Annotated in this window: 48 protein-coding genes and 2 pseudogenes (1 of these 50 running past the window's edge); 27 read left to right on the top strand and 23 right to left on the bottom strand. The window is 63.8% G+C overall.

All coding sequences use genetic code 11. The features are described from left to right. Positions 1-1,003, bottom strand: the 5' portion of a protein-coding gene (locus A5634_RS07195) for a sigma factor-like helix-turn-helix DNA-binding protein (RefSeq protein ID WP_065143367.1). 1,205 nt of this gene lie to the left of the window's left edge; 1,003 of the gene's 2,208 nt are visible here — the first part of the coding sequence; its start codon is at positions 1,001-1,003; its stop codon lies off the left edge, out of view. Positions 1,004-1,276: 273 nt separating this feature from the next. Here A5634_RS07195 and A5634_RS07190 point away from each other — a divergent pair, with 273 nt between their 5' ends. From A5634_RS07190 to A5634_RS07170, 4 genes are all read left to right on the top strand, one after another. Continuing rightward, positions 1,277-1,711 carry a T3SS (YopN, CesT) and YbjN peptide-binding chaperone 1 gene (locus A5634_RS07190; RefSeq protein ID WP_065143366.1) on the top strand — a complete coding sequence of 145 codons (435 nt, stop codon included), beginning with the start codon at positions 1,277-1,279 and terminating at the stop codon, positions 1,709-1,711. Positions 1,712-1,922: 211 nt separating this feature from the next. After that, on the top strand, positions 1,923-3,377 hold the full coding sequence (locus tag A5634_RS07180) for a hypothetical protein (RefSeq protein WP_155769397.1): 1,455 nt from the start codon (positions 1,923-1,925) through the stop codon (positions 3,375-3,377). 3 nt (positions 3,378-3,380) lie between these two features. Further along, positions 3,381-3,740 (top strand): hypothetical protein, encoded by a 360-nt coding sequence (locus A5634_RS07175; protein WP_065143363.1) that lies wholly within the window; start codon positions 3,381-3,383, stop codon positions 3,738-3,740. 14 nt (positions 3,741-3,754) lie between these two features. Next, positions 3,755-4,324 carry a hypothetical protein gene (locus A5634_RS07170; protein WP_216638719.1) on the top strand — a complete coding sequence of 190 codons (570 nt, stop codon included), beginning with the start codon at positions 3,755-3,757 and terminating at the stop codon, positions 4,322-4,324. 114 nt (positions 4,325-4,438) lie between these two features. Here the strand turns inward: A5634_RS07170 and A5634_RS07165 are convergent, their stop codons facing one another. Beyond that, positions 4,439-4,879: a helix-turn-helix domain-containing protein gene (locus tag A5634_RS07165; RefSeq protein ID WP_155769396.1), complete on the bottom strand. Its 441-nt coding sequence runs from the start codon at positions 4,877-4,879 to the stop codon at positions 4,439-4,441. A gap of 78 nt (positions 4,880-4,957) precedes the next feature. On the opposite strand from A5634_RS07165, the gene A5634_RS07160 reads away from it, so the two are divergent. The 3 genes from A5634_RS07160 to A5634_RS07150 all read left to right on the top strand — a co-directional run bounded on the left by A5634_RS07160 (position 4,958) and on the right by A5634_RS07150 (position 6,183). Next, positions 4,958-5,164, top strand: coding sequence for a CopG family transcriptional regulator (locus A5634_RS07160; RefSeq protein WP_065143360.1), 207 nt, complete (start codon positions 4,958-4,960; stop codon positions 5,162-5,164). After that, a complete protein-coding gene (locus A5634_RS07155; RefSeq protein ID WP_065143359.1) occupies positions 5,161-5,544 on the top strand; it encodes a type II toxin-antitoxin system death-on-curing family toxin in 384 nt (127 codons plus the stop codon). The genes A5634_RS07160 and A5634_RS07155 overlap by 4 nt, the downstream gene beginning before the upstream one ends. 153 nt (positions 5,545-5,697) lie before the next feature. After that, positions 5,698-6,183, top strand: coding sequence for an Ltp family lipoprotein (locus tag A5634_RS07150; protein ID WP_253861504.1), 486 nt, complete (start codon positions 5,698-5,700; stop codon positions 6,181-6,183). Between the two features lie 78 nt (positions 6,184-6,261). On the opposite strand, the gene A5634_RS07145 is transcribed toward A5634_RS07150, so the two are convergent. Both A5634_RS07145 and A5634_RS07140 read right to left on the bottom strand, forming a co-directional pair. Then, complete coding sequence (locus A5634_RS07145; RefSeq protein ID WP_065143358.1) at positions 6,262-6,534, bottom strand: hypothetical protein; 273 nt, start codon at positions 6,532-6,534, stop codon at positions 6,262-6,264. A 129-nt stretch (positions 6,535-6,663) separates the two neighbouring features. Next, positions 6,664-7,473 (bottom strand): DUF1906 domain-containing protein, encoded by an 810-nt coding sequence (locus A5634_RS07140; protein ID WP_065143357.1) that lies wholly within the window; start codon positions 7,471-7,473, stop codon positions 6,664-6,666. A 339-nt stretch (positions 7,474-7,812) separates the two neighbouring features. Between A5634_RS07140 and A5634_RS07135 the strand changes: the two genes are divergently transcribed. From A5634_RS07135 to A5634_RS07125, 3 genes are read left to right on the top strand one after another with little or no spacing between them, the layout of a single operon-like run. Further along, the gene (locus A5634_RS07135) at positions 7,813-9,648 is read left to right on the top strand and encodes a flavin-containing monooxygenase (RefSeq protein ID WP_065143356.1); all 1,836 of its coding nucleotides are present in this window, start codon (positions 7,813-7,815) and stop codon (positions 9,646-9,648) included. A gap of 5 nt (positions 9,649-9,653) precedes the next feature. Then, the gene (locus A5634_RS07130; RefSeq protein WP_081290249.1) at positions 9,654-10,460 is read left to right on the top strand and encodes an alpha/beta fold hydrolase; all 807 of its coding nucleotides are present in this window, start codon (positions 9,654-9,656) and stop codon (positions 10,458-10,460) included. Then, the gene (locus tag A5634_RS07125; protein ID WP_065143354.1) at positions 10,460-11,566 is read left to right on the top strand and encodes an NDMA-dependent alcohol dehydrogenase; all 1,107 of its coding nucleotides are present in this window, start codon (positions 10,460-10,462) and stop codon (positions 11,564-11,566) included. The genes A5634_RS07130 and A5634_RS07125 overlap by 1 nt, the downstream gene beginning before the upstream one ends. A gap of 19 nt (positions 11,567-11,585) precedes the next feature. Here A5634_RS07125 and A5634_RS07120 read toward each other — a convergent pair whose 3' ends face one another. Next, the gene (locus A5634_RS07120; RefSeq protein ID WP_065143353.1) at positions 11,586-12,287 is read right to left on the bottom strand and encodes a TetR/AcrR family transcriptional regulator; all 702 of its coding nucleotides are present in this window, start codon (positions 12,285-12,287) and stop codon (positions 11,586-11,588) included. Positions 12,288-12,519: 232 nt separating this feature from the next. Between A5634_RS07120 and A5634_RS07115 the strand changes: the two genes are divergently transcribed. From A5634_RS07115 to A5634_RS07105, 3 genes are all read left to right on the top strand, one after another. Continuing rightward, positions 12,520-13,530, top strand: a complete 1,011-nt coding sequence (locus A5634_RS07115; protein WP_065143352.1) for a zinc-binding dehydrogenase — start codon at positions 12,520-12,522, stop codon at positions 13,528-13,530. Between the two features lie 224 nt (positions 13,531-13,754). After that, a complete protein-coding gene (locus A5634_RS29850; RefSeq protein ID WP_065143351.1) occupies positions 13,755-15,794 on the top strand; it encodes a PE domain-containing protein in 2,040 nt (679 codons plus the stop codon). A gap of 183 nt (positions 15,795-15,977) precedes the next feature. After that, a complete protein-coding gene (locus tag A5634_RS07105) occupies positions 15,978-24,086 on the top strand; it encodes a type I polyketide synthase (RefSeq protein ID WP_081290248.1) in 8,109 nt (2,702 codons plus the stop codon). A gap of 1 nt (position 24,087) precedes the next feature. Here A5634_RS07105 and A5634_RS07100 read toward each other — a convergent pair. Next, positions 24,088-24,579 (bottom strand): annotated as a pseudogene (locus A5634_RS07100) (alpha/beta hydrolase); the annotation flags it as partial. Positions 24,580-24,736: 157 nt separating this feature from the next. Between A5634_RS07100 and A5634_RS07095 the strand changes: the two are divergent. Further along, positions 24,737-24,961 carry a long chain fatty acid-CoA synthetase Faa4p gene (locus A5634_RS07095; protein ID WP_065143349.1) on the top strand — a complete coding sequence of 75 codons (225 nt, stop codon included), beginning with the start codon at positions 24,737-24,739 and terminating at the stop codon, positions 24,959-24,961. Here A5634_RS07095 and A5634_RS07090 read toward each other — a convergent pair. The 4 genes and pseudogenes from A5634_RS07090 to A5634_RS07075 form a co-directional block, all read right to left on the bottom strand. Next, complete coding sequence (locus A5634_RS07090) at positions 24,951-27,461, bottom strand: glycogen/starch/alpha-glucan phosphorylase (protein ID WP_081290247.1); 2,511 nt, start codon at positions 27,459-27,461, stop codon at positions 24,951-24,953. The genes A5634_RS07095 and A5634_RS07090 overlap by 11 nt on opposite strands. Positions 27,462-27,511: 50 nt before the next feature. Beyond that, positions 27,512-29,758, bottom strand: coding sequence for an RNA polymerase recycling motor ATPase HelR (gene helR / locus A5634_RS07085; protein ID WP_065143348.1), 2,247 nt, complete (start codon positions 29,756-29,758; stop codon positions 27,512-27,514). Between the two features lie 111 nt (positions 29,759-29,869). Beyond that, positions 29,870-30,193: pseudogene (locus A5634_RS07080) on the bottom strand (DMT family transporter). 47 nt (positions 30,194-30,240) lie between these two features. After that, positions 30,241-30,876, bottom strand: a complete 636-nt coding sequence (locus A5634_RS07075; RefSeq protein ID WP_065143347.1) for an HD domain-containing protein — start codon at positions 30,874-30,876, stop codon at positions 30,241-30,243. A gap of 99 nt (positions 30,877-30,975) precedes the next feature. On the opposite strand from A5634_RS07075, the gene A5634_RS07070 reads away from it, so the two are divergent. Continuing rightward, positions 30,976-31,413 carry a DoxX family protein gene (locus tag A5634_RS07070; protein WP_065143409.1) on the top strand — a complete coding sequence of 146 codons (438 nt, stop codon included), beginning with the start codon at positions 30,976-30,978 and terminating at the stop codon, positions 31,411-31,413. Positions 31,414-31,424: 11 nt separating this feature from the next. Here A5634_RS07070 and A5634_RS07065 read toward each other — a convergent pair whose 3' ends face one another. From A5634_RS07065 to A5634_RS07055, 3 genes are read right to left on the bottom strand one after another with little or no spacing between them, the layout of a single operon-like run. Next, positions 31,425-32,183, bottom strand: a complete 759-nt coding sequence (locus A5634_RS07065) for an LppU/SCO3897 family protein (RefSeq protein ID WP_065143346.1) — start codon at positions 32,181-32,183, stop codon at positions 31,425-31,427. 8 nt (positions 32,184-32,191) lie between these two features. Further along, complete coding sequence (locus A5634_RS07060; protein WP_065143345.1) at positions 32,192-33,022, bottom strand: oxidoreductase; 831 nt, start codon at positions 33,020-33,022, stop codon at positions 32,192-32,194. A 14-nt stretch (positions 33,023-33,036) separates the two neighbouring features. Further along, positions 33,037-33,309 carry a hypothetical protein gene (locus A5634_RS07055; protein WP_216638718.1) on the bottom strand — a complete coding sequence of 91 codons (273 nt, stop codon included), beginning with the start codon at positions 33,307-33,309 and terminating at the stop codon, positions 33,037-33,039. Between the two features lie 178 nt (positions 33,310-33,487). Between A5634_RS07055 and A5634_RS07050 the strand changes: the two genes are divergently transcribed. Further along, positions 33,488-34,189, top strand: a complete 702-nt coding sequence (locus A5634_RS07050; protein WP_172831650.1) for an MspA family porin — start codon at positions 33,488-33,490, stop codon at positions 34,187-34,189. On the opposite strand, the gene A5634_RS07045 is transcribed toward A5634_RS07050, so the two are convergent. The 4 genes from A5634_RS07045 to A5634_RS07030 all read right to left on the bottom strand — a co-directional run bounded on the left by A5634_RS07045 (position 34,162) and on the right by A5634_RS07030 (position 40,262). Next, on the bottom strand, positions 34,162-34,872 hold the full coding sequence (locus A5634_RS07045; protein ID WP_065143343.1) for a nitroreductase family protein: 711 nt from the start codon (positions 34,870-34,872) through the stop codon (positions 34,162-34,164). The genes A5634_RS07050 and A5634_RS07045 overlap by 28 nt on opposite strands. A gap of 4 nt (positions 34,873-34,876) precedes the next feature. After that, positions 34,877-36,391, bottom strand: coding sequence for an Hsp70 family protein (locus tag A5634_RS07040; protein WP_065143342.1), 1,515 nt, complete (start codon positions 36,389-36,391; stop codon positions 34,877-34,879). Between the two features lie 11 nt (positions 36,392-36,402). After that, complete coding sequence (locus tag A5634_RS07035; protein WP_065143341.1) at positions 36,403-38,640, bottom strand: carbon starvation CstA family protein; 2,238 nt, start codon at positions 38,638-38,640, stop codon at positions 36,403-36,405. 98 nt (positions 38,641-38,738) lie between these two features. Next, positions 38,739-40,262 (bottom strand): ATP-dependent DNA ligase, encoded by a 1,524-nt coding sequence (locus tag A5634_RS07030; RefSeq protein WP_065143407.1) that lies wholly within the window; start codon positions 40,260-40,262, stop codon positions 38,739-38,741. 112 nt (positions 40,263-40,374) lie between these two features. Here A5634_RS07030 and A5634_RS07025 point away from each other — a divergent pair, with 112 nt between their 5' ends. Then, entirely contained in the window at positions 40,375-41,133 is a 759-nt protein-coding gene (locus A5634_RS07025; RefSeq protein ID WP_065143340.1) for an SDR family NAD(P)-dependent oxidoreductase, read from the top strand. 80 nt (positions 41,134-41,213) lie between these two features. Beyond that, positions 41,214-43,379, top strand: a complete 2,166-nt coding sequence (locus tag A5634_RS07020; RefSeq protein WP_065143339.1) for an acyl-CoA dehydrogenase — start codon at positions 41,214-41,216, stop codon at positions 43,377-43,379. Here the strand turns inward: A5634_RS07020 and A5634_RS07015 are convergent. After that, entirely contained in the window at positions 43,376-43,711 is a 336-nt protein-coding gene (locus A5634_RS07015; RefSeq protein WP_065143338.1) for a Zn-ribbon domain-containing OB-fold protein, read from the bottom strand. The two genes, A5634_RS07020 and A5634_RS07015, sit on opposite strands and share 4 nt — an antisense overlap. A gap of 60 nt (positions 43,712-43,771) precedes the next feature. Here A5634_RS07015 and A5634_RS07010 point away from each other — a divergent pair, with 60 nt between their 5' ends. From A5634_RS07010 to A5634_RS07000, 3 genes are all read left to right on the top strand, one after another. Next, positions 43,772-44,959 (top strand): thiolase family protein, encoded by a 1,188-nt coding sequence (locus A5634_RS07010; RefSeq protein ID WP_065143337.1) that lies wholly within the window; start codon positions 43,772-43,774, stop codon positions 44,957-44,959. 10 nt (positions 44,960-44,969) lie between these two features. Beyond that, entirely contained in the window at positions 44,970-46,427 is a 1,458-nt protein-coding gene (locus A5634_RS07005) for a FadR/GntR family transcriptional regulator (protein WP_065143336.1), read from the top strand. A gap of 118 nt (positions 46,428-46,545) precedes the next feature. After that, entirely contained in the window at positions 46,546-47,511 is a 966-nt protein-coding gene (locus A5634_RS07000) for a sensor histidine kinase (protein WP_065143335.1), read from the top strand. A gap of 824 nt (positions 47,512-48,335) precedes the next feature. Here the strand turns inward: A5634_RS07000 and A5634_RS28595 are convergent. The 3 genes from A5634_RS28595 to A5634_RS06990 all read right to left on the bottom strand — a co-directional run bounded on the left by A5634_RS28595 (position 48,336) and on the right by A5634_RS06990 (position 50,997). Beyond that, on the bottom strand, positions 48,336-48,473 hold the full coding sequence (locus A5634_RS28595; RefSeq protein WP_172831643.1) for a hypothetical protein: 138 nt from the start codon (positions 48,471-48,473) through the stop codon (positions 48,336-48,338). Positions 48,474-48,693: 220 nt separating this feature from the next. After that, a complete protein-coding gene (locus tag A5634_RS06995) occupies positions 48,694-49,236 on the bottom strand; it encodes a hypothetical protein (RefSeq protein WP_065143334.1) in 543 nt (180 codons plus the stop codon). Between the two features lie 279 nt (positions 49,237-49,515). Beyond that, positions 49,516-50,997, bottom strand: a complete 1,482-nt coding sequence (locus A5634_RS06990) for a cytochrome P450 (protein ID WP_065143333.1) — start codon at positions 50,995-50,997, stop codon at positions 49,516-49,518. A gap of 121 nt (positions 50,998-51,118) precedes the next feature. Here A5634_RS06990 and A5634_RS06985 point away from each other — a divergent pair, with 121 nt between their 5' ends. Further along, entirely contained in the window at positions 51,119-51,766 is a 648-nt protein-coding gene (locus tag A5634_RS06985; protein ID WP_065143332.1) for a TetR/AcrR family transcriptional regulator, read from the top strand. A 77-nt stretch (positions 51,767-51,843) separates the two neighbouring features. Beyond that, positions 51,844-52,722 carry an SDR family oxidoreductase gene (locus tag A5634_RS06980; protein WP_065143404.1) on the top strand — a complete coding sequence of 293 codons (879 nt, stop codon included), beginning with the start codon at positions 51,844-51,846 and terminating at the stop codon, positions 52,720-52,722. Here A5634_RS06980 and A5634_RS06975 read toward each other — a convergent pair. Both A5634_RS06975 and A5634_RS06970 read right to left on the bottom strand, forming a co-directional pair. Next, the gene (locus A5634_RS06975) at positions 52,719-53,756 is read right to left on the bottom strand and encodes a DNA polymerase IV (RefSeq protein WP_065143405.1); all 1,038 of its coding nucleotides are present in this window, start codon (positions 53,754-53,756) and stop codon (positions 52,719-52,721) included. The two genes, A5634_RS06980 and A5634_RS06975, sit on opposite strands and share 4 nt — an antisense overlap. After that, positions 53,753-54,361, bottom strand: coding sequence for a TetR/AcrR family transcriptional regulator (locus A5634_RS06970; RefSeq protein WP_155769403.1), 609 nt, complete (start codon positions 54,359-54,361; stop codon positions 53,753-53,755). The genes A5634_RS06975 and A5634_RS06970 overlap by 4 nt, the downstream gene beginning before the upstream one ends. Before the next feature lie 100 nt (positions 54,362-54,461). Here A5634_RS06970 and A5634_RS06965 point away from each other — a divergent pair, with 100 nt between their 5' ends. From A5634_RS06965 to A5634_RS06950, 4 genes are all read left to right on the top strand, one after another. Further along, a complete protein-coding gene (locus tag A5634_RS06965; RefSeq protein ID WP_081290246.1) occupies positions 54,462-55,019 on the top strand; it encodes an NAD(P)H-dependent oxidoreductase in 558 nt (185 codons plus the stop codon). 452 nt (positions 55,020-55,471) lie between these two features. Beyond that, positions 55,472-55,711, top strand: a complete 240-nt coding sequence (locus tag A5634_RS06960) for a redoxin NrdH (RefSeq protein WP_065143331.1) — start codon at positions 55,472-55,474, stop codon at positions 55,709-55,711. Positions 55,712-55,741: 30 nt separating this feature from the next. Continuing rightward, positions 55,742-56,188, top strand: coding sequence for a class Ib ribonucleoside-diphosphate reductase assembly flavoprotein NrdI (nrdI, locus tag A5634_RS06955; RefSeq protein ID WP_065143330.1), 447 nt, complete (start codon positions 55,742-55,744; stop codon positions 56,186-56,188). Then, a partial coding sequence (locus tag A5634_RS06950; protein WP_216638717.1) for a ribonucleotide reductase N-terminal alpha domain-containing protein occupies positions 56,158-57,671 on the top strand: 1,514 nt, incomplete at its 3' end. The genes nrdI and A5634_RS06950, both read left to right, overlap by 31 nt.

The raw sequence follows: 57,671 nt of genomic DNA, 5'->3' as shown, positions 1-57,671 counted from the left end.
GCACTCGCCAGGCAGGTTGACCGACGCGTTCGACTGTCTTGCCGAGCGCCGGAATCATCTCTAAGAGATCGTCGAGTGGACGAATGGTTCCGATGAGGTCGCGCGCGCTCTGCGCGGCCATCGCCAGCGGGCCTTCCTCCGAGATCACTGTCATCATCGTGCCGCGAGCTTTGCCCTCGATCTGGCGAATCCGCTCGCGGGTGACGTCATATTTCTGCCCAAGCTGGTCAAGGGTCGGAGGATCGTCTGCGAAAAGACGCGCCCCAAGAACCTCCGTCGCCCGTGGATCGAGCACGCTCAGGGCGTCGTCGAACAGGGCTGCGATGTCGCGTTCGATCTCTTGCTCGGTGAGAATGTCGCTGACGCACAGCGCCTTGACGCGCTGCTGTGCTTTGACGACCTCATCGGGAGTGCCGCGCCCAACGTTTCCGCCGAACAATGGTTGGTCAACAGACCCGATGGTGCTGTACCAAGTGGCAATACTTGTGAGGTCCTCGACCAGTGACCCGACCCAGCCAGGTGGATCCAACCCGATGACCGCCGACTCTTCGGCGTACCGTGGCGAAGGAGCAAAGGCTCTGATTGTCGGTGTCGCTGTGGACGTCGATACGTCCGCCAGAGTTTGCAATATGGCGTCGGCGGTGCCGGCTCCCATCTGATACCAGTCGAGCATCTCGGCGAGAGTCGTCGCCTGCAGGCGACCTGGTTTCGAACGCCCGTACTTCCCGAGCACGTTGCGTGCCCGTACCGGCAGGTCGAGACCAGTTACGTCAACATCAGTCGGCAAACCCGGAAAAATCTCACCGATGGTCCAACGCGTCAACCGCTCCATTGCCAGGGTTGAGATGGTGGAGAGCCGTGAACGCCGGGTACTTGGGTCCGTACTCTCGATCGGTTCATTCCACCAATCGACGGCACCGATGCCTGAGGCTCCTTCGAGCCATGGGAAAGCATCGGCCCAGGTCCGCGGGCTTACTTCGTCGGACGTCAAATCACTGGTCATGGCGGTGCTGAGGCCCCCTTCAGGTGTTGCGCCACCCTGTATAGCAGCGCACGACGACAAAGCGGGAGATGCTTTGGCGAATGCGGAGACACGGGCGCGTCGAGCGCTCCAATCTCGTTGCCGTTTGTCCCACTTGTCGCCATGAGCTGCCAGTAGTGAAGTCCGCTGCAACTTTCGTCAGTCCCACACCCCCTTTACTGGTACCGGGCAAATTAGCTCGGCTTCGGTCGCGCCTCACCGCATGGGAGCCGCATCCAGAGAAGGGATCACACGGTGTCTGATATCGACCTCGCCCGCTCGCACGTTGAACGCTGTCTCCAGGATCTCTGGGATAAGCCTGACGTCTGCCCCGACAGCGATGGTGACTACCCCTACAAGTCCGGCAGCGCCAGCTGCTGGATTGGCATCGATCCCGGCGACCCGCCGCTCGTACGCGCGACGGCATGCGCCGCCGTCGAGGTTAAGAAGTCGGGGAAGCTCCTCACGGAGCTGAACGAACTGAACGCTCGCTGTCGGACGACGCGCGTCTACTGGTATGGCGGATCGGTCATGGTTGAGCAGTCGATGCTTGCACATACCGTTGATCGTCGGTCTCTCGCGCAGGCGGGTCAGTCGGTCGCAGCCGTCGCCAACGACATCGGCCCCATGATCGCCACCGTGTTCGGCGGCCACACGCCAGTGGTAACGCCCGAAGAGCCTCCGGACTGAGAGTCCGGCGGGTTAGTTGAGAAGACAGCATGACATGAGCGAAACAATCGACGCCGAGCGGAGATGCGCAAGATCTCCTGCTGGGTCCGCCGAGCCTCTATACCAACACGCGCCGTGACATGGATGCGGGGCGAAACCCGAAATAAACCGCCACCGCGATGACAGGATAGGGCTACCCGGAACTGCACACGCCTGGCGATGGGGAGCCGTCATGCGAGATGGGGAAGATGACCAGGAGTCTGGTAGTGATCTGCCCGCCGCCGCCGAACCCGATGATGTCATTTCGATTGGCGATGTCATAGCAGCGATCGAACGCAACATTCGCGGCAATGACCCTCGTTATCAAATCACACTCGAATCTGTGACAAACAATGTTGAGGATGCATGGCTTCGATTTCCCGATAAGATCAGAAATCATTACACGCCCCGCGACATTGCGGCCTTGATTCTTGAGCACGACCCGATTCGAACGATATGGCCGTATTGCATCCGAGCTGCTCAGCGTGCATATCCTGCACACGCGGAGGCCTTCGAACAGTTGAGACTGGCCGTGACCTATACCGACACCCCGACTTGCCACCTAGACGCCAGTAGGGATGTTGTCACGGTTGACATAGGCCTTTGGGGAGCGCTTAGTAGAGCGGCAAAACTCGCGGACATAATTGCCCGGGCGCCAGAGCTGACCGACCAGCGATTGATTGATATCGGCCGCCTAGACAAACTCTACTGGCAAGTTCTGCGCTGGCATGGAATGTTTGCTGTGGAGTTTCAGATTCCTCAGACCTTCAAAATCGTTGTGGCTTCGCCGTTAATGAGCGCACCCACGGGCGCGCTCGCCTTCTTCTTATTGCACGAGATAACCCACCTCGTACATAGGCGTGAGGGTCTTTTTGACGAGTTCGCCAGAACAGAGCTGGAACACCATGCAGATCAGGCTGCTGCGCTGATGCTTACAGATATTGGCCTAAGGCACTGTGGCGAAGAAGTTGATACCGGCAACCCCGCAGCCGATGAAGCCTTGGTGAATCTCGGCGCGATGGGAATTGCCGATTTCCGTAATATAGCGGTGGAGCTGGCTGCGTTCATCATGCGTCGCCACGAAGAGTCGTTTTACGTAGAACCGCCTGTCTCGCACCTCCGTTGGTTTGTTAGAAGGGATGAGATGCGCTCTCGACGCCGTGACGACGCGCCCGGCCCACAACCATCGTCGCCGCTAACCATCCTCCACGATGCAGTAACACGTGCTCAACGGCACAACAGGAAGGCTGACTGGGACAGCCTCGAGACGCTTTTCGCTCGCGTTGCCGACGTTGCAACCCACCCGTCTGAGAACGCAATCGAGAAGATGCGCGACCTGGAGACGCTTGATGAGCTTTTTCACATGCCTACGTACGACCTGTTGGTAAAGCTCGCCGAAGAGCGCACTGGGCGGTCGCTGTTTATCGGTACAACCGCAGAGCAACGCCGACAGGAGTTGACAAACGTGCGGCGGCAGCTGCGCGAGGCCTTTCCCGGACATGCCGAATCAACTATCAGCCGGGAAAGTGGAGTGCCATTCACTGACATCGTATCGAGGGAGCCTATGTCGACGTTAGAGCGAGCAGTTGGAGCGCGCTACAAGGCGATTCATCTCGGGCTAACGCCCGCCGAAGTCCAGTGGGACTGAATCATGGAACCGCAGAATGTGCGCGAAGAATGGCCAAATGGTGCTGTGCGCTACGAGTTTCCGGAAACGACGGCCGAGAACGGAACCCTATGGAAGCGGGCAATCGACTCAGCCAGATCGTCGGGGACGCTCCGATTGGAGAAGAACGGCAAGTTCGTCCACGACCTGGTGGGAGATTGCCCGCGATGCGGTCACAAGATGAAACAGGCCCTGCATTTCAAGGGCGTCATCGGCGCTTTTGGGCAGAAGGAGTCGGGAGTCTTCAACATTCGATGCAATTGTGTTGAGCCTCATGAAGGCCGTGACAATGGGCGTCGCGGTTGCGGCTGGGGCGGTCCAAACATCGTGGGCCTCAGCGTGTAGCGGGAGGCATGACTATGTTGCAGGACGATGACGATTACTGGCAGGAAAGGCTCCGCGACCTCTCGCGCAACCAATTGGACACCGTTCGAAAAGCAGGTGCGGCCTGGTCGGCTGTATTTTCTGCAGTGCTTGGCCTCTTCGGTACGGTGGTGTTTGTTGGCGGGCTGGCGGGACTCGACGAGGTCAGCTCAGGTAAGCAGTCGTTTATTCGGTGGGCGATCGCCACGGCGCTGGTCTGTGCCTTGCTCGCCACCGGCTTTTCGGGCTCCATTGGATTTCCAGAAATTCTTAAAAACCAGACAACCGAGCACATCCGGGACCTGACGATACAACGAGCCAGAACAGCATTATGCAGGCTCCGATGGGCTGTCTTCTTTGGCGCGTTAGCGGGTTTGACGATACTTGTCGCAACGGTGACCGTACTGTTCTCGGACAAAGCGCCTACGCCGCTCCATGTCATCACTACTTTCAAAGGATCTTTAATCTGCGGCGTACTGCAGAAGGCCGAGGACAACTCACTCACTGTCGACGGCATGCGCCTCACCGAACCAAGATCGATCACCGTCGTTTCGTCCTGCCCCTAGCTACTTCGACCCGAAAAGGGGTTGGGGGACAGTGCGCTTGGGTTTGGAACCACGGCCAGGTACCTCTCTCATGTTCGCGATATACCGGAACGGCGCGAGCGAGGATGGAGCCGCCTAAGTTGGGCGGCCGTGAGAGTCACGAAGCTTCACCCCAGCTTTTCGGAGTGCCGTTCCAATAGTCGTGGGGCTGACATCAAACTTCTTGCCGATGGCGGCGAGGGACTGACCTCCGCTGTAGAGCTGTGTCGCCTGCTCGATTAGCTGGGGCGTCAGCTTTCGGCTGGAGCGGATCTCGACGCCGCCCCGACGGAGATGGCTGGTGATTGTGTGACGATCGGTGCCGAACCGTTGGGCCAGCTTGTAGGTGGACAGTCCGAGGCGGTAGAGCTCGAGGACTTGGTCTAGTTCATCAGCGGTGAGGCGACGGATCATACGATAGCGCCGTGGCGGTATGTCGCTGACCGGCGGTGATGGTCGGCGTGTCGTATCAACAGGGGTTATCGGCAGCTTGACAAATGGCGTGTTTTGTTTCGAAAACGCTTGACGAAGGACCACCCGCGAAGACTGGAATCTCAGCACGCCCCTCGGTGCGGACCCCCTGGGGGTGGTATCAATCAGGTATCATCCGTCGTCATGGGAATGACTCTGCGACCCAGCGAGCAGCAGGCCGAAGCGCTGCGCAAGCAAGCTGCCACCGAGGGCCGATCGATGCAAGCTGTTGCGCTTTCGGCCATCGATGAGTACATCGCGCGGCGGGCGCACAAAGAAAAGGTCGCCGCCGCCCTGCAGCGGGTCGTGCGTGAGGAGGCCGGGGTTTTGGAGCGCCTTAAGGAGGCATGACTGACTACCTGGATCTCGACGATCTGCTGGATATCGCGCGAGTCGTCTTAGGTAGCGATGTAATCGTCAGGGACTACGGCTTGCTTGAATCGGCTCTGGCGCGCCCGCGCGCCTCAGTGTTCGGCCAGGATGCTTATCCAGATCTACACTTGAAGGCCGCCGCGATGCTGCATTCGCTGGCACGGAATCACGCGCTGGTGGACGGCAACAAGCGACTTGCGTGGACAGCCTGCCGGACGTTTCTGGCCATCAACGCTCAGTGGATTAGCGCAACGGAGGACGAGCGCTTTGACTTTGTGATTGCGGTCGCCACCGCTGCGATACCCGAACTTGACGACATTGCAGCGCAATTGCGCGCTTGGTGCTACCAAGAGGGCTGAACTGTTTCGTGCAATCCGGCAGTGCGACAAACGGTTTGACAAAAAGACATGATCGCATGGCGCCACCGTTTGGATGTGTCAGGCCCGCTGGCATGTCGAGCATTCGCCACGATTCTGAAGGGCAGGCGTTCGGGGTGTAGGGGACGTCCGCCCGTGGCTCTGATCGGCTACTTCCCGGTAACGTTTAGCGGCCACTACCGGCAGGGCAATCGTTCCGTCATGAATAAAAAACACCTCACCACCCTTGCTGCGGCCGCGTTGCTTGCGATCAGCGGCGTCGCTGCGGGCGGGGCACACGCGGCCCCCGTTGAACTCCGACCGCTCAGTCCGGCGGACCAGCAACCGCTCAGCCCGATGAGTCAACAAAACGCTGTGGCAAAAGCGAAGGAGTATCTGAGCATGTCCGCCTTCTCCCGTACCGGACTCATCGACCAACTCGAGTACGAGGGGTTCTCGACCGAGGACGCGACATACGCCGTCAACACCATCGCCGTCGACTGGAACCAGCAGGCTGCGAAGAAGGCGAAGGAGTATCTCAGCATGTCCGCCTTCTCCCGGAGCGGCCTTCTCGACCAGCTCGCGTACGAAGGCTTCACGCCCGCCCAGGCGCAGTACGGAGTGGCCGCTACCGGTCTCTAAAGACGACAGCCCGTGAAGGCAATCCCGCTCACACTTACGGATCTTTCGATGCCTAGGTGGCGGTTGCCATTAAGGCCATCACGTCCACCTTCGCTCGTGCCAGCGCCAGGCGTTGTCGTGCAGAAAACGTTCCAGGGTGTGTGGAGGGCGGTTCAGCAGTCGCTGCACCTCGTCAGTGAGCGGCTGATTTCGTCCGAATCTGGTCAAGGTATAGACCGCTGACATGAATCCGATAGTGTCCCAACCGATTCCGCGTCGGCGCAGCCGCGCGGCGAAGCGCATCAAACTTGGGTTGGTATAGCGTACGTAGAAACCCAGCGCTGCAGACAATTCGGCGGCGACCTCGTCCATCCTTTTCTCGCGAGCCGAACCACACAGCGAGAAATCCGGCCGGAAGTCGCAGCCAAGTTCGACTCGCGAAAAGGGGAAGGCTCGGATCGCGGTGCCCGGAATTCCTCTCGGGCGACGGGATTTTCGGGCTCAAGGGTGCAGGTTCCACTGGCCGCAATCCTGCGCGAGCACGTCGTTGACGTCGACTTCCTGTCCGCCGACTTTGGGGCCCGGATTTGACGCGGTGCTGACCACGCGTTGGTAGAGAACTGCGGCGGGATCGATTCGATCGCCCGACCAGGCTTTGGTCTGCCAGGCCCACCGGCGCCCCGGGGTTCGTGAGCTGCCGATCACTCCGTCGGCGGCGGCCCATTGGCACACATCTATACCGCCGTAGACGCCGGTGCGCTGCACCCCCAGCACCGAGTTGATGCCGCGAAACCACGGCAGTGCCACGGTCTTCCAGGTGTCGTGGTTGATGTCTTCGTCGATGGTGAAGAAGATTGGGGCACTTTGTCCGCCGCCTGCGGCGGTATGCAACTTCCAGGCGGTGCGAGCATCGGCGACCCCGCCGGGAAAGCCGCGCTTGAAGTCTGATGGAGCGGTCCCGCCTGGTTTGCCGTACTGGTAGTTGCTGACGATCACCAGCCCAGCGGCAGTGAGCTGCTCGGCGTAGGGCCTGGTGATCGGTTTGGCACCGAAAGAGGAGCCGGGTCGCGAGAGCGAGACGTAGTTGATGACGCCGTGGTAGCCGGCGGCGCGAATGTGCTCCGCGGGAATTTGATGCATGGCGAAGTCGATCAGTTTGGGCGTGGCGGCAGCGCCCGCTGGTGCGGCGGCGTTGGCCGACGCCGCATACAACGCTGGCAGCGCAGATATCGCGACAGCGTGGCGCAATACGTCACGCCGCGTAATAGGTCGCGATCGCCGGAGGCGTGGACCCCACGACAAATCCTGCATCGCGCGATGTTAACTATGTGATTTCAGTTAAAAGAAGTGGTGTGTCGTAGCTGATACCAAATCGGTCTGTGTGGTTAACCGGCCCGATTCGAAGACGGTTCCGACCGACTCGCGACGTCAGCTTCGTTACGGCCAACGGTGCCCCACCTATTCCCGATCCGCAAGTCTGTCGGCCCATGAGGCGTTCAGCGACCACACCGATCGCATGCTCGTGCCGCCAGCGTCAAGCGCTGCAGCACCTAACCCGGTTTGCTTGTGATCCGCCCTACAATATGACAAACTGTCACTAAAAATTGACGACATGTCAAAAATGCTCCGGCCAGCCCTGGAAGGACCGCCATGACCATCACTCTGCCGATCTGCGGTACCGAGATCGATGTCGACTTCGACCCGGCGCCGATCCGGCAGCGTTACGCCGAAGAGCGGGCGAGACGGCTGCGCGAGGACAATTTTGGACAGTTCCAAGGGTTCGCCGACGTGCGCGCTATCGATGACACCGACCAATTCAGCGCGCCGATCGAACGCGGTGCCATCGCGGCCGAGCACGATGTCGTCATCCTCGGCGGCGGGTTCGGCGGACTGCTGGCCGGTGCGTATCTGACTCAGCAGGGCGTGACCGACTTCCGGATCGTCGAGCAGGCCGGCGACTTCGGCGGGACCTGGTACTGGAACCGGTATCCGGGGGTGCAGTGTGACGTCGAGTCCTACATCTATCTGCCGCTGCTGGAAGAGACGGGTTACCTGCCCACCCAGCGCTACGCCGACGGCGACGAGATACTCGGCCATGCGCAGCGCATCGGCCGGCACTTCGATCTCTACCGTGCGGCGTTGTTTCAGACCTCGGCCACGTCCGTGCGGTGGTCGGATACCTTGCAGCGCTGGGAGATTCGCACCGACCGCGATGACGTCCTGACCGCCAGGTTCGTGGTCCGCGCCAACGGGCCGCTCAACAAACCGCAGTTCCCGCGGGTACCGGGCATCGCGGACTTCAAGGGCGCGATGTTCCACACCAGCCGCTGGGACTACGGCTACACCGGCGGTGACCAACACGGCGGGATGACGAATCTCCGCGACAAGCGGGTGGCCATCATCGGTACCGGCGCCACGGGGATTCAGGCCGTCCCGTTCCTGGCCGAGGACGCCGCCGAGTTGTTCGTCATCCAGCGCACGCCGAGCCTTGTCGGTCCGCGTGACAACAGGCCGACCGACCCGGCCTGGGCAGCCAGTCTGACGCCGGGGTGGCAGCAGCGTCGCCACCACAACTTCAACTCGCTGGTCAACGGTCATCCGCAGGACGAGAACCTCGTCGGCGACATCTGGACCACGATCTTGACCGCCGTCACCGGCCGCCACCTGGTCGAGGCGCCGCTGGAATCCTTTGCGTTGGACGATCAGGTCGTGCTCGCCGAAGTCGCCGATATGCAACTCATGCGAACGGTGCACGATCGCATCGAGGGCATCGTGGCGAACCCGGCGACCGCCGAAAAGCTCAAACCGTGGTTCGGCGCAATCTGTAAACGCCCGACTTTCAACGACGAATATCTGCAGTCCTTCAACCGCCCCTCGGTACACCTGATCGCCTCCGCGAACGGCGTCGAGAAGTTCACCGAGACCGGATTGGTGGTCGACGGCGAGCATTACGAGGTCGACTGCATCGTTTTCGCAACCGGCTTCGAAACCGGCTCCTCCACCGCCGACCGGTACGGCTACGACATCGTCGGCCGCAACGGCTTGTCCATGCGGGAGGAGTTCGCCGCCGGCGCCAAGACACTGCACGGATTCTTCTCGGCCGGGTTCCCGAACTTCGTCGAACTCGGCCTGAGTCAGAACGCCTACGTCGTCAACTTCACCTACATGCTCGACCGCAAGGCGCGGCACGCCGCTCGGGTCATCGGCCATGCACTCAGCCGCGACATCGCCAGGATCGAACCCGAGGACGGCGCCCAAGCGGAGTGGGTCCAGCGCACCCGTGAATCTGGTCTGGCGCGGCTGTTCTATCTGGCGACCTGCACCCCGGGCTACTACAGCGGCCAGGGCGATCTGCAGCACGGCTTCTTCGGTGACGTCTACCAGCGCAGCGAAATCGAGTACTGGGAGATGATCGAAAAGTGGTGGGAGGCTGGCGCCTTCGAAGGCCTGCAGCTGAGCTCAGCCGAACTAGAGCTGCAGGGGTGAGTGAGATGACCACCCGATCCCCGATGGTGTGCATCCACGGCTTCAGTGGCAGTCGGCGGCACTGGCAGCCGGTTCTGCCGATGCTGACGGAACACCACGACGTCCACGTGGTGTCGCTGGCCGGGCACGCCGACGGACCGTCGCTGGCTGACAACGAAACAGCCACTGTCGCAACGTTGGCCGATCATCTGGAACGTGATCTCGACGATCGCGGTATCGAAAAGGCGCACCTGGTCGGCAATTCACTGGGCGGTTGGCTGGCGCTTGAGATGGCAACGCGCGGGCGCGCATTGTCCGTGGTGGCGCTGTCACCGGCGCTCGGGTGGAACCCGGGCAGACACGTTCGAATGGTCAAACTGAAACTGGTGATGGCGCGCCGGCTGTTCACCGTGTTGGGTCCGGTTGCGCCGCAAGTCCTTCGGTCGGCGCTGGTGCGGCGGGTGGCCCTGGGCGCGGCGGTAGCGAACACCGATACGATGGCACCCGCCGAAGCCGGCGCCTTCGTATCTGACAACCTGCGCTGTGAGGTCTACTTCGATCTCGTCGATGATGTCGTGGGAACCCAGCACCAGTTGGGCGCCGTCGAATGCCCGGTGCACATCGTTTGGTCGGAACGCGACGCCCTGATCCCGTATGACCCTTACGGCCTACGGTTTTCGGACTTGGTCCCGAATGCTGAGTTCACCACACTGCCCGACGTCGGACACGTACCCATGTACGACGACCCACACCTGGTGGCGAAAACGGTGCTGGAAGTGACCAACGCCGTGGACGCCGTAGCGGCAGGCCGTCCACGACGAGAGGAACGCTGATGAAGACTAAAGCAGCTGTGCTGTGGGGACTTAACCAGAAGTGGGAAGTCGAGGAGGTAGACCTCGATGGGCCAAGGGAACGTGAGGTCCTGGTAAAACTGACGGCCAGCGGCCTATGTCATTCCGACGATCACCTCGTGACCGGTGACATGCCAATGCAACTGCCGGCGGTGGGTGGACACGAAGGCGCCGGCGTGGTGGTTGAGGTCGGTCCGGGAGTTGCCGAGGTCGAGGTCGGTGATCACGTTGTGCTGAGCTTCATTCCGGCATGCGGACGGTGTCGGGAGTGTGCGCGAGGGATGAGCAACTTGTGCGAGTTGGGTGCGGCGATCGTGCTCGGCCCGCAACTCGACGGCACACACAGATTCCATGCCCGCGGCCAGGGCCTTGGCCAGATGTGCGTGCTGGGCACGTTCTCTGAGTACACCGTCGTGCCGATCGCCTCAGTAGTCAAGGTGGACAGGGACATTGCCCTCGACAAGGCGGCTCTGGTGGGTTGCGGCGTCACCACTGGCTATGGTGCTGCGGTGCGTACCGGTGAGGTGTGCGACGGCGACACGGTCGTGGTCATGGGTGCCGGCGGCCTCGGCATGAATGCCATCCAGGGCGCCCGCATCGCCGGGGCACGGCACATCGTGGCGCTCGACCCGGTGGCCTATAAACGCGCGCGTTCAACGGAATTCGGCGCCACACACACTGCCGCCGATGTCGGGGAAGCCCACCGCATGGTCACCGAACTGACTCGCGGCCGGATGGCGCAGGTGTGCGTGGTGACCACCGACAGCGCTGAAGGGGCTTACGTCGGCCAGGGGCTGAGTTTGGTCGGTAAGCGGGGGAGGGTGATCATGACCGCGATCCCACACCCGACCGACACGACTGTAGACATGTCGTTGTTCGACCTGACGCTGTACGAGAAGCAGGTCCGGGGTTGCCTTTTCGGCTCGTCCAACCCGCGCGAAGACATTTTCCGGATGCTCGATCTCTATCAGTCCGGGCGACTCAAGCTCGATGAACTCGTCACGCGTGAGTATGCGCTGGAAGACATCAACCAAGGCTACGAAGACTTGAAGAACGGTGAAAATCTGCGCGGTCTCATCAGATTCTGATGACGACCCGGGTAAAGCCTCAGCGGCGGCGCGACGAGGACCTGGCTGGTTTGTCCGCCGCCGCAGTCGGGTCACCCGTGATCGAAGCGAGCCAGATCGACAGCACCATCTCACGTGTCTTACGCGTCTGGGTCCGCTTATGTCGCCGCAGTCGATCGAGATAGAAGACGTGCATGGTCATTTCCAATAACGTCGAGATGAGCGCCGGCACGTCGGATGACGCGGGATGTGCCAAGCCTCGCTTCTGATCCGTCAGCACTTGCTCGGTGATGAGCGCGCTCAGCCGCAGGATCCATTCCTGCCAGAGCGCCGCCAGTTGCTCGTCGAGTGGGATCGCTTCCACTGAAGCCATCAGGACGCCTTCATGCTCATGCCACAAGTCGAGGGCGATGTCCGCGCATCTTGCGGTGAAGTCGGCCACGGACTCGTCACCGGAGCGGGTGAATACCTGCGCCCGGTCCATGAGCTCCGACCAGATTTCGGAGGTGATGACGGCCAGCGCCGCGTACTTCGACTCGAAGTAGAAGTAGAAGCCCGAGCGTTGAACTCCGGCCGCGTCGGCAATCTCGCCGACGGTGAGTTCGCCAACAGGTCGAGTCACCAGCAACTTGGGCAGGCAGTCGAGGATGGCACGTCGTTGGCGCTCGCCCTTGCTCGGCAGTCGTCGGTCGCCAAGCACGACGGCGTCGTCACCACCCGCTTTGGACGCTGATTTCGGCATAAGACTTTTACCTTAACGTTCGAGTGCCGCGGGTCCCGGTTTCAGGCTCCGAGCCGAGTCACCAAGCGAGTGAAGCCGGCCGGGTGTCTTCATACTATACGACCTGTCATTAATTATTGACATAGTGTCATTTTATTGCTATGATCATGGGGGAGGGCTGCGGTCCCAGCCGGCGCAGTTCGCAGCTGAGAGGCTGGGTGGAATCTCTTCCGATCAAGTGCGAGGACTACGCATGGGCACGATGAAGGCAGGACGAATCGACTTCGGCACCAAAGAATTTCGGGTGAAGGAGGTTCCGATACCCAGTGCCGGTCCGGGCCACGTTCGAGTCAACGTGCGGGCGGCCGGAGTCTGTCTATCGGATGTCCACCTGATCGATGGACTGGTCGCTCCGCTGCGCAACGCCGACGCCGAACGCACTCTGGGTCATGAGGTTGCGGGGACGATCGACGTCCTGGGCTCCGGAGTTGTCGGATGGACCGAGGGCGACCGGGTCGCGTTGCAGGCGCTCATCGCAAAGCCATGGGGCGTCGACACGATGGGTGTCGACTATGACGGTGGGTGGGCGGAATACGTCGTCGTGCCGCAGGAAGTCCTCGTGGCGATTCCGGAGTCGCTGCCATTTGAGCAAGCGTGCATTGTCCCCGACGCTGTGTCGACTCCGTGGGCTGCCATCTGCCACACCGCGGATGTCCAAGCCGGTGAGGCCGTGGGGGTGTGGGGTATAGGTGGCCTCGGCGTACACGCCGTTCAACTGTTGAAGATGATCGGGGCCGCACCGATCATCGCGGTCGACCCCTTGCCTGGACCGCGGCAGAATGCGGTCCTGCGCGGTGCCGACGCGGCCCTCGACCCGACCGACCCGGGCTTTGCCGAGGCGCTGCGTGAGATCAACGGTGGACGTGGACTTGACGCCGCGTTCAACTTCGCGGGGTTTCCGGGCATCGACGAACAGATCCTCCCACTTCTCAATCCCGCTGGGCGCCTGACGATTATCGGCCTCAGCGGGCGACCACTGACCGTCCAGAACAGTGTTGCCCTGGTGGCGCATCAGCAACGAATACTCGGGCACTACGGATATCAGCCACCACACGTCGAGCAGATCGTCCGGTTGCTGCAGTGGGGCCGTCTTGATCTGAGCCAATCCGTCTCTGCCGTCCTGCCGCTGGAACAAGCCCAGGAGGCGGTACGCCAACTCGAGGCCAAGGACGGAGATCCCATCCGGCTCTTCCTGTCACCCTGACACGCGCTCCCGCGAGGTTGTGTCGCCGGGCACCGAAGATGAAGTTATGACAGCCCTTTGAACTTTCTCTGCGGGGCTCGTGTGCACGGTGGGGCTCGGGTGACGCTCGCACGCACCGCTCGTTCGCGGGGCCGCGAGACCCACCTTGTTGATTTGCTCGAAAACGGCGCCGAATCGTGCAAACATTCCCAGGATCAAGAACTTTCCGGGTGAGGGAGACAACGATGTCGTACGTAATCGCAACGCCGGACCTGTTGATCAAAGCAGCGGCAGACGCGGCCGGCATCCGCTCCTCGATCAGGTCCGCGAACCTTGCGGCGCTGGCCCGGACCAGCACTCTGGTCGCCGCTGCCAGTGACGAAGTATCGGTGGCGATTGCCACGCTGTTCTCCGGCCACGCCGAGGCATACGAGGCGGCCAGCATCCGGGTAGCGGCGTCCTATGAGCAATTCCTTCACGCGCTGGGTAACGCCAGCGCGGCGTATGCGACCGCCGAAGCGATCAACGCCGGACCGCTGCAACCCGTCGTTGACGGTGTTCTGGGTGCGATCAACGCGCCCACAAACTTCCTGCTGGGACGGCCGTTGATCGGCGACGGGTTCGACGGAGTGAACGGCACCGGGCAAGCCGGTGGCGACGGCGGGATCCTGTGGGGCAACGGCGGCAGGGGCGGGTCGGGTACGCCGGGCCAGGCCGGAGGCCGCGGCGGCAACGCCGGGTTCTTCGGCAACGGTGGGATCGGTGGCACCGGTGGTCTGCGCGGCGGGGCCGGCGGTGTCGGCGGCACGGGCGGCTTGTTCTACGGCAACGGCGGGGCCGGCGGCACCGGAGGTCTCGGCGGCATCATATTTGACGGCACCCCGTCTGGCGGCGGAGTCATCCCCGGCGGGCCCGGCGGACTCGGCGGCAGCGGATCGTTGTTCTTCGGCACCCCGGGCGCGACCGGCCAAGCTGGGCAAACCTCACCGGTGATGTTCGCGACTGCTGAAGAGGCCGCCGCGTTCGCCATGGCCACACCGGACGCGAATTTCCTGTTGATCGGCACGGACGGCACGAACCTCAGCAGAATCCTGGCCGACCCCGCTGGCACCCCGAACTTCCACGCCTTCATGCTGGAAAGCACCACCTCCGCGTCGACGATCATCGGGCACACCAGCATTTCCAACCCGTCGTGGACGACCATTCAGACCGGTGTGTGGAGCGAGACCGCCGGCGTGACCAACAACGTCTTCACCGGGTGGACATACGACAACTGGCCGACGGTGTTCAATCAACTCGAAGGCACCTATGGAAATGACATCAACACCACGGTCATCGGCAACTGGCCCGTCATAACCGACATCGCCGGGGCCGGCTCCCACCCCGCGGACAACATCATCTTCGTCGGGCACAACGCGGCAACTGACCCGTACTGGGTAACGTCGCAGAACCAGGTCGGCTCAGCTACTCAAACCGCGATCACGAACGCCCCGTCGAACAAGGGCAATCTGATCTTTTCCTACTTCGTAGGCGTCGACGAAATGGGGCATCAATACGGCGGCGCCTCGCCGGAGTACGCCGCGGCCCTTCGGAATATGGACGCCAATCTCGGTCACTACGGCACTGGCACTCCGGGGACAGGTACTGGCGTGCTAGGAGCAGTCAGCGACTGGGAATTGGCCCACGGCGAGGAATGGAACGTGCTGATGGTTACCGACCACGGGCACATAGATCCCAACCAGTTCGGCCGCGGTCACGGCTTCCAATCTCCCTTGGAGACAGCGACATTCCTGATGTGGGACCAGGCGGGCAACGACATTCACGACGGGTGGATCAACAACTCCTGGCAAATCGTCAGTACCACGCCAACCATCATGGACACGTTCAACATCGCGCCGCCGTCATATATGGAGGGCGCACCCCTGACGGACGCCAGCTTCAACGGGACCTACGTAAATCCTGCGATTGTCCCGCCCCCCATGCCCCCAGCTCTAGACACCAACCTGTACAACGTGCTCAGCGCCGATTTCGCTGCCCAGGGATATCCCGATGTGCCGACCAACTTGATTCTGGACTCGCGCACCGTCGCAGCGACGATTCCCTACCTGGTCTTCGACCCGATACAGGGCATCGTCAATTCGGTGCCCGACCTTCTGAAGCTACCGGTGTCATGGCTCGGCGCCGGCGTCTACCAGACGCTGAATATCCCCGCTCAGATGTTTGTCCGGTTGACCGGCGTGACCGGCAACCAGATCATCCCGCCGGTCCTCAACCCGTTCATCTAGGAGTCGGCAGGGCGGCACCTAACCTTGGCGGGTTCGGTGCCGCCCCACCCCGTGAGCTGGGCAGATGGCGCGTGATGGGTCGCAGCGACCCTTTGCGAGGGGCGACCTGGCGACGCCGTGAGCGGTCAGAATTCAGATCCGGCTTTGGGCACGCCGGTGTAGCCGTCGCGGTAATGTCGAGCCGTGCTTGAGCCTTTTATCCCTGCTGTGCTGCGTAGACATGCCCGTCTGCGGCCCAATGAAACAGCATTCACCTTCATTGACTACCAGCAGGACCCGGCGGGCGTTTCCGAAAGCCTGACGTGGTCGCAGGTGTATCGGCGGACGCTGAACGTGGCACGGGAACTACGGGCTCACGGGTCTGCCGGTGACCGCGCTGTGGTGCTTGCGCCCCAAGGACTCCACTACATCGTCGCGTTCCTGGGCGCCCTGGAAGCAGGTCAGATCGCCGTTCCGCTGTCGGCTCCGCAGGGCGGTGCCACTGACGAGCGAGCCAGCGCAGTCCTGCAAGACGCGTCGCCGACTGCCATTCTCACCACATCGTCGGTGGCCAGCGCGGTCGCCGAGTGCATTGAGCCCGGCGGTCCGGCGCCGGCAATGATCGAGCTGGATTTGCTGGATCTGGATGCCGAGCCTCCGCCCGTTGAGCAGCCGGATGACTGGCCGGAAATTGCGTATCTGCAATACACCTCCGGTTCTACCCGCACCCCGGCCGGAGTCGAGCTCACGCACAAAAACATGTTGGTCAATATCGACCAGATCATGTCCGCTTATTACCACGAGGAAGGGGGAGTTGCGCCGCCGGACAGCACGATCGTCTCGTGGCTGCCCTTCTTCCACGACATGGGTTTGATTGTGGGAATTGGTCTTCCGGTCGCGGCCGGAATTCCCGCCGTGCTCACCAGCCCGCCGTTCTTCCTGCAGCGGCCGGCGCGGTGGATGCAGTTGCTGGCCACCGCAAGTAATCCGTTTACGGCAGGGCCGAACATCGCCTTCGAACTGGCGGCAGCCAAAACAACCGACGACGACCTAGCCGGGCTTGACCTCGGGCATGTGCGCCACATCCTCAATGGCGCCGAACGCGTACAACCCGCCACCCTCAAGCGCTTTGCCAAGCGATTCGCGCCCTTCAACCTTCCACCCAAGGCGCTGCGACCCTCCTACGGGCTGGCGGAAGCCACCGTGTACGTCACGACCCGCGAAGCTGCCGAGCCACCAGCGGTGGTGTACTTCGAAACCGACGAACTGACCGCCGGCAACGCCAAGCAGTGTGCGCCCGGCGAGGGAACACCGCTGGTCAGTTACGGCAAACCGCGGTCGCCACTTGTCCGCATTGTCGACCCCGAGACCCGCATCGAGTGCCCGCAGGGCACGGTCGGAGAGATCTGGACCCTGGGCGACAATGTCTCTACCGGCTACTGGCAGAAGCCCGAGGAATCCGAACGCACCTTCGGGGCCACCGTGGTCGATCCCTCGCCCGACACCCCCGAGGGGCCGTGGCTGAGAACCGGTGACCTCGGCTTCCTCTTCGACGACGAGATGTTCATCATCGGCCGCATCAAAGATCTGCTGATTGTCTACGGGCGCAACCACTCTCCGGACGACATCGAGGCAACGATCCAGCAGACCACGGCGGGCCGTTGCGTGGCGATCGCGGTTCCCGGCTCCGACGGCGTTGAGAAGCTGGTCACCATCGTCGAGCTCAAGGTACGTGCCGACTCCGAAGAGGCTGCTGCGCAACAGATTACCGCCGTCAAACGCGAACTCACCTCATCGATATCGAAGGCGCACGGCCTCAGCGTCGCGGATCTCGTTCTGGTGGCGCAGCATTCGATCCCGCTCACCACCAGCGGCAAGGTCAGACGACGCGAGTGCCTGCAGCGGTACCAGCGCGACGAGTTCACCCGCATCGACGGCTTTACCCGTCGGCCGAAGCCCAGTGCGGCGCAGGAAGCCAAGGAGCACACCGGGACTGAGACAGGGCTAGCCCAGCGGCTGCGCGCGCTTCGCCAGCAACAACAAGACCTGCTGGTGGGGATGGTGTGCGAGCAGGTGGCCACGGTGTTGGGTCGACCCAGCCCTGACGACATCGACCCCGAGTCCGCGTTTCAAGACTTAGGATTTGACTCGGTCAAAGCTACCGAGTTGCTCGACCGGCTAAAGACCGTGACGGAGCTGGATCTGCCACCCACCCTGGCCTTCGACTATCCGACCCCGGCCGAGCTGAGCACCCACCTCGGACAGTTGCTAGGCGGGTCGGCTGCGGTGGCTCCGCAGGTGATTACGCGCGAGGCGGTAGACGAGCCGGTCGCGGTGGTGGGTATGGCGTGCCGGTTCCCCGGCGGCGTCGATTCGGCAGCGGAGCTGTGGGAGCTGGTGGCCAGCGGCACCGACGCGATGAGCGGATTCCCGACCGATCGCGGCTGGGACCTGGCCGAATTGTTCGACCCAGACCCGGACGCGGTGGGCAAGACCTACGCCCGCGCGGGCGGATTCCTGGCGGGTGCCGCCGGGTTCGACGCGGAGTTCTTCGGGATCTCCCCGCGGGAGGCTCAGACGATGGACCCCCAGCAGCGGGTGCTGCTGGAGGTTTGCTGGGAAGCGTTGGAAACCGCACGGATCGATCCGGCCACCTTGCTGCGCTCGCAGACCGGTGTATTCGTCGGGGCGTGGTCGCAACCGTACGGCGCGGGTGCCGGCGACAGCGTAGAGGGATACGCCATGACCGGCCTGTCCACCAGTGTGGCCTCCGGACGGGTGGCTTATGCGTTGGGCTTACAGGGCCCGGCTATCACCGTGGATACCGCATGTTCTTCGTCGCTGGTGGCCACGCATCTGGCGTGCCAGTCGCTTCGGAACGGGGAAAGCAACCTCGCGCTGGCCGGCGGCGTCACGGTGATGACCACGCCGATGGTGTTCACCGAGTTCGCTCGGCAACGCGGGCTGGCTGCCGATGGGCGCTGTAAAGCCTTCTCCGCCAACGCCGATGGCACCGGCTGGGGTGAAGGTGCCGCGGTCCTGGTCCTGGAGCGACTCAGCGACGCCCAGCGCAACAACCACCCGGTGTTGGCGGTCATCCCGGGATCGGCGATCAACCAGGACGGCGCCTCCAACGGGTTGACCGCCCCCAACGGACCCGCCCAGCAGAGCGTCATCCGTCAAGCGGGAGCCAACGCCGGTATCGGGCTCGATGAGGTCGACGTCGTAGAGGCACACGGCACCGGCACTACGCTGGGCGATCCGATCGAGGCCGGGGCCCTGCTTGCGACCTACGGCGCCAGCAGGGATCCCGATAATCCGCTGTATCTCGGCTCGATCAAGTCCAATATCGGTCATACCCAGGCCGCTGCCGGTGCCGCCGGGCTGATCAAGATGATTGGAGCACTCAACCACGACCTGTTGCCGCCGACGCTGCACGCCGATCAACCCAGTCCGCATATCGACTGGTCGGCCGGGGGAGTGCGGTTGCTCACCGAGGCGGCGCCCTGGCCGGCCGCCGATCGTCCCCGCACCGCGGCAGTGTCCTCATTCGGGATCAGCGGCACCAACGCGCACGTCATCGTGCAACAAGCTCCCCCCAGCCTCCAAGAAGCCCCCCAGGAACTCTTGGAGCACGCCGCACCTTCGCCGTTGCTGCTGTGGCCTATTTCGGCGCGCAGTCCCAAAGCCCTTGCCGCACAAGCACACCGATTGCGCGAGTACCTGCGTGATCGACCCGAGGTCGGGCTGGCCGACGTGGCCTACAGTCTGGCCACCACGCGGACCCCGCACCCGTATCGGGCCACTATCACCTCATACCTCGGTAGCGAGGATCCCCGCCAAGACTTGCTGGAGGGCCTGGACGCGCTGACCGCAGACCTGCCTCATCCGCGTCTGACGCGACATCACAGTCTCGGGCACCAGCTGCCCGCGGAAACGGTGTTCGTCTTCCCGGGCCAAGGCGCCCAGTACGCCGGCATGTGCATGGAGCTCTACCAGCACCACCGCGTTTTCGCGCGCAGTCTCGATGAGTGTGACGAGGCGCTGCGCCCCTACACCGGCTGGTCGGTGCGCGACGTACTACGCCAGGATCCCGCGGCGCCGTCGCTGGACCGCGTCGATGTCGTACAGCCGGTGCTGTTCGCAATCATGGTGTCGCTAGCGGATTTATTGGCTTCCTACGGAATCATCCCGGACGCGGTGATCGGGCATTCCCAGGGCGAAATCGCCGCCGCCTACGTCGCCGGTGCGCTCTCCCTCAACGATGCCGCCAAGGTCGCCGCACTGCGCAGTCAGGCGATCACCGTGCTGTCGGGCAGCGGCGGTATGGCCTCGATTGTGCTTCCCGCAGAAGAGGTTCGGCCGCGGCTGCAACGCTGGGACGGTGCGGTGAGCATCGCCGCGATCAACGGCCCTTCGCACACCATCGTCAGTGGCGAACCTGCCGCACTCGACCAGCTCACCGAGGAATGCGAACGGGACAACATTCAAATACGCCGCATCGCAGTCGATTACGCATCGCACTGCGCCCAGGTGGAGCAGCTGGGTGACCGACTCCGCGAGCAACTGGCCGGGTTGACCGCGCAGGCCTCGCGTATTCCGCTGTACTCCACGGTGGACAGCGCGCTATCGGGTCATCCGCTCGACACCACCGAGATGGGGGCCGACTACTGGTATCGCAATCTGCGTGAACCAGTGCGGTTCTACGACAACATCGCCGCGCTGCTCGGTAAGCGCGAGCACGTATTTGTCGAACTCTCGCCGCACCCGGTGTTGGCTGCGGCGATCTCCGACACCCTGGTCGGTACCGCCGACGGCGCGGGGTCGGCAGTGATCACCACGTTGCACCGCGACCGAGCCGACCTCGACACGGTGGGCACCACGCTGGCTCACCTGCACAATCACGGGAAATCCCCGTCCTGGCAGGCTCTTTATCCCGATGCCCACGCCGTCGGGCTGCCCACCTACGCCTTTCAGCACCAGCGGTACTGGACGGCGCCGACCGCGGCGACCGCTGTCAGCGGACCCGCCGAGGGCGCGCTGTGGAAGGCCGTCGACGACGAAGCGATCGACACGTTCGCACAGGTATTGGGGTTGAGCGACACCGCGGATCCGGCATCGCTAAGTGCGGTAGTGCGCGCCTTGCGACAGTGGCGCGGCGATCTCGGGGCGCGATCAGCGGCGAACCAGTTGCGCTACCGGGTCACCTGGCAAACAGTGACGCCTAACACCTCCCCGTTGACGCGTCGTCGCTGGCTGGTGTTGGCCTTCCCGGAACAAGCCGACGACGCATGGATCACCGGCTTGTCGGCACGGTACGCCGACGCTGTGGAAGTGCTCACCGTTGACCCCAATGACGTTGGCAGAGAGTCGTTGTCCGCGCTGTTGAAGACGGCCACCACGCGGGCGCACTGCGATGGAATCGTCTCCTTCCTGGCCACAGACGAGCGTCGGCATCCCCAGTTCCCCGGAACATCGATCGGTCTGATCTCGACACTTGTTCTCGCGCAAGCTCATTGCGACTCCGGCCTCGGAATACCGTTGTGGGTCATCACCGAAGGCGCGGTTTCGGTGTCCAGCGATGATCGTCCCGCGAGTCCGGCCCAGTCCGCGGCGTGGGGGCTGGGACAGTCGGTCTGCCTCGAACACCCCGACCAGTGGGGCGGATTGGTCGATCTTCCGGCTACGGCGGCTCCGCGCGACATCGAGCAGCTGTACGCGATTCTGAGTTGCGCGCAATCCGAAGACCAGCTCGCGATACGTCAGCAGAGCGTGAGCGCGCGTCGCCTGGTCGAGGCGCCGTTGTCCGCAGAGCGCCTCGAGCGGGCCGGAAAGTGGAATCCCACTGGGGCGGCGCTGGTCACCGGCGCAACGGGACGGTTGGGCAAGCACATCGTCGGGTGGCTCGCCGACGCGGGTGCCAATCCCATTGTGCTACTGAGCCGTAACGCCGCAGAGCATCCGCAGACAGCCGAACTGCGCCAGGAACTGCAGTCCCGCGGCGTGGCAGTGGCGGCGATATCGGTCGATGTAAGCGACCGGTCAGCCCTGGCAACCGCTCTCGACGACATCCGCAGCGCGCATGGGCCCGTCAGAACCGTGGTGCACGCCGCAGCGGCCATTGGCTGGAACGCCGTGTCGGACACCACCGTTGAAGAGCTCGCCGACAGCTATGCCGCCAAAGCGGTGGGTGCCGACAACTTGGTGGAACTGCTCGAAGGCGACCCGCCGGAAACCTTCATTCTGTTCTCCTCTGGAGCGGCGACGTGGGGAGGTGCGCAACAAGGCGCCTACGCCGCCGCCAACGCCCACATCGAGGCGCTGGCCGGACGGTTGCGCAGCACCGGGTGCACGGCGGTGGCACCCGCGTTCGGGTTGTGGGCGGATGAGGCCAGCAATATGCCGCGCGAGGTTCTCGACATCTTCCAGCGAATCGGGCTGCACCCGATACCACCCACTGTTGCGCTGACCGGACTGCAACAGGCCATCGAGGCTGACGACACGTTCATCACCCTTGCCGATGTTTCGTGGGATAAGTTCGTGCCCGCGTTCACCGTTCGCCGGGCACATCCACTGCTGACCGAGTTGGCGTCGCGCTTGGATGCCGGGGAAGCCACGGGCCCGGGGTCGGACACGACCGAGTCGGGGCTTCGGGACAAGCTGGCCGGTCAAACCGCGGCTCAACGACTCGAAACGTTGACCGCCTTGGTGGCCAACGCCACGGCTACGGTGTTGGCGCACCGCGACCCCGACGCCCTCGATACCGAACAGGCATTCAAGGACCTCGGCATCGACTCGCTGACCGCCCTGGAACTACGCAACACTCTGGGTGCCCAAACCGGGTTGACATTGCCGGCCACCCTGGTCTTCGAACACCCCACGCCGACCTCGCTCGCCGGCCACCTTGCCGAGCTACTCGCCGCCACCGCGCCGGCGGTCCCAGCGGTGCAAATCGCCACTGCAGCTGACGAGCCGGTGGACAATCTGCTCGCGTACCTGGACCAGGCCGCGTTTCTCGCGACGCGAGCGGTGCACGGCGCGCTGATTCAGGTGACCTGGATCTATGACCGCGGTGCCGATCTCGATGGGCTGCGGCGTTTCCACCAAAACCTCGGCTCCGGCATGTTCGGTCGCACGGTCGAGCGGTCTCCGTTGCCGTTTGCCCGGGATCGCTGGGTGTTGTCGCCGAGGTCGCAGGACATGGACATCGCCGCAACGCCGCGTCCCCGCGACGAGGTGAGCGCATGGGCCGACGAGCGTGGCCGGCTGCCCATCGACCCGGAGTGGGGTCCGGGCTGGCATCTCGGGGTCCTGCCGCTCGACGACGGGGGTACGGCGGTAAGTCTGGTGGTTTCGCATGCGGTGGTCGACGCGATGGCGTTCGGCCAGGCGATCGCCGATGCGGCGGAAGGGCGGACCCACACCCTGCGCTACCCGCCGGCGGGATCACGCACCCGCAGACGCGCACTGCGTGAAGATTTCCGGCAGTCGGTCAAAGAACTGCCCGACGTGGGGCGGGCGTTGGCTGCTGTGGCCCGGCGGGCACGCCGCGACCGCAAAGAGCTCACCACGACGATGAGGGCGGCACCACGTTCACCGAAGGCGCTCAGCGACGATCAGACCATCGAGATGCCTGCCCTGACGGCGTTCGTCGATCTGGCCGAATGGGATGCTCTCGCGAAAACCCTTGGTGCCAGCAGTCATTCGCTGGTGGCAGGAGTCGCGTGCCGACTGGCTGTTCGGGTGGGACGGGTCAACGACGACGGAGCTGTCACCTTGCGCCTGGTGGCAAACCTACGGACCAGCGGTGATATCCGCGGCAACGCGATCACCGCGGTGGACATCTCAGTGGACCCGACTCCAGCGGCAACCGACCTTCGGGAAATGCACCACAAGATCACCCAGACGATCCTGGAAGCGATGGACAACTCCGACAACGAGTGGCTGGCGCCGCTGCCGTTGACACCGCTGACACCCAAGCGGGTCGTGCGCAGACTGTCGGGAGTAGCCGCCGGTGGCGCCACGCTGCCAGTCACCGTCTCCAACATTGGTGATCTGCCTGCGGCGGTGAACCGGCCCGATGGCACGGACGCCGATCATGCCCACATGCGACCGTTCGAACCCGGCATGAAGAAGAGCACTCTGGAGGGCATGGGTGGACAGCTGCTGCTGGTGTCCGGGCGCGCCCGCGGCAAAATCTTCATCAGAATCTCCGCGTACCTGCTCGACCGGACGAACACCAAAGACGAACTGCGCGAGACTATTTTGAGTACCTTCGCCGAATTCGGTCTGACTCCGGAGATCGACTGGTAGCTCAGTTCAGCGAATCCCGGAATGCGTTGAGGGCGGCCGCGCCGCGGCCCGGATCTTGCACCATCCACCAATGCCCAAGGCCCTCAAGGACTTCGGTGCGGGCGCCGGCCCGGTCGGCGGCGCGCCGCCGGGTCGTCTCGCCGCCGATGTACGGGTCCTCGGTGGCCAGCAACGACAAACCGGGCCGCGTGGCCGCATTCTCAAGCGCACGGCCGGCTTCGGCCATCGCCGGTTGCCGCGCGGAACGGTAGAGCAGCAGGATGGCCCGACCCATCGCTTGATTCTGTTGTTGGGCGATCGCGGTGGCGATGTCGGGCGGGATGCCGAGCGCGCCCAGCTGCGCGGCGCGGTCTTCGACGGTGCCGCCCAGCATGGCTTCGACCAGCTGCTCGCCGTCGCCGGGTGTCTGCCAGACCTGGGCCATGTCGTGCCAGACGTAATCGGGGTCGTAGAGGCCCAGCACGTCGCTGGCCCAGCTTACAAGGGGCGAGGGCAGGTTACAGCCTAGGAGCCATAGCGCTGGATTAGGTAAAACACGCAAGTCGGATTAGTCTTGCCCGCGGTCCGTCATCGACTCAGGAACAACACCTATGCCTCTTCAGCCCACGCTGCGCCGCCCGCATTCGCCGCGCAGGGGTCGTACTCACCGCGTGAATCATGTAACTGTCGGCCAGTGCTTCGACATCGAGGTCACCCGGGACTCGGACGGATGGGTGGTCCGGATACCCGAGGTCGACGGGGTCGCCCGGACGACGCGCCGGGCCGCGGTGGAGTTGGCGGCGCGCAAATGCATCGCGGCTCGGACCGGCATCCCCATCGGTTATGTGGCCGTGTACGTCACGAACGAGGTAGGGGCCGGCAGCCTCAGATCTTGACGGTCAGCGGCCAGACATTCCAGATGTCTTCGCAGTACTCGGCGATGGCGCGATCCGAGGAGAACTTTCCGCTGCGTGCGGTGTTCAGGATTGACATCTTCGTCCACAAATCCCGGTCCTGCCACGCCGCGCTGACCCGATCCTGACACTGCACGTAGGACTCGTAGTCCGCGCAAACCAGGAACGAGTCGTGGTAGCGCAGGTTGTCCACCAGCGGCAGGAACACCTCCCGGTCGCCATGCGAAAACGTCCCGCCCTCAATCAAATTCAGCACCGCGCGCAGTTCGTCGTTGCTTTCGATGTAGTCAGCCGGGCGGTAACCGCTGGCCTTGAGCGCTTCTACTTCGTCCACGGCCAGCCCGAACAAGAAGAAGTTTTCCGGGCCCGCCTCTTCGCGGATTTCGACGTTGGCTCCGTCAAGGGTGCCGACGGTCAGCGCGCCGTTGATCATGAACTTCATGTTGCCGGTACCGGACGCTTCTTTGCCGGCGGTCGAGATCTGTTCGGACACATTGGCGGCCGGATAGATCAGGTGCGCGTTTTGCACGTTGAAGTTGGGGATGAACGCCACCTTGAGGCACTTGTTGACGTCCGGATCGGAGTTGATGGTTTCGGCGACGGCGTTGATTAGCTTGATGATCCGCTTGGCCAGGAAGTAGCCGGGTGCGGCCTTGCCGCCAAAGATGAAGGCTCGCGGTGGAATTGCGATCCCAGGGTTCTGCTTGAGCCGGTAGTACAGCGCGATGATGTGCAGGACGTTGAGATGCTGGCGCTTGTACTCGTGGATGCGCTTTACCTGAATGTCGAAGAGCCACTCCGGGTTCAGCTGCACGCCGGTGGCAGAGCGGACGAACGACGCCAGCCGAGCCTTGTTGTTGCGTTTGATGTCACGCCACTGTGCCCGGAAGGAGGAGTCGTCGATGAACTGCTCCAGGCCGCGCAGCCGGCCCAGGTCGGTCAGCCAGTCCTCACCGATGGTGCGGTCCAACAACTCCCGCAGTCCGGGATTGGCCAGCGCCAGGAACCGTCGTGGCGTGACGCCGTTGGTCTTATTGCTGAACCGTTCCGGCCACATCTGGTAAAAGTCTTTGAGCACACTGTCTTTCAGTAGCTCCGTGTGCAGTGCGGCGACGCCGTTAATGGCGTGGCTACCGACGGTGGCCAGGTGCGCCATCCGGATGTTCTTGCCGTTGTCCTCGCCGATCAGCGACATCCGACGCACCCGTTCGGAGTCACCGAGAAACCGGGTGCGAACTTCGTCGAGGAAGCGGCGGTTGATCTCGTAGATGATTTCGAGGTGACGCGGCAGCGACTGGCCGAACATGTCCAATGGCCAGGTTTCCAGGGCCTCGGGCAACAGCGTGTGGTTGGTGTAGGCGAACGTCGCCACCGTGATCTCCCAGGCATCTTCCCAGTCCAGGTGGCGCTCGTCGATCAGCAGTCGCATCAGCTCGGCGACACCGATCGAAGGATGAGTATCGTTGAGCTGCAACGCGAATCGCTGGGGAAGTTCGCGTACCGACACGTCGGCGAGGTCATCCATGATGTGCAGCACGTGTTGCAGTGAGCAGGACACAAAGAAGTGCTGCTGCAGCAATCGCAGCCGCTTGCCGGCCTCCGGTTCGTCATTGGGGTAGAGCACCTTGGTGACCGTCTCGGACGTGACCTCGTCCTCGACCGCCCGGTAGTAGTCGCCGGTGTTGAAGGCGTCCAATGCGAACGACTTGACCGCCCGCGCACTCCACAACGTCAAGACGTTGCAGGTATTCACTCCATAGCCCTGGATGGGCGTGTCGTAGGCGACGCCCTTGAGCATCAGCCCGGGCACCCAGCGGGAGTGCTCACGCCCGTCGTCATCGGTGTAATGCTCGACGTGGCCGCCCCATTTCACCAAGTAGTTAACGTCGGGTTTTGGTATTTCCCACGGGTTTCCGCTGTCCAGCCAGTTGTCGGTCTGCTCAACCTGCCACCCGTCGTGAATCTCCTGGTCGAAGATTCCGAACTCGTAGCGAATGCCATAACCGATGGCCGGACGTTCCAGGGTGGCCAGTGAGTCCAGATAGCACGCGGCGAGGCGACCCAGACCGCCGTTGCCTAGGCCCGGTTCCTCCTCACAGGCCAGGACTTCGTCATAGTTTTGGCCCATCGCAGCAAGTGCCGCTTTGGCCGCTCGCTCCATCCGCAGGTTCAGCAGGTTGTTGCCCAGTTGCGGACCCATCAGGAATTCAGCCGACAGATAACACGTAACCTTGCGGCCGAGATCGAGCGAGACCTGCGTCGAGGCCACGCGGCGGTCCTGCATCCGGTCGCGCACAGCCAGCGCCAGCGCACGGTAATAGTGCTCGGGGCGCAGCGCGGCGGCCGGACGGCCGATCGAATAGCGCAGATGGTCGGCGATCGCGCGCTGTAGCGCAGGCGCCTGCATGCCGGTGCGGGCGGGTTCGACCAGATGCGCGGTGCCCGTCGTTGGGCCGGAAGCGGACGGATCGACATCAACCATCGTGGATCCTCTTCCCTAGAGATTGCTCCGCACAGCCGAGCAACCGGCCGTCAGTCTGGCTGTGATGTTTGCACATTCGCCGCGCTTTCGCCTTCGGACCGTCTAGGTTCGAGTCCGCGCAGTGCCGACGGCAACGGGCCCTGGTGCAGGACGCCAAGGCGGGCAGTGGCGCGGGTGAGGGCGACGTAGAGTTCGGCCGCACCGCGCGGGCCGTCGGCGAGGATGCGTTGGGGGTCCACCACCAACACCGCGTCGAACTCCAGGCCCTTGGTGTCCGACGGTGCCACGGCCCCCGGCATACCCGGGGGGCCGATCACCACGCTGGTGCCCTCACGGTCTGCCTCTTCGCGTACGAAATCGTCGATGGCGCTGAGCAATTCGCTCGAGTTGAGTTTCTCAGACCACGGTTTGACGCCAGCGGCTCGCACCGATTCCGGTGGCACCACATCCGGGGCGAATTCGGCGAGCAGCGCCGATGCGACGGCCATGATCTCGGCCGGGGTGCGGTAGTTCACCGACAGCGACCGGTAGACCCAGCGGCCGGGCACGTAGGGTTTGAGCATCGCGTCCCACGACGTCGCCCCAGCCGCCGACCGCCGCTGCGCCAGATCGCCGACGACGGTGAAGGACCGCGCCGGGCAGCGCCGCATCAGCACCCGCCAGTCCATCTCGGACAGCTCCTGGGCCTCGTCGACCACAATGTGCCGGTACGTCCAATTCCGGTCCGCCGCAGCACGTTCAGCGAGCTCTCGAACGTCGCGTTCGACGAAGCGGTCGGCCAGGTCCTCGCCGTAGATCAGATCCTGTGCCAGCAGTTGATCCTCGTCGTCCATGAGGTCTTCGCGGCTGACCATCAAGTCCAACACGCCCGCGGCGTAGGCGGCCTCCTCGCGCTGCTCCTGCTCGGCGATTTGCCGAGCGCGCTCGGTGGCCACCTTGTCGACCCCCAGCAGGTCGACAAGTTCGTCGAGCAGCGGCACGTCCGACACCGTCCACGCGTCGCCAACCTCGCGTAACAGCGCAGGGTCGGCGCCCGCGGCCTGTAGCCGCTCGGGGGAGGAGAGCAGCGTGGACAACAACTCTTCCGGAGTCAGGATCGGCCACAACTCGTCGAGCGCGGCGTTGAAGGCATCGTTGTCCGCGAGCTCCTCGATCAGCTCGTCGCGAAGCTTCTCCCAGGCGTCCCGGTCAGACCGGGTCAGCCATCCGCGACCAATCTTGGCGATAGCGCGTTCGGTCAGTACCCAGGTGACGATGTCGGTGAACGCCGCCCGGGCGGCGTTGTGCGGCAACCCGGTGGCGCACGCTTCCTCCCTGGCCCACTGCGCCGTCTCGGCGTCGATCCGCAGCTCGACGTCAGACAGCTTGATGCGCAACGGATCTTCCGGTAGCCGCTGCCGGTCGGCGATCGCTGAGCTGAGCACATCCAGAATTTGCAGCGAACCCTTCCGGCGGGCGACATCGGGTTCGTCCTCCGCGGTGATGCGCAGACCGGGTACCAGATCGCCGGTGGTCATGAACACCACGGTGGATTCGCCCAACGATGGCAGCACGCGGCTGATGTGGTTCAGGAACGCCGGGTTTGGCCCGATCACCAGCACTCCGTGACGTTCCATCCGCTCGCGTTGCGTATAGAGCAGGTACGCCACCCGGTGCAGCGCAACGACCGTCTTGCCGGTGCCCGGTCCGCCCTCGATGACCAGCACGCCGGAATGGTCGAGACGAATGATCTCGTCCTGTTCGGCCTGAATGGTCGCCACGATGTCGCGCATCTTGTCGCCGCGCGGGGCGCTGATCGCAGCCAGCAGGGCAGCATCAGTTGAGCTGCCACTCTGGTCGCCCTCGCCGGGTCGGCCGAGGACGTCGTCGGTGAAATCGACGACCCGGCGGCTCCGGGTATGGAACTGGCGGCGACGCCGGATGTCCTCGGGATTGGCGGCGGTGGCTGTGTAGAAGGGGCGCGCGGCGGGGGTCCGCCAGTCGAGTAACAACGGTTCGTACTCGTCGTCCTCGTCGAGCAGACCGATGCGGCCCACGTAGGACCGCTTCCCGGAAACGCCGTCCAACCGACCGAAGCACAGGCCGTCGTCGGCGACGTCCAGTCGCTTCATCCGGCGAGCCAACGCCCGTACCTCGACGTCGCGATCCATCGGCGTGTCACTGTCTTCACCCCGCAGCGCGGTGCTGTAGCGGGCCTTGGCTCGTGCCCGCTCGGCATCGAGGCGTGCGTAGAGCGTGTCGACATAGGCCTGCTCGTGCCGTAACTCGTCCTGGTAACCCGTACTCGTTTCCCGCAATTGGTGATCCCCCTGACGTCCGGGCAGCCGTTCGGGCAGCTATTGTGCGCCACCCCCCGGGCCTTGCCGCAAGCCCCCGCCACCGGGTTATGGTGGAAGAAATCAGGTCGCTCAGTGGGCACCGCCGAGATTTAGCGTGACCACGCCGGTGATGATCAGCGCAACGCCGACAATTTTGGCCGCCGAGAGCGGGGAGCCGAGGAATAACACCGCGATCACGACGATTGCTGCGGTGCCGATTGCCGACCACAGCGCATAGGCGATATCGGTCTGCATGCCGCGCGAGATGGACAGTGCGAGTAGCGCAAACGAGACGTGTTAGCAGAGCAGGCAGACTACGGTCGGCCACAACCGGCTGAACCCGTCGGTGCCCTTCAGCAAGCTGGTGGCGACGACCTCGGCGAAGATTGCGACGAATAGAAACAGGTAAGCCACGCTTCATCCTTTCGTGTACACACGCACACTATTGGATGAGCTGAGGACTACCGGCCCCAGCGACTATGTGCGGCAAGCTGTTCGAGCAAGGTGATCCCGTTGTCCCGGCGTTCGCGTAATACTTCGCCGCCCATCGTGTAGGGCTGCCCGGCTTCGGGACTGCGTTGTGCTTGTGCCTCGATCGCGTCCATCAGCGACTTGGCCATCGACAGGCGTGGATACTTCCCGTGGATCGCCGCGGCGGCCTGTTCCTCCACGAATTCGGCATTGCGGCCGAAGTCGATTCCGACACCGCCGTTGACCAGATAGCAGGTCGGCCCGCGTCGTTGTGCGATACCGAACGAGCTGTGCAACGCGATGGCCTCCCACACGGCGTCCACCTGGGCGCGATCGCAGCCGTGCTCGGTCAACAACGTTGCAGCCAAGTCGGCGCCTTCGACCTCGAAGCGTTCCTTGCCTTCGGCGGCGCTACCCGCGCCGAGATCATGCAAAACGCTGCCCAGAAACAGAGTTTCACTGTCGTAATCCGATCCTGGGTGCAATCCGTCATGCGCGGCGAGCAACTCTGCGAACAGATAGCTGCGCACGCTGTGGTTGAACACCGATGTCGACTCGGTAGATTGCGCGAATTGTGTTGCTGCCCGGGCAACCTTGGTGTCGATGAGCGTTGGAATCGTGTGCATGCACCGACGTTAAGAGTTTGGCCCGCGTGGGTGTGAGTGGCTCAGCAGACATCGATCCCACAATTTGAGCCAAGCGATATCAGCCGTACGGTGGACCTCATGACGACCACTCTCAACCACCGCCTCGCCGCATTTTCCCCGGCGGTGATCAGCCTGTTCCGTCTGGTGTACGGCACGCTTTTCGCGGGGTTCGGTTCGATGATCCTGTTCGGCTGGCCGATAGCGCCGGGGCATCACGTCGATGTCCTGGAATGGCCGGGCTGGTATGCGGGGTTGATCGAACTTGTTGCCGGGCTGTTGATTGCGTTCGGGTTATGCACTCGCATAGCGGCTTTCGTCGCCTCCGGCCAGATGGCGGTCGCCTATTTCTGGATGCACCAACCGCACGCGCTCTGGCCGATCGGCGACCCGCCGGACGGTAATGGTGGCACGTTGGCAGTCCTTTTTTGCTTCGCCTTTTTCCTGCTGGTCTTTTTGGGGCCGGGGCGTTACTCGATGGACGCGCTGCTTTCCGGAAAACTCCGCCGGAAGTCGTAATCGACTGTGCCTCAAACGATTCCCTGGGTACGCTCGGTACAATACGTCCGCTTGGGCTTGGGGAATGAGACACCGTGCGTGCCGGAAGGGCAGGCAGACGTGTCGGTGGTGTTATCCACCCGTTTGACGACGCGAATCACCTTGCCGCTGGCGCCGCAGCCCACCGTACGGACCGTCTCGTCGTTGCGTTCGGGTGTGTAGCAGTGGCCTTCTATCAGGTTGGGCAAAAAGCAGCGGCGCACACCGTCGTGTTCGACTGAAAGATAGCTGCTGCTAACGAGTTTGCCGTCTGGGCAGTTTCCGTCCGAGCCGACTTTCGTCGCATATTCCAGGACCGCTTCAGGATCCTGGCAGCTTGTCGGCTGCCACCAATGCCGGTCGACCGCATCGTTGGTGAAGCAGTCGCCGACCGCCAGGTGGGAACTGCGGCCGACAACCACCGCCATTGAGCCGATGATGCCCAACGCACCCACGGCGAGCAGCACGATGCCGCTGATGATCAGACCGGTGCCGGCCTTGGGTGGCTGCGGGGCCCTCGGCGGGTAGCCACCCGGGGCATATCCCGGAGCGCCCGGCGGGTATCCCGGAGTCGGAGGGTAGGCCGGGGGATAACCCGGGTAGCCGGGCACCCACCCTCGGCGTGTCCGCGCACGATTGCGAACCCCAAGGATCAACAGCGTTAGGCCCACGGCCGGCAACACCAGCGCACCGATAACCGCCCCCGCCATCGCGGCACCACTGGTGGAGTCGGCGAGGTGAGCGACGATCATGGTTGTCCTCAGTCGTCAAAGGTGGTGTTGATGGTGAGTTGTTCCCACGCGTCGACCTCTTTGGCGCGCCGCTCTGCGATGTAGCGGTAGGAGAACAACGCGTCCTCGCCGAGCAACAGAAATGCGGGAGGCTCGTCCGACTCGACGGCGGTAACGATAGCCGCGCCCGCTTTGACCGGGTCGCCGGTCTGCTTGCCGTGCATGGTGTCGTTTTCCTTGCGGCGCCGCCCGGCGGTGTCGGCATAGTCATCGATGACCGTGGCGGTCTGTAGCAGAGAACGTCCGGCGAAGTCGGTGCGGAATGCCCCGGGCTCGACCACGGTAACCGAAATGCCCAGTGGCGCAAGCTCACCGTGCAGTGCTCCGCTGAGTCCCTCGATTGCCGCCTTGGCTGCCGAGTAGTAGCCCGAACCCACCGGCGTCAATTGCACTCCGATCGAGGAGATATTGACAATTGCCCCGGACCGGCGCTCCCGCATGTCGGGCAAGACCGCTTTGATCATGGCGACGGTGCCGAAGAAGTGTGTTTCAAACAGGGTGCGGACGGCGGCGTCCTCGCCTTCCTCAACGGCGGCACGGTAGCCGTAGCCGGCGTTGTTGACCAGAACGTCGATGCCGTCGAACCGGTCCTGAGCTTGTTGCACGGCCGCGGTGACCTGCTCAGCGTCAGTGACGTCCAGCTCTACGGCGAGCACCCGATCGGGTGTGGCCTCGGCCAGGTCGGCGACCTTGGTGACGTCGCGCGCGGTGACAACAGCATTGTGGCCGACGCCGATCACAGCCTCGGCGAGCGCACGACCAAGTCCGGTCGAGCAACCGGTGATGAGCCAGGTCGACATTGACGCGCGCTAGGTCAGAACCCGCCGACCCGGCACGTGACGAAGCGGTTCTGGCAGTAATTCCCGGTACCCGGCCACTCGAATGACCGGCCGTCTCGATCGCGTGGATCCAACGACAGGGCGGGGTAGAGCGTCGTAGCGAAATCGTCGATGACCGGAGGCGTTGCGTCGTCGGGATCCGCGCGGGCCACTCCGGAGCCGGCTCCGATGGCGATGATCAGCCCGATAATGCCGGTCAACAGCGACCAAGCGAACTTCTGCAACATCATGATCGCCCTCTCTGCCACGAACTACCGGCGTTACCAACCGTACCGCTGAGCGGGACAAAAAGGCAGCGCATCCACAGGCGGCCCTCCCAGCCTGCCTCGGCTCGGTCGCGAACCAGCCACAAACCAACAACAACTGGGAGTTAGCAGTCGAGCAAAGCCGCGGAACGAATCGGACCGTGCCTACGGTGGGCCAGTGATGCCGATCTTCGCGGTAGTTCGCCGTGCTGCGGTTGTCGCAGTATGCCTAGGGTTCGCCACGATCGCGCCTCCCGCTGCCGCCGAGCCCGAGCCGGCGGCTCCTGCCGGCGCGGTAGTTCCAGACAACGGCGCGGTGCCCTCCAACCCCCCGTCCCGGGTGACCACGCCCGACGGGTACACCCTGGCCCTCGGCGCCAAAGAAGAGCGGCAACTGCCGATCCCACCGCTGACCACCGCGGTGTCCTCCCGCGAATACCTGTCCAGCGGGATCTTCGTCGGCTCGGTCGTCGGGCCGGAACCGCACGGCTCGCTCGAGGTCGGCTACGAGATCGGTTGCGGGATCGACATGAGCACCGCCAACGGCGTCACGATCGCCAACAGCGGTGGAGTGGCCCCGTCCCTCGGCGCGCAGCTACCGGTGGGACCGGGAGTCGGCAACGGCCCCGCGCTGCTGCCGCTGATCACCACCCCCTACAGCGGGGTGGTCAGCGTGGGACTCAAGCCCGGATTCGTCGTGGTGGTGCCGGTCGCCAGGAAAGAGTTCAGGGGCGCTAATCCGTGGGTGATGATCAGCGATTTCCACATGAAGATCGACGGCTGCGTGGGCCAGTCGTTCGTCCGCTCGTATGCGACCCTGACCCGCATGACCGACGAGTCAGACGTGGTGATCTCCTACGTGGGCGTCACGAAAGCGGTTTGAAAGCGGTTTGAGGCACGTCCGTCCTCGAAGACCGAGCCGTCGAAACGGTCCTGGGTGACGAACTCCGAGACCGCCCGACGACGCAACTTGGTCAACTGACGAGTGGGTTTGCCCAGCGGCACCAACGCGGCGACGGCGTGCGTGTCTGGAATACGCAACAGATTCCGGACGCGGTCTTCGCGCGCAATGGCCATCGTCGTCATCGTGCCTCCGTACCCCTCGTTTCGAGCGGCCAGCAGGATGTTCCAAACCAGCGGGTATACCGACGCGCCGGCGGCCAGGCCCACTCGGTCCAGATCCTGATCGATGGCCGCGACAACTCCTAAATCGACGGACACTACCAACACAACGGGGGCCTTCGCGATAGGTGCGATAAACGCCTCGGGAACATCGGTCGCGTCGATGACGCTCTGCGGAACCTGGCTGGGATGCAGTGTGTTCCAAGGGTATTCACCTGCGTTCAGCTGCGCGAAGTAGCGACGGGAGGCGAGCACGCCGAGCTCGGCCAACTGACGGCGGATTTCGACGTCGCGGACCACGGTCACGTGCGCGCCTTGGCGATTACCGCCACTCGGGGCGAACCGGGCGTTGTCGAAGATGCGGTACAAGACGTCGTCGGGCAGCGGGTCGTCGGTGAATTCACGCGCTGCGAACGCGGTGCGCATTGCGTCGTAGAGTTCCATCGCTTCAGGCACGCCGTTCGAGACGGAAAGTGCGCCGGAAACCGGCCGGTTGCGTCGTAAGGGTCACTTCTACCGCCCCGCTCGGGGCAACGACGTAGCGTTCCTCCACCTGCGGTCCGTCGCTGCATCTTCCGACCGGTTGGCGGCCGAGATCATCCCGGTCGTGCAGGGACGGGTCGAACGGAAACAGCACCGGGTCATACGGGGTGACATCTCCGTCGGGACGGCCATTGACCAGCCGGCTGCATTCCACGAAGCGGAAATGCCCGATGTTGTGCGCGGCACGGTAGGTGCGGCTCACCACCAGCGGCGTGCGGCCATCGGCGGGCAGCGAGGCGTCCTTGGGGACGATCGGGTCGAAAATCACGTCAGAACCGGCCTGCGCCTCGCGGAACACACCGAAATGTCGCGAAAATCGTTCGGAGAGAACAAAACCGGCGTCGGTGTCGAGAAACACCGCGAGGCCAATGGCTGTCGCCGCGAACGGGTGCGGTGAGCGTTTGACCCGCTTTTCGCCGAACTCCGCCCGCAGCATGCGAGAAACGAGCGGAAAACTACCCGCACCGCCGACCACGTAGATGCCGGCCACCTCCGACCACGGGACGTCCTTGCCGTCGCCGGCCGGGTCGTGCAGCACCCGGGAGAGCAATTCGCTGGTCTTGTCGACCAGCGGTGCGCAGACCGCGTAGACGTCGTCGATCGGGCAGAAGAATGGCGGCCGATCCGGGTCGAGGGTGGCCAGATCAACGAGAAATCGGCGCGTCTGCGGGCCGACCGCCTCTTTGCGCGCGGCGCATTCCTCCACCAACAACGCGTAGTTCTCCGCGTCAAGCTGCGGCAGCTTCGACTGGGCAACGACCAGCTGTGCGATCGCGTCGTCGAAATCGTCCCCGCCCAACCGCTGGATGCCCTCGCTGACCACGACTTCGTTCACGTGCCCGGCCATCTTTAGCAGCGACGCGTCAAAGGTGCCGCCACCCAGGTCGTAGATCAATACGTACTCGCGCTTGGCGGTGATCGTCGAACGGTACCGGTGGGCGTATTCCAGCCCCGCGGCCGAGGGTTCGTTCAACAATGCCACCACCTGGAAACCCGCCGCCACGAAGGCGTCCAGCGTCATAAAGCGTTGGGTGCTAGAGGAATTGGCGGGCACACTGATCGCGGCTTCGATGCGCTCGGTCGCGGCGGCGCCGGCATTCGAGCGGTGGCAGAGATCGCTCTTGAGCTGTGTGAGGAAGCCAGTGAGCAGATCGGCCAACCGGTGTTCGCGTCCAGCCAAATTCACTGTGGTGTGTGGTCCGGCGTCGCCCAGCAGGCGCTTGAACGACCGGAGCACCGACCAGCCCGGCTGGTGGCGGACTGCGGCGGCGTCCAGGCCAAACCTGAGTTCGCCCGCGGCGTTGGCGGCGATCAATGACGGCCATGCGTCCACCCCGTCGAACGCGACGACCGGGTAATTCCCGCGATCGACAATCGCAGCGACGGTGTGGGTGGTGCCGAAGTCGATACCGACTCTCATCGGTTCCGATTCTAGGTGCTATCGGCGGGTGTCCGGGCGGCGTCCCACAGCTTTTGCACGTCGCGTTCGGCCGCGGTGGGAATCAACCCGGACGGGGCGAATCGGTTGGAGTCCACCGGCTCGTCCTCGGTGGTAGGGTGCACTACCCCACGAATTGCCTTGGCCGACACCACAATTGCGGCGGCAAATACGATGAGAACGACCGTCGCGAAGAGCACCGACAGGGTGCCTTGCACGAAGGTGTTCCGGATGACGTCATCGAGCTGGCGCGGGTTGGTTGCCGAGACGAACGCGGTCTTGCCGGCCTGTCGCGCCGCCGAATACTGGAAATGCTGCGTCCAGTAGCCCACTTTCGGGTCACCGGAGAAGATCTTCTGCCAGGACGCCGTCATGGTCACAGCGAGATCCCACAGCAGTGGTATGCCCGGGATCCACGCCCACCGCAGCATTCCTTTCTTGATGACCACCACCGTGATGACAGTCAGCGCGATCGCGGCCAGCAGTTGGTTGGCGATGCCGAACAGCGGAAACAGGGTGTTGATGCCACCCAGCGGATCGGTCACACCCATCAGCAGGATGCCACCCCACAGCGCGACCACCACCACGCTGCACATCCATACGCCAGGGCGCCAGCTCGGGTTTCGCAACTTGGCGAATGGACCACCGAGATTGCCCAGCGCGTCGGAGAGCATGAAGCGGTTGACGCGGGTGCCCGCATCCAGGGTGGTCAGGATGAACAGCGCCTCGAACATGATCGCGAAGTGATACCAGAACGCCTTGAGGTCGGCGCCACCGAACACGCGGTGCAGTACTTCGGCCATACCGAATGCCAGCGTCGGTGCGCCGCCGGTGCGCGACACGATTGATTGCTCGCCGACGCTGGTGGCTGCCTGACTGATCTTCTCCGCGGTGGCCGGCGCGCCGGACAAGCCAAGCGTGTTGACATAGGTTGCGGCGGTGTCCGCGGTGCCGCCGGTCTGCGCGGTTGGCGCGTTGAGAGCAAAGTACAGATGCTGGTCGAGTATCGAGGCGGTGATCAGCGCCATGACGGCGACGAACGACTCGGTCATCATGCCGCCGTACCCGATCAGCCGCATCTGGCTTTCCTTCTCCAGCAGTTTCGGTGTCGTCCCCGAGGAAATCAGCGAGTGGAACCCGGATAGGGCGCCGCAGGCAATGGTGATGAACAGAAACGGGAACAGAGCGCCGGCGAACACCGGACCGTCGGCGTTGGTGGCGAACTGGGAAATGGCGGGTGCCTGCATGACTGGTTGCGCGATGCAGATCCCGATCGCCAGCACAGCAATAGCCCCGACCTTGATGAAGGTCGACAGATAGTCGCGCGGAGCCAGTAGCAGCCACACCGGCAGCACCGAGGCCGCGAAGCCGTAGCCGACCAGACACCAACACAACGTAACCGGGGACAAACTGAACCAGCTTGCCCCCCAGGATGTTTCGGCGACCCAGTTACCGGATGCCAGCGCGAGCAGCAGCAGTACGAATCCGATCACCGATACCTCTGTCACCCGACCGGGACGCAGAAAACGCAAGTAGCAACCCATGAACACAGCGATTGGGATGGTCATCGCGATGGAGAACACACCCCACGGGCTCTGGGCCAGCGCCCGAACGACGATCAACGCCAGCACCGCGATGAGGATGACCATGATGACCAGCACTCCGATGAGCGCGGCGGCGCCGCCGACGACTCCCAGTTCGTCGCGTGCCATCTGGCCCAGCGATCTGCCTCGCCGACGAGTGGACATCCACAACACCAGGTAGTCCTGCACGCAACCGCCGAACACCGCCCCGAAGATGATCCAAATGGTTCCCGGCAGGTACCCCATCTGGGCGGCAAGCACCGGACCGACCAGCGGACCCGCTCCGGCGATAGCGGCGAAATGGTGCCCGAACAGTACGCGCCGGTCGGTCGGCACGTAATCGGTGCCGTCTTCGAGAACTTCGGCCGGGGTGGCGTGGTCGTCGCGCGGGCGAACGATTTTCATTTCGACCCACCGCGCATAGAAGCGGTAGGCCACGATGTAGGTGCAGATTGCGGCGGCTACGAACCAGATCGCGTTGACCGTCTCGCCGCGCGCGAATGCGACCACCGCCCAGGCGATCGCGCCAATTACTGCGACGACAGCGAAGAAGACCCGGTGGCCCACGGTGATTGGGAAGTGGTCGACGATGGCGACCGGCGGCAGGTCGGGCTCGGTCCGCACGTAGCTAATCTTGTGGTCAGCCACGGCGGCTCCTTCTCAACGTCACTGGCCAGAGTGAATTTACCGCTTGAAGCCAGGCGGGCATGTCGCGTCGCATACTCGTTAGCGCCGCAGCTCCCGGATCAGTACAGGGCGCGAACGGCGTCGATGGTGTCGGCTTCGTCGGGGCGTTTGTCGTCGCGGTAGCGCACCACGCGCGCAAAGCGCAGCGCCACTCCGCCGGGGTAGCGGGTCGAGGCCTGCACTCCGTCCAGCGCTATCTCGACCACCTGTTCTGGCCGGACGTGCACGACGTAACCGTCCGTGCCGCCGACCGCGATCTCGCTGAACCGGGCTGTCTGCCACGCCAGCATTCGGTCCGTCATGCCCTTGAATGTCTTGCCCACCATCACGAATTTGCCGGTCTCGGGGTCGCGCGCACCCAGGTGGATGTTGGACAACTTGCCGGTGCGCCGGCCTGAACCCCACTCGACTGCCAGCACCACCAGGTCCAGGGTGTGTACCGGTTTGATCTTGAGCCAACCGGCTCCGCGTCGGCCGGCTTGATACGGTGCGCCCGGCGCTTTGGCCATTACCCCCTCGTGTCCGGCCCGCAGGGTCGAAGTCAGGAATGCCGTCGCCGCCGACGGATCGGAAGTGGTCAACCGGTCTACTCGCTGGGTCGGCGGGATCAGTGAGTCCAGGGCGGCCAGTCGCTCGGTGGTTGGGGCGTCGAGCAGGTCGGCGCCGTCGCGGTGCAGGATGTCGAAGAAGAACACCGAAAGTGGCTGGGCGGCACGAGCATTGGCTACATCGACGGATCGGCCGAACCGCGACGCGGTGACCTGGAAGCGGTGTGGACGATTGTCTGGACGCAACGCGATCGCCTCGCCGTCGGCGACCAGGTCCCGAACTGGCAAGGCAAGGGTCGCTTCGACCACCTCGGGAAGTCGCGCGGTGACATCGTCCAGGCTGCGCGTGTAGACGGTGACATTTCGGCCGGACCGGTGGATCTGTACTCGTGCCCCATCCAGCTTCGCCTCGAAGATCGATGTGCCGCTGTGCTTTTCGAGCGCGTCGGCGACGCTGGTCGCGGTCTGGGCCAGCATCGGGCCGACCGGCCGGCCGACTTGCAGAGCGAACTGGTCGAGGGAGGCACCGGTTAATGCCGTCGCGGCCACCGCCGGCAGATCCCCGCCCAGCATGGCCGCCCGCTGGACCGCGGCGGCGGGGATGCCCGCCGCTTTGGCAACCGCGTCGGTCATGACGCCGATCAGGGCGCCCTGGCGCAACTCACCGCTTAGCAGGCGCACGAGAAAGGTCTGCTCGGTCTCGGTGGCCGCGGCGAACAACCCGTTGATCAACCCCGCGCGGCGGGACTGGGAGCCCTTGCCGCAGACGCCGCCGATCTCGGTGAATGTGGCGTCGACCTCGCCTACGGTCAGCACCGGATCCGATGCGGGGGGCGGGAGGGAGCGCAGCGCGGCCCAGCCGACCCCGATCTGGCGTTGCCGCAACTCGCCGGACAGCCACGACACGACGGTCGCGACAAGTTCGCCGGCGCCGGCGGCACGCCGCAGCAGATCGGCGATGTGGCTGACCTTGGCCAGGCGCGAGGAGGTAGCGCCGACCTTAAGCGATGTGCTTGCTACGTCGAGAAGGAGCACGGAATCGAGCTTGTCATGAGGCACCGACAACCCTGCACGCCGGACGCGCTACGGTGACGGGTTAACGTTACAAATCACTAGCAATGTGACAACTTAGAAATCGGAGGTTCGGGTGGAGATCAGCGGAAAGAAGGTCGTCGTCATCGGCGGCGCTTCGGGGATGGGACGTGCCAGCGCCGAACTTCTGCACGCGCGTGGCGCGCAGGTTGCGGTGTTCGACCGGGAGAACTCAGACGGCAAGACCGTTGCCGAAGGTGTCGGCGGAAAGTTCTACCCGGTCGACGTCACTGACTTCACCGGCACCGAGGAGGCCCTGCAGGCTGCGGTCGATGATCTCGGCGGCCTGCATGTCACGGTGACCACCGCCGGTGGGGGTATCGCGAAGCGGACGATGACCAAGACCGGTCCGCACGATCTGGAGTCCTTCCAGTCGGTGGTGAACCTCAACCTGATCGCCAGCTTCAACATCAGCCGGCTCGCGGCGGCGCACATGAGCAAGAACGAACCGGAGGACGACGAGCGCGGCGTCATCATCAACACCGCTTCGATTGCGGCGTTCGAGGGGCAGATCGGCCAGGTTGCCTATACCGCAGCCAAGGCCGGCATCGCCGGTATGTGCCTGACCATGGCGCGCGACCTGGGCTCGCTGGGCATCCGGGTGCTGGCCATCGCGCCCAGTTTGTTCGCCACGGGATTGACCCAGGGCATCCCCGACGAGTTCGCGGCGGCACTGACCAAGGACGCGGCGTTCCCCAAGCGGCTCGGCCGGCCCGAGGAGTACGCCAAGCTGGTTGCCGCGATAGTCGACAACCCGATGCTCAACGGCCAGTGCCTGCGGCTGGACGCCGGGCAGCGGTTCGCGCCCAAGTAACCGGCCCGCCCGGGCGGGCCCTCCAGGGCGCATTGAGTACACTCTTTAGTGTAATCAGCAGCGCCTTGAGGAGGGCCCGCATGGGTATCGCACTGACCGACGACCATCGCGAACTCGCCGAGGTAGCTCGCGGGTTCTTGACCGCACAGAAAGCGCGCGCGGCGGCCCGGTCGCTGCTCGATGCGCCCGAGGAGGGCCGGCCCGCGTTCTGGGGGGGCATCGTCGAACTCGGCTGGCTTGGTCTGCACATCGACGAGGCGCACGGGGGCTCGGGCTACGGACTGCCCGAACTGGTGGTGGTGATCGAGGAACTGGGCCGCGCGGTGGCACCCGGGCCGTTCCTACCGACCGTGATCGCGTCCGCGGTGATCGCCCAGGACGGCACAGCCGATCAGCAAGCGCGGTTGTTGCCGGGCCTCATCGATGGAACTGTTACTGGCGCAGTCGGTTTAGGCGGCCGGGTGCAGGTGGCCGACGGCGTTGCCGATGGCGACGCCGGAGTCGTCCTCGGTGCCGGGCTAGGCGAGTTGCTGCTACTGGTTGCCGGCGCGGACGTGGTGGTGCTCGAGCGCGGTCGCGACGGCGTGTCGGTGGAGGTGCCGGACAACTTGGACCCCACTCGGCGCTCCGGACGGGTTCGCCTGCAAAACGTGCAGGTGACCGACGACGACATCCTGCCCGGGGCGCGTGCCTCGGCTCTGGCCCGCGCGCGGACGCTGCTCGCCGCCGAGGCAGTCGGCGGGGCAGCCGATTGTGTGGAATCAGCGGTCGAATACGCCAAGGTGCGCAAGCAATTTGGCCGCACCATCGCGACTTTCCAAGCGGTAAAGCATCATTGCGCGAACATGGTGGTCGCATCCGAATCTGCCCTCGCCTCGGTCTGGGACGCCGCGCGTGCGGCAGCCGAGGACGAGGAACAGTTCCGTCTGGTCGCGGCGGTCGCCGCGACGCTGGCCTTTCCCGCCTATGCGCGCAACGCTGAACTGAACATCCAGGTGCACGGCGGTATCGGCTTCACCTGGGAGCACGATGCGCATCTGCATCTGCGTCGGGCGTTGGTGAGCTCGGCCGTGGCAGGCGGCGATGCGCCGGCCCGCGATGTCTTCGACTTAACTGCCGGCGGCGTCGTGCGGGAGAACAGCTTGGATCTGCCGCCGGAAGCCGACGAGCTGCGCACTCAGATCCGTTCTGACGCTGCCGAACTCGCCGCCCTGGAAAAGCAGCCGCAACGCGACAAGTTGATCGAGACGGGCTATGTGATGCCGCACTGGCCCAAGCCGTGGGGCCGCGCCGCCGACGCGGTGGAACAGCTGGTCATCGAAGAGGAGTTCCGCGCCGCGGGCATCAAGCGCCCGGACTACGGGATCACCAGCTGGGTCATCCTGACCCTGATTCAGCACGGAACAGACTGGCAGATCGAAAGATTCGTCGAAAAGGCGTTGCGCAAAGACGAGATCTGGTGCCAGTTGTTCTCCGAACCCGAGGCGGGATCGGACGCGGCGTCGGTCAAGACCAAAGCGACGCGGGTCGACGGCGGTTGGAAAATCAACGGTCAGAAGGTCTGGACGAGTGGGGCCCAATACTGCGCGCGCGGTCTGGCCACTGTGCGCACCGACCCGGAGGCGCCCAAGCACGCAGGCATCACCACCGTCATCGTCGATATGAAAGCACCCGAGGTCGAGGTGCGTCCGCTGCGCCAGATGACCGGCGGCGCGGAGTTCAACGAGGTGTTTTTCAACGACTTGTTCGTGCCTGACGAGGACGTCGTTGGAACGCCCAACTCCGGGTGGACGGTAGCGCGCGCGACGCTGGGCAACGAGCGGGTCAGCATCGGCGGCAGCGGATCGTTCTATGAAGGCCTGGCAGCGCAGTTGGTGACGGGGGCTCAACAACGTTCCGACGAGGTGGCCGGCGTGATCGTGCGCGTGGGTACCTATCTGGCCGAGGAGAACGCGCTGCGGTTGCTGAATCTGCGCCGCGCCGCCCGCAGCGTCGAAGGAGCGGGGCCCGGCCCGGAAGGCAACGTCACCAAACTGAAGTTGGCCGACCACATGATCGAGGGGGCCGCGATCGCGACGGCGCTGGCCGGTCCCGAAACTGCGCTGCTAGATGGTGCGGGCGCGCTGGCCGGACGGATGGTCATGGGTGCCCGCGGCATGGCGATTGCCGGCGGCACTTCGGAGGTGACCCGCAATCAGATTGCCGAGCGGATTCTTGGCATGCCGCGTGACCCGCTGATTAACTAGGCGGGCGCGAATTGGGGTGCGCCGCTGCTGCCTTTTTCGGGCCGCAGCGTAACGGGCATTCCGCAGCACACCGAATCCGCTTCGCAGTCAACGATATTGGCCGCAACTCGCAGCCCGTCCTGTTCGCTGAGCTCGACAAGGGCGATAACGTAGGGGACCGGGACCTCTGGGTTATAGGGGTGGTGGTTGACCGTATAGGTGAACACCGTCCCCCGCCCGGACACCGGTTGGGCCGTCAACGGTCCGCCGCAGTCGCGGCATTCGCCGGCGGCCGGGTGCACCCAGCGCACGCACTGTTCGCAGTGGTCGATAAGCAGAGGCTCAGCTGACACGTCCAATACAGTACACTCAATTGTTCGCTGTATGACGCGTTGGTACTACGGACGGTGTAGATGAAGTACTTCGAGAAAGACGCCATCCTGTCGGGCATCGGCATTTCGCGGATCGGTCGACGCACCGGCATCCCGGGTCGGGACTTGACCATGGAGGCCGTACGGGCAGCCATCGATGATGCCGGCCTGCAGCCTGCTGACATTGACGGCATCGCAACCCTGGGCGACACGCCCGCCGCCGAAGTCAATGCCGAACTACAGATCGACGCAGCCGACTGCGGAAGTGGATTCGGCACCGGCGGTCTGTTGAGTCCGGTGATGTCGGCCTGTCGCGCCGTCGCGGAGGGTCGGGCGCGCCATGTGGTGATTTACCGAACCATCCAGATGCTGGGCGGCACCGTTTTGCCGCAGCAGAAGAACGCTCCGGCACCACCTTTGGCCCGGATGTTCGACGCGCCCGAGGGGGAGCGGCCCGCCGTCGGCGCCATGGACGACATTAACGACCTGGTTGCGGCGCACGCCTACTCCGCGGCCAATTGGTTGGCGCTCAACTGTCGGCGCCACATGGAGTTGTACGGCACCACCAAGGAGCAACTGGGCTGGGTTGCCCTCAACGGCCGTCGCAACGCGGCGTTGAATCCGCTTGCGGTATACCGCGATCCGATGACCATGGACGACTATCTAGGTGCGCGGCCCGTGTCGACACCGTTTGGCCTCCTGGACTGCGACGTGCCGATCGACGGTTCGGTCGCCGTGGTGGTTTCGCGCGCCGAGTACGCCGCAGACTGTCCGCACCGCGCCGTGCGGGTCGAGGCGATCGGCGGTTCCGACGGTGCCGGGGGCTGGTTCCATCGGCCCGATTATCCGAAGATGGCGATGTCGGATGCGACGGCGCAGATGTGGTCCCGGACCGATCTGAGCCCGACGGACATCGACCTGGCCCAGTTGTACGACGGCTTCACCTATCTCACGCTGGCGTGGCTGGAGGCCATCGGTGTCTGCCGCGACGGCGAGGCCGGCCCGTTCGTCGAGGGTGGAAGCCGCATCGCCCGCGACGGGCAACTGCCGCTCAACACCTATGGTGGCCAACTGTCGGCGGGACGGATGCACGGTTATTGGGCGTTGCACGAGGGCTGCCTGCAACTGCGCGGCGACGCGGGACAGCGGCAGGTAACTCAACGTCCGGAGGTCGGCGTGGTTTCTGTGGGCGGCGGTCCCGTCGCGGGGTGCATGCTCCTGACATGCTGAAAAGGCGGCCGTGAGTACCGAACCGGACACCGCATGGGCGGATAAACGGGCCGCGAAGATTGCCCGCCGGATCGAGGCCGACATCGTCCGCCGAGGCTGGGCGGTCGGCGAATCGCTCGGGTCGGAGTCTGCTCTGCAACAACGCTATGGAGCGAGCCGGTCGGTGCTGCGCGAAGCCGTCCGGCTCGTCGAACACCATCAGGTCGCCCGGATGCGGCGCGGACCCAACGGCGGACTACTCATTTGTGAACCCGACGCGGGCCCGGCTACCCGCGCTGTCGTCATCTATCTCGAGTACCTGGGCACCACCCTGGCCGACCTGCTGAATGCCCGGTTGGTGCTCGAGCCCCTGGCGGCATCCCTGGCCGCCGAACACATCGACGAAGCCGGGATCGCCCGGCTCCGAGCGGTGTTGCAGTCGGAAGAGAATTGGCGGCCGGGCCTGCCCGCGCCCCGCGACGAGTTCCACATTGCGCTGGCCGAGCAATCGAGAAATCCTGTGCTGCAACTATTTATCGATGTGCTGATGAGGCTGACCAAGCGGTATGCCCGCGCCTCGCGGACGGACTCGGTAGACGACGCGACGCGGGCCGCCCACCAGATGAGTGGCGCCCACGCAGACATCGTCGCGGCCGTGACTGCCGGTGATTCGGCACGGGCGAAAACGTTGAGCGAGCGACACGTGGAGAATGTGACGGCCTGGCTGGTTGAGCACCACGACCCCACGGGGGCCAGATCCGGCTCGGCGGGCAAGCGCGCTCGGCTCACCGCCGAGGCGCCGCGCGGAAAGCTCGCCGAAGTGTTGGCGGCCAACATCGCCGACGACATCGCTGCCAGCGGCTGGCAGGTGGGCTCCGTTTTTGGCACCGAGACCGCGCTGCTGGAGCGCTACCGGGTGAGCCGGGCAGCACTGCGGGAAGCGGTGCGGCTGCTTGAATACCACGAGGTCGCGCGCATGCGCCGGGGACCCGGCGGAGGGCTGATTGTCACCAAACCCCAGGCGCAGGCCAGTATCGACACCATCGCGCTCTACCTGCAGTACCGCAACCCGAGTCGCGAGGACCTGCGCTGCGTGCGGGATGCCATCGAGATCGACAACGTCGTCAAAGTCGTCAAGCGTCGTGAGGAGCCGGAGGTGTCAGCCTTTCTGGATCCGCGGCGCTGGACCTACGCTCCCGACCAGACCGCCGAGGATGTGCACAACGCCGCGGTCGAAGAGTTCCGTTTCCACGTCGGTCTGGCGCAACTGGCCGGCAATGCGCTACTGGACCTATTCCTGCGCATCATCGTCGAGCTTTTCCGGCGGCACTGGTCCACCACCGGGCAAACCGAACTGACATGGAACGACGTCGTGGCCGTCGAACACGCGCACTTGCGCATCCTCGAAGCGATCGGATCCGGCGACGACAGCCTGGCCCGCTATCGGACCCGGCGCCACTTGGACGCCGCCGCGTCGTGGTGGCTGTGAAAACGACACGCGTAAATGTCAAAGCGCGCGCATAGCAAATCCTTTTCCGGGGTACAGGGATACTCGAAGCGTGTCCGGTACAGAGGCGTGTCGGCACTGTCAGGTAGCAGGAGCCCACATGACCACGAGCACGGAGATCGGGCAGCGAGGCTTCGTTCATTCCGCGTTGTTCTACCAATCCGAGCGTGAGTATCTGGATTTCGTGGTCCGGTTTGCCGCCGACGGCTTTGCTGTCGACGAGCCGCTGTTGGTCGCGGTGCCCGGTGACCGGCTAGCGATGTTGGGTCCGGCACTGTGCACCGCACGGGCCGGCTCGGACGCCGAACTGCGTCTGATCGACATCACCGAAGTCGCTCGCAACCCAAGTCGGCTGCTGGCAATGCAGACTGCTTTCGTCGAGAAACATCCCGGTCAAAGTGTTCGGATGGTGACTCAGCTGGTCTGGCCGGAGCGTACCGCCGATGAGCGTCTGGCGTGTTTGGAGCATGAGGCGCTAGTGAACGGAGCGCTCAAGAATTGCAACGTGATGGGCCTGTGCCTATACGACGCGACCCATTTGACCGATGATGTGCTGGCCGGGGCGCGTAGTTCGCACCCTTTGCTGTGGAAAGGTGGATCGGCCTATCCCAGCGTCGACTACGCACCCGATGAGGTCCTGGCGCGCTGCAATCAACCCCTTCCGCCCAACCCCGGAGCTGTGAGGTACACGGTTCGCGACGGCGCCGACCTACGTCCTGCCAGGTCGTTCGCCGCCGACTATGCCGGCTGGGTCGGACTGTCCAAGGACGGGTTGGACGACCTGCAGATGATTGCCACCGAACTGGCCAGCAATAGCCTGCAGTACACCGGTGGCTCCTGCCACTTGGCCTTCTGGCGGCACAACGAGCATCTGGTCTGCGAGGCTCGCGACGCCGGACGGCTCGAAGATCCGTTTGTCGGATTCCGGCGTCCGGGTGCGCACGCGACCGCGAGCCGGGGCCTGTTCCTGGTCAACGCGATGGCGGATCTGGTCCGGACGCACACCACCGCGAACGGCACCACCATTCAGGCGTACCTGCGGTTGGGCCCGTCCCAGGAATCCTGACGGGCCGGGCCCACCGCGGGCGCGTCAGTTATTGCGGCGGCAGCGGGTTTTCACTTGGCGGCACTACCGGCCCGACCGCAGGCGGAGGAGCTGGACTCGGTGCACATCCAGCCGACGCAATGGCGAACGCCGCAATCAACACAGCGCCCACGATTTTGGCTGCCTGGTTCACTTTGCTCGTCGCGCTCACGGTCGTGGCCTCCTTTGGTAGGTAATGCGCCGGTGGCATCCGCCGGTGGCAGAGTCCGCCGGGGCAGGTGTTACCTGTGTCACAGTAGCCGCTTAATTGACGCTCCGGAAGATGGCACCAGCGTCAAAATTATTGGGGCACAATGGAATTCACGGATAAACGGGGATACGCCAAAGCCACGACTCGGCGGGTGGGCCGGTCGTGCAGCTGCCGCGCTAGTTCGTTAGCGAGCGATTACCTACCGCGAGCCGCTCGGGTTCTCGAAGCCGGGGCCTGTTGGGTCGACACTGAAATCCTTTTGGCAGCCCACCGCGAACACCGCGAAGGCCGCCAATATGATCGCGCCGATTACCTGTACTGTCTTGTTCCTGGTGCGCATTGGCCTTGCCTTTCCAAACTTGTTTCGTGAGCGTGCTCGATTGCGGCGAATTTGGTGCCTGTGATGGTATCGCCGTGCAGTGACTACGGAGCCGTTTCTGGCTAATGCATAGAAATTTCGAAGGACGCCTTGGCGACTGAAGTGGAGGCCTTCGAAGAACGCGCCATTTGTTTGCTAGGCAAGCGTCATCCCGCTGGGAACCACTGTGTTATCAGCGGCCCCCAGCGGGATCCCCCGACGCTTGGGTGATCCGGCCTACTGGGTGTACTCAGTCATCGGATCGACAGCGCGTTCCGCCGCACAACCCGCTGAGGCCACGGCCAGCGCCGCGGCCAACACCGCAACCAGAACGCGAAGTGACTGCATCCCCCGACCGGTCTTTTTCGCACTCATCGGCCGTGCCCTTCGTTTGCTGGATTCACCCTTGTCGCGATTTTCACCGCTATCAGGATGCTAACGCCGGTGCCGTCTGTGGCGTGGCGTTTTGCCATGAACTCACTGCATTTGATTACCGTGCCGCGCAATGAACTTGCCGCAGCCTGGCGCATAGCAGCCGATCCAGCCGACGCGGACGACCTGAGTGGGTCTTGTGAATCGCTTCAGACACGCGGCACTAGTAGTAAGTGAGGTCGTCGTTGTTGGCCTCGTTCGACTCCGTAATGCGGTGTTTTGAATCAACGGCGAGGACCAGCCAAAAGGCGCTTGCCTTTTGGTTCGTCTCGCCGTGCACTCGAAGCTTGATCGTCTTGGTTTGACCGGGTTGGAGCGGCTTGATCGAGGAGCAGTTCGTCTTCGTCGCACCATTGTCACCGCTACGCACCGGGTTGGAGCAGTACCAGCCCTGGCCGGCTGTGGGCTGCAGGTCTAGCAGTCCCAGGCCGGGGCCGAGGTTTATCTGTAGGTCAAGGTCAATCCCGTTGGCACCAGTGGCGCCCTTGCCCTGGTTCTCGACCACGATCGGAATCGTGGCGGACTCGCCGACATCGATGGGTTTGGAATACCTTGTCCCAGCGACCAGGTCCGGTAGTGAGCCGGACGGTGCTGCCGTCGCGGCGCCAGGTGCCAAGACCGTGGTAAATAGCCCCAGGGTCAACGCGGCCGTGACGGCGGCAGCGTATGTGTTGGTCTTGCCTGATCTCTCAGGGATTTTGCTCATGGCACTTCTCTCTTGTCTGACGCTCGAGGGTTCCGACGCTTGACGCAAGACCGTGCCATTTACGCCTTGGTGGATCCTTGATACGCAACGCCGAATCGGCGCGACAGGGGAGCTGAATAACGACGAGCGTTAGTTAGACGGCCCAGGATTCGACGCTGTCCACGTTCGCGCGAGCGTCGCGCGCGCAAACCGCCTGCTGGCCTGGGAAAACTAGGTCACCTGCGCAGCGGAGTAACCACTGTTGTGGCGCATCCCGATTGCGAATGGGCGCTCGGCGTACTACAGCGGGCGCAGCACAATGTGCATGCCGTCCATCGGGACGGGCATGCCGCCGTAGTCCCAGCGCGGCTTGTAGTCGGGCCGCGGCAGTTCGAGCCGGTAGCGACGCAACAGTCGGTGCAGGATTGTCTTGACTTCCAGCTGCCCGAACACCATCCCGATGCACTTGTGTGCGCCGCCGCCGAACGGCGTGAACGCATACCGGTGACGCTTGTGTTCATTGCGCGGCTCGGTGAATCGCTCCGGGTCGAATTTCATTGGGTCCGTCCAGATCTCGGGCAGACGATGGTTCATCCCGGGGAAGGCCGTGATGTTGGTGCCCTCGGGTAGGTAGTAGCCCAGCAGCTCGGTGTCGCGCACCGTTCGCCGCATCGCCCACTGGACGGGCGTCACCAAGCGGATCGACTCGTTCATCACCAGGTCGAGTGATTCCAGCTTCTCCAGCGACTCGATGTCCAGCGGCCCGTCGCCAAGGCGGTCCGATTCGTCGCGGCAGCGTTGTTGCCACTCCGGATGAGCGGCCAGGTGGTAGATCATCGTCGTGGCCGTCGATGTCGAGGTATCGTGCGCCGCCATCATCAGGAAGATCATGTGGTTGATGACGTCTTCGTCGGAGAACCGGTTACCGTCCTCGTCTTCGGTTTGGCACAAGACCGTCAGGAGGTCGTTGCCGTCCTTGCCGCGCCGCTCCTTGACCCGCTCGGCGAAATACTTCTCCAGCAGTTCCCGCGCCTTGAGGCCGCGCCACCAGGTGAACGGTGGCACACCGGTGCGGATGACCGCGTTGCCGGCGCGGGTGGTGGTCGTGAATGCCTTGTTTACTTTGGTGACCAGCTCACGATCGCTGCCGGGCTCGTGTCCCATGAACACCATCGAGGCGATGTCGAGTGTCATCTCCTTCATCGCCGGATACAGCAGGAAGCGCGGGTCGTTCGTCGGCCAGTCGTCGCTGATGACGTGCGTCACCACCTGGTCGATGTGTTCCAGGTAGCCGACCAACCGGGACCGGATGAAGGCTTCCTGCATGATGCGGCGGTGGAACATGTGCTCTTCGAAATCGAGCAGCATCAGTCCGCGGTGGAAGAACGGGCCGATGACGGGGACCCAGCCCTGCTGGGAAAAGTCCTTGTTGCGGTTGGAGTAGATGGCTTGGGCGGCGTCTGGACCCAGCGCCGTGACGAACGGGAGGAACGGCGAGTCGCCGAAGATCAGCGGGCCCTTGGTCTCGTAGAGAAACATCAGATAGTCCGGGCCGCCGCGCAGCATTTCGATCAGGTGACCCAGGATCGGTAGGCCCGCGTCGCCGACGACCGGCTTGAGCCCGCTGCCCGGCGGGGGATCGGCGAGCGTCTTTTCCGGGAATTGGGTGGTGCGTAACTTGCGTTCGACCAGGCCCATGCCGGGGAAGTTGTTGAACGACGGGGTGAATCGACGTCGCGCCTGGTCAAGGAGATATTCGGGGGTGCTGATAGTCGTCGTCATTGACGCGCGCTCCTAACCGGTTGTGGTAACCGTCACTATTCTCAATAGTTTCGGACAAACTTGACGCCTGTCAAGTTTTCTTTTTGAATTGGTCTGGTGCAGGGTCGAAGCGTGAGCACAAGTGCCTAGCCAGGCTGCCAACGACGAAAGCGCAGCGCCGGCGCTGCGTCGCCGTGGCGACAAGCATCGGGTAGCGATCATGCAGGCGGTGCGTGATCTGCTCGAAGAAAGTCCGTTCTCCGAGCTTTCGGTGAGCACGATCAGTCTTCGCGCCGGAGTCGCCCGATCGGGCTTCTACTTCTATTTCGACTCCAAATATTCGGTGCTGGCCCAGATCCTGGCCGAGGCAGCCGAAGAGCTCGAGGAGTTGACCCAGTACTTCGCTCCCCGCCAGCCCGGGGAGTCGCCGGAGCAGTTCGCCACGCGGATGGTCGGCAGTGCGGCCGCCGTGTACGCGCACAACGACCCGGTGATGAACGCGTGTAATGCGGCGCGCCACAGCGATATCGAGATCCGCGAGATCCTCGATCGCCAGTTCGAGGTGGTACTCGGACAGATTGTCAGCATCGTCGACGCAGAGGTGGCGGCCGGGACCGCACAGCCAATCAGCGACGACCTCCCGACCCTGATCCGGACGCTGGCCGGGACCACCGCGCTGATGCTGACCGGCGACGCGCTGCTGGTCGGACGCGACAGCGATCTGGACCGTCGGGTGCGGGTGCTCGAGCAACTGTGGCTCAACGCGCTATGGGGCGGTCCGGCCCGATAGACCAGCTTGCGGGGCGATTCGGGCCTCGGCGTGCCGTAGCGGCCTCGTCGTAAAGGCCCGCCGGTATGGTCACGTCCATGGCGCAGAACAATTCCGGGCGGTATTTCGCGGGAAAGCGGTGTTTTGTGACGGGCGCGGCCAGCGGCATCGGCCGTGCCACGGCGTTACGGTTGGCGGCCCAAGGGGCCGAACTCTATCTGACCGACCGCGACGCGGAGGGGTTGGCGCAGACCGTGGCCGACGCGCAGGCGCTGGGAGCTCAGGTGCCAGCGCACCGCGCATTGGACATCTCTGACTACGAGCAGGTGGCCGCCTTCGCCGCCGACATCCACGCCGCACATACCAGCATGGATGTCGTGCTCAACATCGCCGGCGTTTCGGCGTGGGGAACCGTCGACCGCCTGTCTCACGAGCAGTGGACCAAGATGGTTTCAATCAACCTGATGGGTCCGATCCACGTCATCGAATCTTTCGTCCCACAGATGGTCGCGGCACGCCGGGGCGGGCACGTGGTCAACGTGTCCTCCGCGGCCGGGATAGTCGCGCTGCCCTGGCATGCCGCCTACAGCGCCAGCAAGTACGGACTGCGCGGGCTCTCTGAGGTGCTGCGCTTCGACCTCGCTCGCCATCGGATCGGGGTGTCGGTCGTGGTGCCGGGCGCGGTGAAGACTCCGTTGGTCAACACGGTCGAGATCGCCGGTGTAGATCGCGAAGACCCGCAGGTGGCCCGCTGGGTGGACCGATTCAGCGGTCACGCCGTCTCGCCGGAGCGCGCCGCGGAGAAGATATTGGCCGGGGTGGCCAAGAACCGTTATTTGATCTACACCTCGCAAGACATCCGCGCCCTCTATGCGTTCAAGCGGCTGGCCTGGTGGCCCTACAGCGTGGCGATGCGCCAGGCCAATGCGATCTTCACCCGCGCATTGCGGCCCGCACCGCCGAAACTACAGCGTTAAGAAGGCATCTCGAGTTCTAGGCGTACTCCGAGCAGCCGGACCGGGCGGTCCAACTCGAACAGATCCAGGATGCGCAGGGCCGTCGCCGTGATGACCTCGGCATCGGTGCTCGGCGCGTCGAGTTTGCGGATCTTGGTGCGGGTGAAGAACGTTGACGTGCGCACCGTCACCGCGACGCGGGTCACGATGCGGCCGGCGTCCACCACCTCGCCGAGTGCTTGAAGGGCCAATTGCGTGACGGCTGAACCCATTTCGGTCCGGTCGGTAAGATCGTGCGGGAACGTGATCACATGACTGCGGGAGCGTGGTACCCACGGTTCGGCACTCACCTCGGTGTCGCCGCCACCCTTGGCCAATAGCAACAGCCACAGGCCGGTGCGTGGTCCGAACGCCGACGTCAACAGCTCCGCGTCAGTGTGTGCGAGCTGATGGACCGTGGTGATGTCAAGGGCAGCAAGCTTTTTCGCTGTCTTAGGCCCGACACCCCAGAGTGCGTCCACCGGACGGTCGGCCATCAGCGTCATCCAGTTGGCGTCGGTGAGCTGAAAAACTCCGGCCGGCTTGGCGAAGCCGGTGGCGACTTTGGCGCGCTGCTTGTTGTCGCTGATCCCTACCGAACAGGACAGTCCGGTCAGGATTGCGACGACCGTGCGGATCCGTTCGGCGACCTCGATTGGTCCCCGGTCACCGGGCACTCCGACATACGCCTCGTCCCAACCCCAGACCTCGACCGGATGTCCCAGGTCGCGCAGTAACCCCATCACCTGTTCGGAGGCCGCGTCGTAGGCGGCGGGATCCGAGGCCAGGAACGTCGCGTCCGGGCAGCGGCGCACCGCGATGCGTAGGGGCATGCCCGCGTGCACCCCGAACTCGCGTGCCTCATAGGAGGCGCACGTGACGACCTTGCGCGGTTCCGCTGGGTCGCCGCTGCCGCCCACGATCACCGGCAACCCGGCCAATTCGGGGTGGCGGCGCAACTCGACCGAGGCTAGGAACTGGTCGAGGTCGACGTGCAGGACCCAGGTGTGACTCACCGCCCACACAACTTGCGGGCCAAGCTTGCCCACGCCGCGCTCAGCGTTTCTTCGGTATGCCCGCCCTCGTTGAGTTGATGCTCGACGTAGTCGACGTCGAGCAACGCCAGCAGCGCATCGGTTTGCACCTCGAGATCGCCCGTGGTGTGTGCCGATTGCAGCAGTACCCGCACGTGCCGGCGTTGTACAGCGGCGGCGCCCTGGTGTCGGGTGTGCGGATCGCGGTTGGCGGCCGACAGCAGCTCGTGATGGGTATGTGCAAAGCAGATGCGTTCCCGGCCGAACGCAATCAGCCGATCCAGTGGCGGCGCATCGGGGCCCAGCGGCGGGGGCCCGAACAGAAAGGCCTGCTGGTTCGCCTTTTCGTCTTCGTCGAGCAGCACCATCATCAGGCCGGCTCGGCTGCCGAACCGCCGAAACAAAGTTCCTTTGCCCACGCCGGCGGCGGCGGCGATGTCGTCGGTGGTGACGGCCTCGGCACCGCGTTCTGCCACTAAGTTGCGCGCCGCTTCCAGCAGCAGCGCCCGGTTGCGGGCGGCGTCACTTCGCTCGGGAAGGGCGGTTTCTTGCAGGCGGATTCCAGCAGCAGGCACACCCAGCTGGATTTCGCTCACCTATGCACTGTAACTCCGCAGGAATAAAACGGACCATAGTCCACTTATCTCATGCGAAGATGTAGACCGGCTAACCGAGAGGGACGAAAAAGTGACCGAAACCAAGATCCTGGCACTGGTGGGAAGTCTGCGCGCAGGCTCGATCAACCGCCAGATCGCCGAACTGGCCGCCGAGGTAGCGCCCGCGGGTGTCACCGTCACCGTGTTCGACGGGCTGGGAGAAGTGCCCTTCTACAACGAGGACCTCGACCCCGGGGTCGGTTCGGACGTCGAGGAACCGTCGGAGGTGGCGGCGTTGCGTGCCGCGGCAGCCAGCGCCCACGCCGCCTTGGTGGTCACTCCAGAGAACAACGGAACGATCCCGGCGGTGCTCAAGAACGCGATCGATTGGTTATCCCGACCGTTCGGCGACGGCGCGCTGAAGGGTAAGCCGTTGGCGGTCATCGGCGGCTCGCTGGGTCGGTACGGCGGGGTGTGGGCGCACGACGACACGCGCAAGTCGTTTGGAATCGCCGGCGCCCGGGTCATCGACGAGATCAAACTCTCGGTGCCGTTCCAGACTTTGGGCGGTCAACCGCCGGCGCGCAGCGCCGAGCTGACCGACAACGTGCGGGACGTCGTCGGAAAGCTGGCTGCCGAGGCCGGCTGAGCAGGCCCTCAGAGCCGTCGGCGGGTTCGTCGGCGGCTTTGCTGGCATTCGGCGGCCTCGCTGGGCCGAGGGGATTTGTCGGTGCCCGGTGCTAAACCTGAGCACATGTACACCTACTGGGCAGGTTGTGATCTGCGACACGCCGATGCGACACGAATGACAGGCTTACTACCTGGGAATTTCAGGAATGTCATTCAGAACATCTTGTATCTCTTCACGTCCCGACCCCCTAGGTGTAGTGTTCGGTGGACCGGCAGAACCCAGGTTCACCAGTCCCGACCGGCCAAGCGGGGCACGATGAGCTTCCCGGAAATCGGTATGACCAGGTCGATCGACATGGTGCCGCAAATCGGGAATCTGGGGCCCTTCCGGGGCGCTGAACATAGCGCGGACCCACCACACAGTCGTTGCCAGTCCCGTAACTTCCCACTTCCGCAAAGGAGCGGTACGCCATGAGCATCACCGTCTACAGCAAGCCAGCATGCGTGCAGTGCGTCGCCACCTACAAGGCGCTGGACAAGCAGGGCATCGCGTATCAGAAGGTCGACATCACCCTCGACCCCGAGGCGCGCGACTACGTGATGGCTCTGGGCTACCTGCAGGCGCCTGTGGTGGTCGCAGACAACGCGCACTGGTCCGGTTTCCGTCCCGATCGCATCAAGGCGCTCTCCGAATCCGCGATGAGCGCCTAGTGCGGTAGCAATCAGGTAAGGGAGGTTGCGGTGATCTCGCGCAACCTGGTGTATTTCTCCTCCGTGTCGGAGAACACCCACCGCTTCGTCCAGAAGCTGGGTGTTCCCGCCACGCGGATACCGCTGCATGACCGCATCGAAGTCGACGACCCGTACGTGTTGGTCCTGCCCACGTACGGAGGCGGCCGGGCGACTCCGGACATCAACGATGGCGGATACGTCCCCAAGCAGGTCATCGCCTTTTTGAACAACGAGCACAACCGCTCACTGATCCGTGGCGTCATCGCCGCGGGGAACAACAACTTCGGTGCGGAATTCGCCTACGCGGGCAATGTGGTCTCGCGCAAATGCGGTGTTCCGTATCTGTATCGCTTCGAACTGATGGGTACCGAGGACGACGTCGACGCCGTTCGTGCGGGCCTGGCTCAATTCTGGAAGGAACAGACGTGCCACCAACCGTCACTGCAGAGCCTGTAATCGCCGGCACGCACGGTGTGCCGGACGAAACGGACTACCACGCGCTCAACGCGCGGCTGAATCTGTACGACGCGGACGGCAAGATTCAGTTCGACAAGGACGTGCTGGCCGCCCGTCAGTACTTCCTCGAGCACGTCAACCAGAACACCGTCTTCTTCCACAATCAGGACGAGAAGCTCGATTACCTGATCCGGGAGAACTACTACGAGCGTGAGGTACTCGACCAGTACTCGCGAAACTTCGTCAAGACGCTGCTGGACCGGGCTTACGCCAAGAAGTTTCGCTTCCCGACCTTCCTGGGTGCGTTCAAGTACTACACGTCCTACACGCTGAAGACCTTCGACGGAAAGCGCTACCTGGAGCGCTTCGAGGACCGTGTCGTCATGGTCTCGCTCACCCTTGCGGCCGGTGACACTGCCCTGGCCGAAAAGCTGGTGGACGAGATCATTGACGGCCGGTTCCAGCCGGCCACCCCGACGTTCCTGAATTCGGGGAAAAAGCAACGGGGAGAGCCAGTCTCGTGCTTTCCGGCTGGAACGCCGGTGGATACCCCCGAAGGGCCCCAGGCGATTGAGTCTTTGCGCGCTGGTGACCGGGTGCTGTCGCACGACGGTTCATTCTCCGTTGTCGAGTCGGTCATCGAAAACCCGAATGACCAGCCGTTGGTTCAGATTTCGCACTTCGGTCATAGGCAGCCGATCCTGTGCACCCCGGAGCATCCGATCCTTGTATGGACGACGCGGGATGTGCAGACACTGATCGACGGTGATGGCGCCGATCCGTTCAATGGCTTCGTGTGGTTGGCTGCCAAAGACATTCGTCCCACAGATTTCATCGTGACGGCGGCGCCGTTGGAGGCACGTTCTAGGCGGGTCTATGACCTGATGCAGTACGTCGGCGAGGGTCAATACGAAGAGGTCGACGGTCTCATCCACAAGGTGAACATTGATCTGAAGCACCGGAGCAAACAGCGTCACCGCATCAAGTTCGTGTCGGTGAATCGCTACGTTGAGGAGTCCTATGACCTCGGGCTCATCCTCGGCTGGTACATGGCTGAAGGGCACATCTCCAAGAGGTCTGGGCCGGACAGCATGAAGACGCCCAACGGCATCCACTTCACGCTCGGTTCGCACGAACTCGAGTACCAGCACGAGTTGGGTGCAGCCTTCAAGCGAGTCTTCGCGGCAGATTTGGCCGTCCACCAAAGTGTGTCGGACCGCTCCGTGCGCATGATTTGCAACAGCAAGGTGGTGGCTTCGCTGTTCCTTTCGTTGGTCGGTACCGGTTATCACCAGAAGCGCTTATCGCACGAGGTCCTGACCGCCGACGACGAATTCCAGCGTGGGCTATTGGCTGGATTGTTCCGCGGAGACGGGTGTTCGACCACCGGCGGTATGGTGCTCGACCTGGTGAACCCGGAACTCATCGACCAGGTGCAACTCCTGCTACGCCGCGTCGGCATCATGTCGCGAGTTCGCCAGTA

Origin of the sequence: Mycobacterium asiaticum, assembly GCF_001673365.1 — a bacterium.
Classification (GTDB): domain Bacteria; phylum Actinomycetota; class Actinomycetes; order Mycobacteriales; family Mycobacteriaceae; genus Mycobacterium; species Mycobacterium asiaticum_A.
Note: the sequence above shows the minus strand (reverse complement) of the source record. Positions and strands in the feature narration are given on the sequence as shown.

Excerpts from the sequence above, each read along its gene's own strand:
- A5634_RS07050 (WP_172831650.1), top strand. The coding sequence starts at position 33,488 with ATGCCGATCTTCGCGGTAGTTCGCCGTGCTGCGGTTGTCGCAGTATGC.
- A5634_RS06980 (WP_065143404.1), top strand. The coding sequence starts at position 51,844 with ATGGCGCAGAACAATTCCGGGCGGTATTTCGCGGGAAAGCGGTGTTTT.
- A5634_RS07075 (WP_065143347.1), bottom strand. The coding sequence starts at position 30,876 with ATGCACACGATTCCAACGCTCATCGACACCAAGGTTGCCCGGGCAGCA.
- A5634_RS07045 (WP_065143343.1), bottom strand. The coding sequence starts at position 34,872 with ATGGAACTCTACGACGCAATGCGCACCGCGTTCGCAGCGCGTGAATTC.
- A5634_RS07125 (WP_065143354.1), top strand. The coding sequence starts at position 10,460 with ATGAAGACTAAAGCAGCTGTGCTGTGGGGACTTAACCAGAAGTGGGAA.
- A5634_RS07060 (WP_065143345.1), bottom strand. The coding sequence starts at position 33,022 with ATGTCGACCTGGCTCATCACCGGTTGCTCGACCGGACTTGGTCGTGCG.
- A5634_RS07020 (WP_065143339.1), top strand. The coding sequence starts at position 41,214 with ATGGGTATCGCACTGACCGACGACCATCGCGAACTCGCCGAGGTAGCT.
- A5634_RS07115 (WP_065143352.1), top strand. The coding sequence starts at position 12,520 with ATGGGCACGATGAAGGCAGGACGAATCGACTTCGGCACCAAAGAATTT.
- A5634_RS07065 (WP_065143346.1), bottom strand. The coding sequence starts at position 32,183 with ATGATCGTCGCTCACCTCGCCGACTCCACCAGTGGTGCCGCGATGGCG.
- A5634_RS06995 (WP_065143334.1), bottom strand. The coding sequence starts at position 49,236 with ATGAGCAAAATCCCTGAGAGATCAGGCAAGACCAACACATACGCTGCC.
- A5634_RS07140 (WP_065143357.1), bottom strand. The coding sequence starts at position 7,473 with ATGCAGGATTTGTCGTGGGGTCCACGCCTCCGGCGATCGCGACCTATT.
- A5634_RS07170 (WP_216638719.1), top strand. The coding sequence starts at position 3,755 with ATGTTGCAGGACGATGACGATTACTGGCAGGAAAGGCTCCGCGACCTC.
- A5634_RS07010 (WP_065143337.1), top strand. The coding sequence starts at position 43,772 with ATGAAGTACTTCGAGAAAGACGCCATCCTGTCGGGCATCGGCATTTCG.
- A5634_RS07070 (WP_065143409.1), top strand. The coding sequence starts at position 30,976 with ATGACGACCACTCTCAACCACCGCCTCGCCGCATTTTCCCCGGCGGTG.
- A5634_RS07180 (WP_155769397.1), top strand. The coding sequence starts at position 1,923 with ATGCGAGATGGGGAAGATGACCAGGAGTCTGGTAGTGATCTGCCCGCC.
- A5634_RS29850 (WP_065143351.1), top strand. The coding sequence starts at position 13,755 with ATGTCGTACGTAATCGCAACGCCGGACCTGTTGATCAAAGCAGCGGCA.
- A5634_RS07040 (WP_065143342.1), bottom strand. The coding sequence starts at position 36,391 with ATGAGAGTCGGTATCGACTTCGGCACCACCCACACCGTCGCTGCGATT.
- A5634_RS07090 (WP_081290247.1), bottom strand. The coding sequence starts at position 27,461 with ATGGTTGATGTCGATCCGTCCGCTTCCGGCCCAACGACGGGCACCGCG.
- A5634_RS07175 (WP_065143363.1), top strand. The coding sequence starts at position 3,381 with ATGGAACCGCAGAATGTGCGCGAAGAATGGCCAAATGGTGCTGTGCGC.
- A5634_RS06990 (WP_065143333.1), bottom strand. The coding sequence starts at position 50,997 with ATGACGACGACTATCAGCACCCCCGAATATCTCCTTGACCAGGCGCGA.
- A5634_RS07155 (WP_065143359.1), top strand. The coding sequence starts at position 5,161 with ATGACTGACTACCTGGATCTCGACGATCTGCTGGATATCGCGCGAGTC.
- A5634_RS07120 (WP_065143353.1), bottom strand. The coding sequence starts at position 12,287 with ATGCCGAAATCAGCGTCCAAAGCGGGTGGTGACGACGCCGTCGTGCTT.
- A5634_RS07145 (WP_065143358.1), bottom strand. The coding sequence starts at position 6,534 with ATGGACGAGGTCGCCGCCGAATTGTCTGCAGCGCTGGGTTTCTACGTA.
- A5634_RS07000 (WP_065143335.1), top strand. The coding sequence starts at position 46,546 with ATGACCACGAGCACGGAGATCGGGCAGCGAGGCTTCGTTCATTCCGCG.
- A5634_RS07160 (WP_065143360.1), top strand. The coding sequence starts at position 4,958 with ATGGGAATGACTCTGCGACCCAGCGAGCAGCAGGCCGAAGCGCTGCGC.
- A5634_RS06960 (WP_065143331.1), top strand. The coding sequence starts at position 55,472 with ATGAGCATCACCGTCTACAGCAAGCCAGCATGCGTGCAGTGCGTCGCC.
- A5634_RS28595 (WP_172831643.1), bottom strand. The coding sequence starts at position 48,473 with ATGAGTGCGAAAAAGACCGGTCGGGGGATGCAGTCACTTCGCGTTCTG.
- A5634_RS07135 (WP_065143356.1), top strand. The coding sequence starts at position 7,813 with ATGACCATCACTCTGCCGATCTGCGGTACCGAGATCGATGTCGACTTC.
- A5634_RS07130 (WP_081290249.1), top strand. The coding sequence starts at position 9,654 with ATGACCACCCGATCCCCGATGGTGTGCATCCACGGCTTCAGTGGCAGT.